At 72.0% G+C, this 55,814-nt stretch carries 51 protein-coding genes (2 of these 51 running past the window's edge); 23 read left to right on the forward strand and 28 right to left on the reverse strand.

What is annotated here, in order from left to right:
* The 4 genes from ACI2LY_RS24120 to ACI2LY_RS24135 form a co-directional block, all read left to right on the forward strand.
* Nucleotides 1–504, forward strand: partial view of an FUSC family protein gene (locus tag ACI2LY_RS24120; protein WP_404708988.1) — the 3' end only. Its footprint begins 1,434 nt before the window's first position; the window shows 504 of its 1,938 coding nt (coding positions 1,435–1,938); its start codon lies off the left edge, out of view; the stop codon is at nt 502–504.
* Nucleotides 505–575: 71 nt separating this feature from the next.
* Complete coding sequence (locus ACI2LY_RS24125) at nt 576–2,600, forward strand: VWA domain-containing protein (protein ID WP_404708989.1); 2,025 nt, start codon at nt 576–578, stop codon at nt 2,598–2,600.
* A gap of 119 nt (nt 2,601–2,719) precedes the next feature.
* Nucleotides 2,720–4,435, forward strand: coding sequence for a methionine--tRNA ligase (metG, locus tag ACI2LY_RS24130; protein WP_404708990.1), 1,716 nt, complete (start codon nt 2,720–2,722; stop codon nt 4,433–4,435).
* A 42-nt stretch (nt 4,436–4,477) separates the two neighbouring features.
* Nucleotides 4,478–5,146 (forward strand): hypothetical protein, encoded by a 669-nt coding sequence (locus tag ACI2LY_RS24135; protein ID WP_404708991.1) that lies wholly within the window; start codon nt 4,478–4,480, stop codon nt 5,144–5,146.
* 51 nt (nt 5,147–5,197) lie between these two features.
* Here the strand turns inward: ACI2LY_RS24135 and aspS are convergent, their stop codons facing one another.
* A complete protein-coding gene (gene aspS / locus ACI2LY_RS24140; RefSeq protein ID WP_404708992.1) occupies nt 5,198–6,961 on the reverse strand; it encodes an aspartate--tRNA ligase in 1,764 nt (587 codons plus the stop codon).
* A 176-nt stretch (nt 6,962–7,137) separates the two neighbouring features.
* Between aspS and ACI2LY_RS24145 the strand changes: the two genes are divergently transcribed.
* On the forward strand, nt 7,138–9,318 hold the full coding sequence (locus tag ACI2LY_RS24145) for a SpoIIE family protein phosphatase (protein WP_404708993.1): 2,181 nt from the start codon (nt 7,138–7,140) through the stop codon (nt 9,316–9,318).
* Here ACI2LY_RS24145 and ACI2LY_RS24150 read toward each other — a convergent pair.
* The 3 genes from ACI2LY_RS24150 to ACI2LY_RS24160 all read right to left on the reverse strand — a co-directional run bounded on the left by ACI2LY_RS24150 (nt 9,315) and on the right by ACI2LY_RS24160 (nt 12,102).
* On the reverse strand, nt 9,315–10,358 hold the full coding sequence (locus tag ACI2LY_RS24150) for an AI-2E family transporter (RefSeq protein WP_404708994.1): 1,044 nt from the start codon (nt 10,356–10,358) through the stop codon (nt 9,315–9,317). The two genes, ACI2LY_RS24145 and ACI2LY_RS24150, sit on opposite strands and share 4 nt — an antisense overlap.
* Before the next feature lie 185 nt (nt 10,359–10,543).
* Nucleotides 10,544–11,521: a pirin family protein gene (locus ACI2LY_RS24155; protein WP_404708995.1), complete on the reverse strand. Its 978-nt coding sequence runs from the start codon at nt 11,519–11,521 to the stop codon at nt 10,544–10,546.
* Between the two features lie 110 nt (nt 11,522–11,631).
* Complete coding sequence (locus tag ACI2LY_RS24160) at nt 11,632–12,102, reverse strand: SseB family protein (protein WP_393913196.1); 471 nt, start codon at nt 12,100–12,102, stop codon at nt 11,632–11,634.
* Nucleotides 12,103–12,271: 169 nt separating this feature from the next.
* Between ACI2LY_RS24160 and ACI2LY_RS24165 the strand changes: the two genes are divergently transcribed.
* The 3 genes from ACI2LY_RS24165 (at nt 12,272) to ACI2LY_RS24175 (ending at nt 15,824) form a co-directional block, all read left to right on the forward strand.
* Nucleotides 12,272–14,098: an acyl-CoA dehydrogenase gene (locus ACI2LY_RS24165; protein ID WP_404708996.1), complete on the forward strand. Its 1,827-nt coding sequence runs from the start codon at nt 12,272–12,274 to the stop codon at nt 14,096–14,098.
* Between the two features lie 86 nt (nt 14,099–14,184).
* Complete coding sequence (locus ACI2LY_RS24170; RefSeq protein WP_404708997.1) at nt 14,185–15,495, forward strand: M18 family aminopeptidase; 1,311 nt, start codon at nt 14,185–14,187, stop codon at nt 15,493–15,495.
* An 83-nt stretch (nt 15,496–15,578) separates the two neighbouring features.
* Complete coding sequence (locus ACI2LY_RS24175; protein WP_404708998.1) at nt 15,579–15,824, forward strand: DUF6458 family protein; 246 nt, start codon at nt 15,579–15,581, stop codon at nt 15,822–15,824.
* A gap of 1 nt (nt 15,825) precedes the next feature.
* On the opposite strand, the gene ACI2LY_RS24180 is transcribed toward ACI2LY_RS24175, so the two are convergent.
* Both ACI2LY_RS24180 and ACI2LY_RS24185 read right to left on the reverse strand, forming a co-directional pair.
* The gene (locus tag ACI2LY_RS24180) at nt 15,826–17,664 is read right to left on the reverse strand and encodes a thioredoxin-like domain-containing protein (RefSeq protein WP_404708999.1); all 1,839 of its coding nucleotides are present in this window, start codon (nt 17,662–17,664) and stop codon (nt 15,826–15,828) included.
* A gap of 29 nt (nt 17,665–17,693) precedes the next feature.
* The gene (locus ACI2LY_RS24185) at nt 17,694–18,092 is read right to left on the reverse strand and encodes a cupin domain-containing protein (protein ID WP_389003921.1); all 399 of its coding nucleotides are present in this window, start codon (nt 18,090–18,092) and stop codon (nt 17,694–17,696) included.
* A gap of 51 nt (nt 18,093–18,143) precedes the next feature.
* On the opposite strand from ACI2LY_RS24185, the gene ACI2LY_RS24190 reads away from it, so the two are divergent.
* Complete coding sequence (locus tag ACI2LY_RS24190) at nt 18,144–19,133, forward strand: GlxA family transcriptional regulator (protein ID WP_404709000.1); 990 nt, start codon at nt 18,144–18,146, stop codon at nt 19,131–19,133.
* Between the two features lie 32 nt (nt 19,134–19,165).
* Nucleotides 19,166–19,660 carry an LURP-one-related/scramblase family protein gene (locus ACI2LY_RS24195; RefSeq protein ID WP_404709001.1) on the forward strand — a complete coding sequence of 165 codons (495 nt, stop codon included), beginning with the start codon at nt 19,166–19,168 and terminating at the stop codon, nt 19,658–19,660.
* Nucleotides 19,661–19,674: 14 nt separating this feature from the next.
* On the opposite strand, the gene ACI2LY_RS24200 is transcribed toward ACI2LY_RS24195, so the two are convergent.
* Nucleotides 19,675–20,469, reverse strand: a complete 795-nt coding sequence (locus ACI2LY_RS24200) for a carbon-nitrogen family hydrolase (protein WP_404709002.1) — start codon at nt 20,467–20,469, stop codon at nt 19,675–19,677.
* A gap of 199 nt (nt 20,470–20,668) precedes the next feature.
* Here ACI2LY_RS24200 and ACI2LY_RS24205 point away from each other — a divergent pair, with 199 nt between their 5' ends.
* The gene (locus tag ACI2LY_RS24205; RefSeq protein ID WP_404709003.1) at nt 20,669–21,493 is read left to right on the forward strand and encodes a maleylpyruvate isomerase family mycothiol-dependent enzyme; all 825 of its coding nucleotides are present in this window, start codon (nt 20,669–20,671) and stop codon (nt 21,491–21,493) included.
* Nucleotides 21,494–21,542: 49 nt separating this feature from the next.
* Nucleotides 21,543–22,313 carry an SAM-dependent methyltransferase gene (locus tag ACI2LY_RS24210; protein WP_404709004.1) on the forward strand — a complete coding sequence of 257 codons (771 nt, stop codon included), beginning with the start codon at nt 21,543–21,545 and terminating at the stop codon, nt 22,311–22,313.
* A 7-nt stretch (nt 22,314–22,320) separates the two neighbouring features.
* Here the strand turns inward: ACI2LY_RS24210 and ACI2LY_RS24215 are convergent, their stop codons facing one another.
* Together ACI2LY_RS24215 and ACI2LY_RS24220 are read right to left on the reverse strand one after the other, a co-directional pair.
* Nucleotides 22,321–23,625, reverse strand: coding sequence for a nitrate/nitrite transporter (locus ACI2LY_RS24215; RefSeq protein WP_404709005.1), 1,305 nt, complete (start codon nt 23,623–23,625; stop codon nt 22,321–22,323).
* Nucleotides 23,622–24,272 carry a GntR family transcriptional regulator gene (locus ACI2LY_RS24220; protein WP_404709006.1) on the reverse strand — a complete coding sequence of 217 codons (651 nt, stop codon included), beginning with the start codon at nt 24,270–24,272 and terminating at the stop codon, nt 23,622–23,624. Before ACI2LY_RS24220 ends, ACI2LY_RS24215 begins: the two co-directional genes overlap by 4 nt.
* 212 nt (nt 24,273–24,484) lie before the next feature.
* Between ACI2LY_RS24220 and ACI2LY_RS24225 the strand changes: the two genes are divergently transcribed.
* Nucleotides 24,485–25,381 carry a D-alanyl-D-alanine carboxypeptidase family protein gene (locus ACI2LY_RS24225; protein ID WP_404709007.1) on the forward strand — a complete coding sequence of 299 codons (897 nt, stop codon included), beginning with the start codon at nt 24,485–24,487 and terminating at the stop codon, nt 25,379–25,381.
* A gap of 272 nt (nt 25,382–25,653) precedes the next feature.
* On the opposite strand, the gene ACI2LY_RS24230 is transcribed toward ACI2LY_RS24225, so the two are convergent.
* From ACI2LY_RS24230 to pdhA (ACI2LY_RS24240), 3 genes are read right to left on the reverse strand one after another with little or no spacing between them, the layout of a single operon-like run.
* Complete coding sequence (locus tag ACI2LY_RS24230; protein ID WP_404709008.1) at nt 25,654–27,030, reverse strand: dihydrolipoamide acetyltransferase family protein; 1,377 nt, start codon at nt 27,028–27,030, stop codon at nt 25,654–25,656.
* Nucleotides 27,031–27,040: 10 nt separating this feature from the next.
* Nucleotides 27,041–28,018, reverse strand: a complete 978-nt coding sequence (locus ACI2LY_RS24235) for an alpha-ketoacid dehydrogenase subunit beta (RefSeq protein WP_401450930.1) — start codon at nt 28,016–28,018, stop codon at nt 27,041–27,043.
* A gap of 1 nt (nt 28,019) precedes the next feature.
* Nucleotides 28,020–29,210: a pyruvate dehydrogenase (acetyl-transferring) E1 component subunit alpha gene (gene pdhA, locus ACI2LY_RS24240; protein ID WP_404709009.1), complete on the reverse strand. Its 1,191-nt coding sequence runs from the start codon at nt 29,208–29,210 to the stop codon at nt 28,020–28,022.
* Nucleotides 29,211–29,703: 493 nt separating this feature from the next.
* Between pdhA (ACI2LY_RS24240) and ACI2LY_RS24245 the strand changes: the two genes are divergently transcribed.
* Nucleotides 29,704–30,747 carry a phosphotransferase gene (locus ACI2LY_RS24245; RefSeq protein WP_404709010.1) on the forward strand — a complete coding sequence of 348 codons (1,044 nt, stop codon included), beginning with the start codon at nt 29,704–29,706 and terminating at the stop codon, nt 30,745–30,747.
* Nucleotides 30,748–30,813: 66 nt separating this feature from the next.
* On the opposite strand, the gene ACI2LY_RS24250 is transcribed toward ACI2LY_RS24245, so the two are convergent.
* Complete coding sequence (locus ACI2LY_RS24250; protein ID WP_404709011.1) at nt 30,814–32,463, reverse strand: protein kinase; 1,650 nt, start codon at nt 32,461–32,463, stop codon at nt 30,814–30,816.
* 359 nt (nt 32,464–32,822) lie between these two features.
* On the opposite strand from ACI2LY_RS24250, the gene ACI2LY_RS24255 reads away from it, so the two are divergent.
* Nucleotides 32,823–34,427, forward strand: a complete 1,605-nt coding sequence (locus tag ACI2LY_RS24255) for a protein kinase (protein ID WP_404709012.1) — start codon at nt 32,823–32,825, stop codon at nt 34,425–34,427.
* A 59-nt stretch (nt 34,428–34,486) separates the two neighbouring features.
* Here ACI2LY_RS24255 and ACI2LY_RS24260 read toward each other — a convergent pair whose 3' ends face one another.
* Entirely contained in the window at nt 34,487–35,026 is a 540-nt protein-coding gene (locus ACI2LY_RS24260) for a bacterial proteasome activator family protein (RefSeq protein WP_404709013.1), read from the reverse strand.
* 216 nt (nt 35,027–35,242) lie between these two features.
* Between ACI2LY_RS24260 and ACI2LY_RS24265 the strand changes: the two genes are divergently transcribed.
* A complete protein-coding gene (locus tag ACI2LY_RS24265) occupies nt 35,243–35,752 on the forward strand; it encodes a hypothetical protein (protein ID WP_404709014.1) in 510 nt (169 codons plus the stop codon).
* A gap of 69 nt (nt 35,753–35,821) precedes the next feature.
* Here the strand turns inward: ACI2LY_RS24265 and ACI2LY_RS24270 are convergent, their stop codons facing one another.
* The 7 genes from ACI2LY_RS24270 to pdhA (ACI2LY_RS24300) all read right to left on the reverse strand — a co-directional run bounded on the left by ACI2LY_RS24270 (nt 35,822) and on the right by pdhA (ACI2LY_RS24300) (nt 43,827).
* Nucleotides 35,822–36,802 carry an NAD(P)H-quinone oxidoreductase gene (locus tag ACI2LY_RS24270; RefSeq protein ID WP_404709015.1) on the reverse strand — a complete coding sequence of 327 codons (981 nt, stop codon included), beginning with the start codon at nt 36,800–36,802 and terminating at the stop codon, nt 35,822–35,824.
* A gap of 46 nt (nt 36,803–36,848) precedes the next feature.
* Nucleotides 36,849–37,946, reverse strand: coding sequence for a potassium channel family protein (locus tag ACI2LY_RS24275; RefSeq protein WP_404709016.1), 1,098 nt, complete (start codon nt 37,944–37,946; stop codon nt 36,849–36,851).
* Nucleotides 37,943–39,331 carry a molybdopterin molybdotransferase MoeA gene (locus ACI2LY_RS24280; protein ID WP_404709017.1) on the reverse strand — a complete coding sequence of 463 codons (1,389 nt, stop codon included), beginning with the start codon at nt 39,329–39,331 and terminating at the stop codon, nt 37,943–37,945. Before ACI2LY_RS24280 ends, ACI2LY_RS24275 begins: the two co-directional genes overlap by 4 nt.
* Complete coding sequence (locus tag ACI2LY_RS24285) at nt 39,328–40,281, reverse strand: NTP transferase domain-containing protein (RefSeq protein WP_404709018.1); 954 nt, start codon at nt 40,279–40,281, stop codon at nt 39,328–39,330. The genes ACI2LY_RS24280 and ACI2LY_RS24285 overlap by 4 nt, the downstream gene beginning before the upstream one ends.
* A gap of 65 nt (nt 40,282–40,346) precedes the next feature.
* Nucleotides 40,347–41,681, reverse strand: coding sequence for a dihydrolipoamide acetyltransferase family protein (locus tag ACI2LY_RS24290; RefSeq protein WP_404709019.1), 1,335 nt, complete (start codon nt 41,679–41,681; stop codon nt 40,347–40,349).
* Nucleotides 41,681–42,685 carry an alpha-ketoacid dehydrogenase subunit beta gene (locus ACI2LY_RS24295; protein WP_404709020.1) on the reverse strand — a complete coding sequence of 335 codons (1,005 nt, stop codon included), beginning with the start codon at nt 42,683–42,685 and terminating at the stop codon, nt 41,681–41,683. Before ACI2LY_RS24295 ends, ACI2LY_RS24290 begins: the two co-directional genes overlap by 1 nt.
* The gene (gene pdhA / locus ACI2LY_RS24300) at nt 42,682–43,827 is read right to left on the reverse strand and encodes a pyruvate dehydrogenase (acetyl-transferring) E1 component subunit alpha (protein WP_404709021.1); all 1,146 of its coding nucleotides are present in this window, start codon (nt 43,825–43,827) and stop codon (nt 42,682–42,684) included. The genes ACI2LY_RS24295 and pdhA (ACI2LY_RS24300) overlap by 4 nt, the downstream gene beginning before the upstream one ends.
* Before the next feature lie 175 nt (nt 43,828–44,002).
* Here pdhA (ACI2LY_RS24300) and ACI2LY_RS24305 point away from each other — a divergent pair, with 175 nt between their 5' ends.
* Complete coding sequence (locus ACI2LY_RS24305) at nt 44,003–44,500, forward strand: Lrp/AsnC family transcriptional regulator (protein ID WP_373310032.1); 498 nt, start codon at nt 44,003–44,005, stop codon at nt 44,498–44,500.
* Nucleotides 44,501–44,515: 15 nt separating this feature from the next.
* On the opposite strand, the gene ACI2LY_RS24310 is transcribed toward ACI2LY_RS24305, so the two are convergent.
* Together ACI2LY_RS24310 and ACI2LY_RS24315 are read right to left on the reverse strand one after the other, a co-directional pair.
* Nucleotides 44,516–45,103, reverse strand: a complete 588-nt coding sequence (locus ACI2LY_RS24310; protein WP_404709022.1) for a TetR/AcrR family transcriptional regulator — start codon at nt 45,101–45,103, stop codon at nt 44,516–44,518.
* Nucleotides 45,100–46,614, reverse strand: a complete 1,515-nt coding sequence (locus ACI2LY_RS24315; protein ID WP_404709023.1) for a 3-hydroxyacyl-CoA dehydrogenase — start codon at nt 46,612–46,614, stop codon at nt 45,100–45,102. The genes ACI2LY_RS24310 and ACI2LY_RS24315 overlap by 4 nt, the downstream gene beginning before the upstream one ends.
* A gap of 212 nt (nt 46,615–46,826) precedes the next feature.
* Between ACI2LY_RS24315 and paaN the strand changes: the two genes are divergently transcribed.
* A complete protein-coding gene (gene paaN, locus ACI2LY_RS24320) occupies nt 46,827–48,518 on the forward strand; it encodes a phenylacetic acid degradation protein PaaN (RefSeq protein ID WP_404709024.1) in 1,692 nt (563 codons plus the stop codon).
* 11 nt (nt 48,519–48,529) lie between these two features.
* Here the strand turns inward: paaN and ACI2LY_RS24325 are convergent, their stop codons facing one another.
* Genes ACI2LY_RS24325 through ACI2LY_RS24335 form a run of 3 tightly spaced genes read right to left on the reverse strand, consistent with a single transcriptional unit; the run spans nt 48,530 to nt 51,305 of the window.
* Nucleotides 48,530–49,270, reverse strand: a complete 741-nt coding sequence (locus tag ACI2LY_RS24325; RefSeq protein WP_404709025.1) for a TrmH family RNA methyltransferase — start codon at nt 49,268–49,270, stop codon at nt 48,530–48,532.
* Nucleotides 49,267–50,484 (reverse strand): HTTM domain-containing protein, encoded by a 1,218-nt coding sequence (locus ACI2LY_RS24330; protein WP_404709026.1) that lies wholly within the window; start codon nt 50,482–50,484, stop codon nt 49,267–49,269. Before ACI2LY_RS24330 ends, ACI2LY_RS24325 begins: the two co-directional genes overlap by 4 nt.
* The gene (locus tag ACI2LY_RS24335) at nt 50,481–51,305 is read right to left on the reverse strand and encodes a DUF5819 family protein (RefSeq protein WP_404709027.1); all 825 of its coding nucleotides are present in this window, start codon (nt 51,303–51,305) and stop codon (nt 50,481–50,483) included. Before ACI2LY_RS24335 ends, ACI2LY_RS24330 begins: the two co-directional genes overlap by 4 nt.
* 299 nt (nt 51,306–51,604) lie before the next feature.
* On the opposite strand from ACI2LY_RS24335, the gene paaA reads away from it, so the two are divergent.
* The 5 genes from paaA to paaE are packed head-to-tail and all read left to right on the forward strand — an operon-like array spanning nt 51,605 to nt 55,218.
* Complete coding sequence (gene paaA / locus ACI2LY_RS24340) at nt 51,605–52,624, forward strand: 1,2-phenylacetyl-CoA epoxidase subunit PaaA (RefSeq protein ID WP_393913225.1); 1,020 nt, start codon at nt 51,605–51,607, stop codon at nt 52,622–52,624.
* Nucleotides 52,621–52,908, forward strand: coding sequence for a 1,2-phenylacetyl-CoA epoxidase subunit PaaB (paaB, locus tag ACI2LY_RS24345; RefSeq protein WP_130337920.1), 288 nt, complete (start codon nt 52,621–52,623; stop codon nt 52,906–52,908). The genes paaA and paaB overlap by 4 nt, the downstream gene beginning before the upstream one ends.
* Nucleotides 52,905–53,624: a 1,2-phenylacetyl-CoA epoxidase subunit PaaC gene (paaC, locus tag ACI2LY_RS24350; protein WP_404709028.1), complete on the forward strand. Its 720-nt coding sequence runs from the start codon at nt 52,905–52,907 to the stop codon at nt 53,622–53,624. Before paaB ends, paaC begins: the two co-directional genes overlap by 4 nt.
* Nucleotides 53,618–54,154, forward strand: coding sequence for a 1,2-phenylacetyl-CoA epoxidase subunit PaaD (gene paaD, locus ACI2LY_RS24355; protein ID WP_404709029.1), 537 nt, complete (start codon nt 53,618–53,620; stop codon nt 54,152–54,154). Before paaC ends, paaD begins: the two co-directional genes overlap by 7 nt.
* Nucleotides 54,154–55,218 (forward strand): 1,2-phenylacetyl-CoA epoxidase subunit PaaE, encoded by a 1,065-nt coding sequence (gene paaE / locus ACI2LY_RS24360; protein WP_404709030.1) that lies wholly within the window; start codon nt 54,154–54,156, stop codon nt 55,216–55,218. The genes paaD and paaE overlap by 1 nt, the downstream gene beginning before the upstream one ends.
* A 26-nt stretch (nt 55,219–55,244) precedes the next feature.
* On the opposite strand, the gene ACI2LY_RS24365 is transcribed toward paaE, so the two are convergent.
* A complete protein-coding gene (locus tag ACI2LY_RS24365) occupies nt 55,245–55,574 on the reverse strand; it encodes a rhodanese-like domain-containing protein (protein ID WP_161201595.1) in 330 nt (109 codons plus the stop codon).
* Nucleotides 55,575–55,633: 59 nt separating this feature from the next.
* Nucleotides 55,634–55,814, reverse strand: partial view of a hypothetical protein gene (locus ACI2LY_RS24370; protein WP_389003817.1) — the final stretch only. Its footprint extends 641 nt past the window's final position; only the last 181 of its 822 coding nucleotides appear in the window; its start codon lies beyond the right edge, outside the window; the stop codon is at nt 55,634–55,636.

Here is a 55,814-nt window from a genome sequence, read left to right on the forward strand (position 1 = left end):
GCCCTGGTCGCGGGCTACCTCCTCTGGCCGGAGAGCTGGCACACCCGCGTCGGCGACCGGCTCGCGGACGCGGTCGAGGACACGGCGACGTACGTAGGCACAGCGTTCGGCACCGACCCGCACCCGGACCCCGCCCACCGCACCCGGATGCGCCGCCGCCTCTACCGCGACCTGTCCACCATCCGGACGGAATTCCAGCGCGCGCTGACCGAACCGCCGCCCACCGGACGGCGCGCCGCGGCATGGTGGCCGCTGGTGGTCGCCGTGGAACGGATCGTCGACGCGACGACAGCGGCCCGCGTCCGCGTCCACCACGGCGCACCCCCTCCGTCCCCGGCGGAAGTGCGTCAAGTAATGCTCCAACTCGGTGAATTGGCGGAGGGCGTCCGCGAGGCCGACACCCTCACCGCCGTCCCCACCCACCTCACCGGCCCGGCGGGCAGCGTGCTGGAACCGGTACGACAAGAAGTGGCGGCCGCGAGAGCCATCGCCACACCACACTGACGGGCCGCTAACCTAACGTGGCCGTCCTGGCCAGGGATCTACGGCGACAACTCACGCGAAGGGGTGCGCACATGGGCATTCTCAGTCTCCTGCGGAACGCGTTCGGCCGAGGACGCAAAGGGCGTCCCGACGACGCGGAGACTGCGGACCAACTCCCGACCCCCCGCCAGGAACACGACCTGGTAACAGCGGCATTCGACACCCCACGGGTCCCGGCACAGGGGGCTGTACGGGAGGGTTCGGAGCCGCCGAAGACGGACACCGGGTCCGCACCGGAGACCCCGGCCGAGGTGAAGTCACCGAAGGCGGACGGCACGGCAGCGCCGGAGGCGGATGACGCCACCGCGCCGGAGACGGCGGCGCCGAAGGCGGAGACCGCGCCCGCGCCGACGTCGCCTGAGACGGAGACCCCGGCCGCGCCGGAAGCCCCGAGCGAGACGGAGACGCCGGAGCCGAAGACCGCGCCCGCGTCGGAGACCCCGGCGTCGGTGGAGTCGGCGGACACCGCGACCGCGTCGGAGACGGCAGCGCCGAAGTCCGCGCCCGCGCCGGAAGCCCCCGCCACGGCGGAGACGGAGACCGCGCCCACAGCGGAAGCTCCGGTCGCCGCGGAGCCCGAGGCCCCGCAGGACAAGGCGGAGGCCGAGACGGCCGAGGCTCCGGAGGAGAAAGCTGCGGAGCCGGACCCCCTGGCCACGGCGGCCCCGGAGATCGAGCCCCTGATGATGGAGCCCGCCATCATCGACGCGGACCCGGAGGTCGTGGTCCCCCAGCAGCGCACCGAGCCCCTAGCGGAGGCCGAGGCGGAGCACGACCAGCCGGCGATCCCCGAGCAGTCCACGGAACCGCCCGCCGACGCCCTGACGGAACCGGAGACAGCGGAGCCCACCCCGGCAGCGGAGGCCGAGGTCGAGGCGAAGCCCACACCGGAGCCCGAAACCACCACGGCCGCCGACGCGGGCACCGAAGCCAAGCCGAAGGCCGAGGCAAAGACCCCCGCAGAGCCCGAGCCGGACATCGACGCCAAGCCGAAGGCGGAGGTCGAGCCGAAGCCGACGGCCGAGCCCAAGGCGAAGGCCCCCACCGAGCCCGAGGCAAAGCCCGAGCCGAAGCCCGAACCGGTCGCCGACGCCAAGCCGAAGGCCGAGGCGAGCCCCGAGCTGGATGCCGAGGCGAAGGTCGAGGCCAAGCCCGAGGCGAAGGTCGAGCCCGAGGCGAAGGTCGAGCCTGAGCCCAAGCCGGAGCCTGAGCCCAAGCCGGAGGCGAAGGCCGAGCCGGAGGCGAAGGCCGAGCCGGAGGCGAAGGCCGCCACCACCCCCACCCCCGAGGCCGCCGACGCCCCCGCACCCCCGCAGGCGGCACCCGCACCCGACAACGCATCCCGCACGGGTGGTGCGGGTGGGAACACGACCGAGGCCGAGGGCGAAGCCGAGGCCGAGGCCGAGGCCGAGCCGCTCACCGCAACCCCCTCCCTCACCACCGCCCACACCGCCGCAGCAGCAACCCTCACCAAGACCAACCTCACCACCCAAGCAGCGAAGCTCTACCTCGTACTCGACCGCTCCGCGAGCATGCGCCCGTACTACAAGGACGGCTCCGCCCAGGCCCTGGCCGACCAGACCCTCGCCCTCGCGGCCCACCTGGACAAGGACCCGACCGTCCACGTCGTCTTCTTCTCCACCGAGGTCGACGGCACGACGGACCTCACCCTCACCGAGGACCACACCACCAAGATCGACGAGACGCACGCGTCGCTGGGCCGCATGGGCCGCACCAGCTACCACGCCGCCGTGGAAGCCGTACTCGCCCACCACGACAAGCACCACACCCCCGAGGACGACGTCCTGGTCGTGTTCCAGACGGACGGCGCCCCCGACGCCAAGACCCCCGCCACCCAGGCCCTCACGAACGCCGCGAAGACCCACCCCAAGGTCTTCTTCTCCTTCGTCGCCTTCGGTGACCTGGACAACAAGGCGTTCGACTACCTCCGCAAGCTCAAGTCGGACAACACGTCCTTCTTCCACGCGGGCCCGACCCCCCGCGAGCTGACGGACACCGAGCTCTACGAGGGCGTACTCGCCACCTGGCGCCCGTAACCCCCGTCCCATCCCCGATGCCGCCCGCGTCCCACCCCGTAAAACGGGAGGCGGGCGGCATACACACGTCGGCTACGATTTCAAGGTTCGTACCCGTAGCGACCTGGGAGCAGCCCCCGATGGCTCGACACCTCATCACCAGCGCCCTTCCGTACATCAACGGGATCAAGCACCTGGGCAACATGGTGGGGTCCATGCTCCCGGCGGACGTGTACTCCCGGTACCTCCGCCAGCGCGGCCACGACGTCCTGTACATCTGCGCGACCGACGAGCACGGCACCCCCGCCGAGCTGGCCGCGAAGGAGCGGGGCCTGCCGGTGGACGAGTTCTGCGCGCAGGCGCACGACGCGCAGAAGGCGGTGTACGACGGCTTCGCGCTGGCCTTCGACTACTTCGGCCGCAGCTCCTCCGCCGAGAACCGCGACATCACCCAGCACTTCGCCCGGAAGCTGAACGAGAACGGCTTCATCGAGGAGCGGGCGATCCGCCAGGTCTACTCGCCCACCGACGGCCGCTTCCTCCCGGACCGCTATGTCGAGGGCACCTGCCCGCACTGCGGCTACGACAAGGCCCGCGGCGACCAGTGCGAGAACTGCACCCGCGTGCTGGACCCGACCGACCTGATCGAGCCGCGCAGCGCGATCTCCGGCTCCACGGACCTGGAGGTGCGCGAGACCAAGCACCTCTTCCTCCTCCAGTCCAAGCTGCAGCACGAGGTCGAGGAGTGGGTGGCCCGGCACGAGCAGGACTGGCCGCAGCTGGCGTCCTCCATCGCCCGCAAGTGGCTGACCGAGGGCCTGCACGACCGCGCGATCACCCGTGACCTGGACTGGGGCGTGCCGGTCCCGGCCGACACCTGGCCGGAGCTGGCCGCCGAGGGCAAGGTCTTCTACGTCTGGTTCGACGCGCCGGTGGAGTACATCGGAGCGACGAAGGAGTGGGCGGACCAGAACCCGGCGGACCGGGACTGGAAGTCCTGGTGGTACGAGGCGGACGACACCGTCCGCTACACCCAGTTCATGGCGAAGGACAACGTCCCGTTCCACACGGTGATGTTCCCGGCGACCGAGCTGGGTGTGCGGGAGCCGTGGAAGAAGGTCGACTACGTCAAGGCGTTCAACTGGCTGACGTACTACGGCGGCAAGTTCTCCACCTCGCAGAAGCGGGGCGTCTTCACCGACCAGGCCCTGGACATCCTGCCCGCGGACTACTGGCGCTACTTCCTGATCGCCAACGCCCCCGAGTCGGACGACTCGTCGTTCACCTGGGAGCACTTCACGGCCACGGTCAACAAGGACCTGGCGGACACGCTGGGCAACTTCGTCAACCGCGTCCTCTCCTTCTCCCGCAAGCGCTTCGGCGACGAGGTCCCGGCGGGCGGCGAGCCCGGCGAGGCGGAGACGCGCCTCGGCGAGGAGATCGCCTCGCTGCTGGCGGAGTACGAGACCCAGATGGAGGCGCTCCAGTTCCGCAAGGCGGCCTCCGCCCTGCGCGCCCTGTGGTCGGCCGGAAACTCCTACCTGGAGGAGAAGGCCCCCTGGCTGGAGATCAAGACCGACAAGGACGCGGCGGCCCTCACCCTCCGCACCGCGATGAACCTGATCCACCTCTACGCGGTCGTCTCCGAACCCTTCATCCCGTCCTCCTCGGCAGCAATGCGAGCGGCGTTCTCCCTCCCGGACGACACCGCCACCTGGATCACCCCGGAAGAAGCCCGCACCCTCACCACCCTCCAGCCGGGCATCCCCTTCACCGTCCCCCCGGTCCTCTTCGCCAAGCTCACGGACGAAGACCTGGAGACGTACAAGGAACGCTTCGGCGGCACGGACGCCTGAGAGTCGGTCCGACCTGGTTCGGTCTGGCAGAGTACGGGTGCCGTGAGCATCCTTGGGTCCCATCAGCGCCTCTTGGGCGATGTCGTCAGTGCGGGGAGTCCGTATGGGCTCGTGCTCGCTGGGGGGTATGCGCTGGAGGCGCACGGGGTGGTGGGGCGGGGGCATGGGAATCTCGACTTCGCCACGGAGAGTCCCGAGGCGATGGAGCGCATCGCCCGGGGGCTCGGCGGGGCGCTGGAGGCGCGGGGGCGGACGGTGCGGACCGGTGCCGTCGGCGCGCTCACCGCTCAACTCGTCGTCGGTGATCCGCGGAGCGGGGAGGACGTCGATCTCGCGCTGCACAAGGAAGCCTTCTGGCAGCCGTCCGAGCTGACCGTGTACGGGCCCGCTCTCTCGCTCGCGGACGCCGTCGGGACGAAGATCCGGGCGCTGTACGACCGGGGAGCGGCCGTTGATCTGGTCGACGCGCGGGCCGCGGCCGAGCGGTTCTCGCTGCCGGAGCTGGAGGAGCTGGGCCGTCGGCACGCCTACGACGTCTTCGACCTGCCCACCCTTCAGTCCCGCCTGACCGGCACGGACTTCTACTCCGACTTCGAGTTCCGCCGTTACGGGCTTACCCGTGAAGAGGTGGGCCCGCTGCGCGCCTGGGCCCAGCACTGGTCCGACGACATCGGTGAGCGGCTGCTGGAGGACGGCGCCGAACCGGAATAGAGAAGGCCCGGCTCCCTCGAGGAGCCGGGCCTTCTCGTACGTACCGCTGACTTACTTCGGCTGCGGCTTCCTGATGTTCAGGTGCAGCTCGCGCAGGCGGGACTCGTCCAGCTCGGTGGGGGCGCCCATCATGAGGTCCTGGGCGTTGCCGTTGAGCGGGAAGGCGATGGTCTCGCGGATGTTCGGCTCGTCGGCGAGGAGCATGACGATGCGGTCCACGCCGGGGGCGATGCCACCGTGCGGCGGGGCGCCGAAGCGCAGCGCGCGCAGCATGCCCGCGAACTCGCGCTCCGTGGTGTCACGGTCGTAGCCCGCGATCTCGAACGCCTTGAGCATGATCTCGGGCTCGTGGTTCCGGATCGCGCCGGAGGACAGCTCGACGCCGTTGCAGACGATGTCGTACTGCCAGGCCAGGATGTCCAGCGGGTCCTGGTTCTCCAGCGCGTCCATGCCGCCCTGCGGCATCGAGAACGGGTTGTGCGAGAAGTCGATCTTCCCGGTCTCCTCGTCCTTCTCGTACATCGGGAAGTCGACGATCCAGCAGAACCGGAAGACGTCCTCCTCGAAGTGACCCGAGCGCTTGGCCGTCTCGACCCGGACCGCGCCCATGATCTTGGAGACCTCGTCGAACTCGCCCGCGCCGAAGAACACCGCGTGGCCGGGGGCCAGCGAGAGCCGCTTGGTCAGCTCCGCCACGTTCTCCTCGGTGAGGAACTTGGCGATCGGGCCGGACAGCGTGCCGTCCTCGCCGACGCGGACCCAGGCCAGGCCCTTCGCGCCCTGCGAGACGGCGTAGTCACCGAGCTGGTCGAAGAACTTGCGGGACTGGTCCTGCACGCCCGGCACCGGCAGCGCACGCACGTGCTTGCCCGCGAACGCCTTGAACTCCGAGCCCTCGAAGATGTCGGTGATGTCGACCAGTTCGAGCTGCGCGCGCAGATCGGGCTTGTCCGACCCGTACTTCAGCATCGACTCGCGGAACGGGATGCGCGGGAACGGGGAGGTGACCTGACGGCCGCCGCCGAACTCCGTGAACAGCTCCGTCATCAGCTTCTCGATCGGCTGGAAGACGTCCTCCTGCTCGACGAAGCTCATCTCGACGTCGAGCTGGTAGAACTCGCCCGGCGAACGGTCGGCGCGGGCGTCCTCGTCGCGGAAGCAGGGCGCGATCTGGAAGTACCGGTCGAAGCCGGAGATCATCAGCAGCTGCTTGAACTGCTGCGGCGCCTGCGGCAGGGCGTAGAAGCGGCCCGCGTGCAGCCGGGACGGCACGACGAAGTCGCGGGCGCCCTCGGGGGAGGTGGCCGTCAGGATCGGCGTGGCCAGCTCGTTGAAGCCGAGGGTGTTCATCTTCGAACGGATCGAGGAAATGACCTGGGTGCGCAGCATGATGTTGCGGTGCATGCGCTCACGGCGCAGGTCCAGGAAGCGGTACTCCAGGCGCCGCTCCTCGTTGACCCCGTCCTCGGCGTTGATCGTGAAGGGCAGCGGGGCGGCGGCGCCCAGCAGCTCGACCTCCGCGACCTCGACCTCGATCTCACCGGTGGGCAGGTCGGGGTTCACGTTCTCGGTTCCACGTGAAACAACGCGGCCGTCGATCCGGACCGTGGACTCCTTGGAGATGGAGTCCAGCGCCTCGTACGCGGGGGTGCCGGGACGGGCGACGAGCTGCGTGATGCCGTAGTGGTCACGCAGATCGATGAAGAGGATGCCGCCCAGGTCGCGCCGATTGTGCAGCCAGCCACTCAGCCGGACGTCGGTACCGACGTCGGAGGCGCGGAGCTGGCCGCAGGTGTGGGACCTGTACCGATGCATCGTCGTTCATCGTCCTTCGTTGGGGTTCTTCGCCGGAAGTGTGCTCTCCTCCGGCCAGAACGGGCACGGGGCCCGGACCCATCAAGGGTACCGGGCACGCCATGATCGCCTCCCCACCATTACCGTCGGCCGATCTACGGTGGCAGGGGAGGGGACGAGCTTCTTAAAGTGGGGCAATGCGCACAGGCGAGCCACTGCCGTCCGTGGGGGACGTCCTCGTGTCCCTCGCCACCGGTCTCTGGCAGTGGGACACGGCCACGGAGCTGGTCACCGTGGACGCGGAGGCGGCGCGGCTGCTGGGGCTGCCCGCCCGCCCCACCACCCTCACCGAGAACCAGGCCCGCGCCCGGATGCACCCCTCCGACTGGCACGAGATCACCGGGGTCATCCCGCTCGCCGTGGCCCGCGGCACGCTCGCCGAGGTGCGCATCCGGGTCGTGGACGCGGACGGCCGCACCGTCCGGGTGGTGCGCAGCCGCTCCAAGCCCGCCTACGACCGGGAACGGCGGGCGTACGAACTGGTCGGCACTCTTCAGGAGGTCATCGAGCCGGCGCCGGGCACGTCCTCGGCGCGCAGCGCGATCACCGGGGACTGGCGGCGCTCCCGCGAGGCGTTCCTGCTGGACGCGGGCCGGGCGCTGGCCGAGGCGCGGTCGACGGCGGAGGTGCTGCGGGTCGCGGCCACGCTGTCGATGCCGGGCTTCTCCCCGGACGGGCTCGCGGTGTTCGGTGTGGAGGGCGACCGGCTGACGATCATCGGCCACCACGGTTACCTCCCCGGCGACGACGGCCCCTTCACCCAGATGCCGCTGACCACGGACTATCCGGCCGCCGAGGTGGTCCGTACCGGCCAGGCGGTCTATCTCTCCACCCCCGGCGAGTACCGGGACCGCTATCCGACCACCTGGCCGCTGGCCGAGCGGTTCGGGCGCTGCTCGTGGGCGTTCCTGCCGCTGACGCTGGGCGGGCGGACGCGGGGCGCGTGGATGGCGGCGTTCAGCGACCGGGTGGCGTTCACCCCGGACGAGCGGGCGGTGCTGACCACGGTCGCGCGGATGCTGGCCCAGGCGCTGACCCGGGCGGGCGACGCGGAGACCCAGCGGGAGCTGTCGGAGGGGCTCCAGCGCTCCATGCTGCCCTCGCTGATCCCGGAGATCCCCGGCATGGACGTGGCCTCGCGCTACATCCCGACCGGCGGCGGCCTCCAGGTCGGCGGCGACTGGTACGACATGATCCCGCTGCCCGGCGGGGTGTCCCCGACCACCGCCCAGGGCGGCCGGTTCGCGCTGGTCATCGGGGACGTGCAGGGGCACGACGTACGGGCGGCGGGTCTGATGGGCCAGCTGCGGATCGCGCTGCGGGCGTACGCGGCCGAGGGGCACCGCCCGGACGCCGTGCTCTCCCGCGCCTCCCGCTTCCTGCACGGGATCACGCACGACGAGCAGCTGACCGACCTTCGCTTCGCCACCTGTCTGTACGCGGAGGCCGACCCGGCGACCGGCCGTCTGGAGGTGGCCCGCGCCGGGCATCCGGAGCCGGTGATCCGGCTGGCCGACGGCACGGTGGTGCTGCGGCCCACGGCGGGCGGGCTGCCGCTGGGCGTCGACCCGGACGGGGACTATCCGACGACCCGGTTCACGCTGGAGCCCGGCGAGACGATGATGCTGTGCACCGACGGCCTGATCGAGACCGGCGGCCACGACATGGAGAGCGGCTGGCGCCGCCTCCGCGCCATCCTGGAGCAGTTCGGCGCCAAGGAGTCGGAGCGCGAGAACGGTCTGGAGGGGCTCGCGGACGCGCTGGTGCAGGGGGTGCACGGGCCCTCCTCGCACCACACCACCGGCCCGCTGACCGACCGCCGCGAGGACGACATCGCGCTGCTCCTGCTGTTCCGGTCCGGGGAGAGCTGGGGGCTCAGCGACGGCCCGGCGGCCACGGCCCGGACGCGGGTGCGCAGCACCCTGCTGTCGGTGGCGCAGGACGAGCCGGAGCGGATCGCGGAGGCCCGCCAGCATCTGCGCGAGCTGCTGCACGACTGGGCCCCGGCCGAGCAGGTGGACGCGGCGGTGCTGCTGATCTCCGAGATGATCACCAATGTGCTGGTGCACACCGACGACGACGCGCTGCTGCTCGCGGAGATCTTCGGCGAGCACGGGGACCGGCGGCTGCGCGTCCAGGTCACCGACGGCGGCGACGACCTCCCGCACAAGCGCCGCCCCGGCGAACTGGCCTCCTCCGGCCGCGGCCTGATGCTGATCGAGATGCTCGCCGACGCCTGGGGGGTCGAGCCGCGCGGCGAGGGCAAGAGCATCTGGTTCGAGCTGTACGAGCGTCCGGAGGGAGAGGGGGGCGGCTAAGGCTGTTCGTGCGGGGTGCCGTAGCGCTCGCGGAGTTCCTGGACGACGCCGAAGACGGCCGCGGTCAGCGGGACCGCGAGGAGCATGCCGAGGATGCCCGCGACGGAGGCTCCGGCGGTGATCGTCAGCATCACCACCGCCGGGTGCATCTGCACGGTGCGGCTCTGGATGGCCGGCTGGAGTACGTGCCCCTCCAGCACCTGGACCGCGAGGACCACGCCGAGCGCCCAGAGCGCGATCACGAAACCCCGGTCCGCGAGGGCGACCAGGACGGCGACCGCGCCGGAGAGGAAGGCGCCGAGATAGGGGATGTAGGCGGCGACGAAGACGAGCGCGCCCAGCCCCACCGCGCCGGGCACGCGCAGGATCAGCAGGCCGACGGTGATGCAGACGGCGTCGATGAGCGCGATGATCGTCGTCCCGCGCATGAACCCCTCGACCGCCTCGAAGGCCCGGCGGGCCATGGCCTCCACGACGTCGGCGGTACCGGCCGGGGCGAAGCCGCGCAGGGAGCGCAGGGCGCGCTGGGAGTCGCGCAGGAAGAAGAAGACGAGCAGCAGGGCGAGTACGGCGATGGCGATGGACTCGCCTACGACGCTGACTCCGCTGATGACGTTGGAGACGGCGGTGCCGCCGAACTTGCCCAGTAGTTGACGGGCGTTGCCCGCGAGGTCGTCCAGGCCGGTACCGGCGGCGCCGAAGTGCCGGGCGATGGCCTTGGCGGCGTCCCGCAGCGAGGCCACGATCTCGTCGCCGGTGTCCACGAGGGCGGCGACCACGATGTAGACCGCCCCGCCGACCACCGCCACGACCGCGACGCAGGTCAGCGCGGCGGCGATGCTGGCGTTCAGCTTCATCTTCAGCAGCCAGCGGTACAGCGGGCCCAGCAGGGCGGTGCCGAGGAGGGCGAGCAGTACGGGGGTGACGGCGGTGCGCAGCTCCCCGCAGAGCCGGATGCCGACCCAGCCCAGCCCTGCGGCCAGCAGCAGTACGGCACACCAGGCGGCGAAGCGGCGTACGGGTACGGGGAGAAGCTGCACGCTTCCAGCGGAGCACGCCGTGGGTTCGGGTGCCCTGCTGGGCGGGCCGGGTGGGTGAGTGGACCGGTACCTGGGTGCTGTCCCAGGGGGCTCCCGCCCCCTGGACCCCCGGCCTATGCCCACCCACCACCCGACTCGGTGGGTCGAGTGGTGGGCGAGAAACACCGGCTCACGTCATCCCGGTATCAGCCCTGCGGGCCGGTCTCCGTCATGCCGTGTACCGCGGGGACCGTGCCCAGGCGGCCCTTCTGGAAGTCCTCGAAGGCTTGCATGAGCTGGTCCTTGGTGTTCATGACGAACGGGCCGTAGTGGGCCATGGGCTCACGGATGGGCTGTCCGCCGAGGAGGACGACCTCGAGGTCCGGGGTGTGGGAGTCCTGCTTCTCGTCCGCGCGGACGGTCAGCGCGCCCCCGGAGCCGAAGACCGCGGTCTGCCCGGTGTGCACCGGACGGCGCTCCGCGCCCACCGAGCCGCGCCCGGCGAGCACGTAGGCGAGGCCGTTGAAGTCCTCGCGCCACGGCAGGGTGATCTCGGCGCCCGGTGTCACCGTGGCGTGGATCATCGTGATCGGCGTGTGCGTGATGCCGGGGCCCGCGTGTCCGTCCAGCTCACCGGCGATGACGCGCAGCAGCGCGCCGCCGTCGGGGGTGGTGAGCAGCTGGACGCTGCCGCCGCGGATGTCCTGGTAGCGCGGCGCCATCATCTTGTCCTTGGCGGGGAGGTTCACCCACAGCTGGAGGCCGTGGAAGAGACCGCCCGACACGACCAGGTGCTCCGGCGGGGCCTCGATGTGCAGCAGGCCCGAGCCCGCGGTCATCCACTGGGTGTCGCCGTTGGTGATGGTGCCGCCACCGCCGTTGGAGTCCTGGTGGTCGAAGATCCCGTCGATGATGTAGGTGACGGTCTCGAAGCCGCGGTGCGGGTGCCAGGGGGTGCCCTTGGGCTCGCCCGGCGCGTACTCCACCTCGCCCATCTGGTCCATCATGATGAACGGGTCGAGGTGGCGGTAGTTGATCCCGGCGAACGCGCGGCGCACCGGGAAGCCCTCGCCCTCGAAGCCGCTCGGCGCGGTCGTCACGGTCAGCACCGGACGCGGCACGGCGTCGGCGGGCGCGGTCACACGGGGCAGCGTCAACGGGTTCTCGACGGTCACTGCAGGCATGGTCGGTACCTCCTTGTGGACCCAGTTTAGTTGAGCATTGAACTTTCTGCCAGCCACAACACAGGAGGCCCGGAGGTAATTCCCTCCGGGCCCCGACGGACGAACAGTGACTAGCCGTACATCCGGCGCATCGCGAACTCGACCATCTGCTCCACCGCCTTGGCGTCGAACACCATCCGGTGCTCGCCCTCCATGTCGACCACGAAGCCGTAGCCGGTGGGGAGCAGGTCGATCACCTCGGCGCCGGTGATCACGAAGTACTTGGACTCCTTGCCCGCGTACCGGCGCAGCTCCTTCAGCGAGGTGAACATCGGGATCACCGGCTGCTGGGTGTTGTGCAGGGCGAGGAAGCCGGGGGTGTCACCGCGCGGGCAGTACACCTTGGACGTGGCGAAGACCTGCTGGAAGTCCTCGGCGGGCAGCTGCCCGGTGGTGAAGGCGCGTACCGCGTCCGCCAGCGAGGGCGCGGACGGCTCCGGGTAGAGCGGCGGCTGCTGGCCGTACCCGCCGACACCACCCGGCTGCTGCTGCGGCGGCACGTACTGCTGCTGGGCGCCCGCGTTCTGGTCGTAGCCGTACATGGGCGCAAGAGTACCGAGCCCGCGCGGCGGGGTCAGGAGAGCGGTAGAGCCTTCTCACACCCGGCGGGGTTGCGTCTTATTACCGGCGGGTAGCATCATCGTAGCTACTTGCTGGTACGTGATCAGTCGCGAGGAGTCAGTGCCTCGCCGAGTCCGTGATGGAGTCACCATGGGGCACTACAAGTCCAACCTCCGCGACATCGAGTTCAACCTCTTCGAAGTCCTCGGCCGCGACAAGCTCTACGGCACCGGCCCGTTCGAGGAGATGGACACCGACACCGCCAAGTCCGTCCTGTCCGAGCTGACCCGCCTCTCGGAGAACGAGCTGGCGGAGTCCTTCGTGGACGCCGACCGCAACCCGCCGGTCTTCGACCCCGAGACCAACACCGCGCCGGTCCCGGCCTCCTTCAAGAAGAGCTACAAGGCTTTCATGGACTCGGAGTACTGGCGGCTCGGCCTGCCCGAGGAGATCGGCGGCACCAACACCCCGCCGTCCCTGATCTGGGCGTACGCGGAGCTGGTGCTCGGCGCCAACCCGGCGATCTGGATGTACTCCTCCGGCCCGGCGTTCGCGCGCATCCTCTTCGAGGAGGGCACCGAGGAGCAGAAGAAGTGGGCCTCGATCGCGGTCGAGAAGACCTGGGGCTCCACCATGGTCCTCACCGAGCCGGACGCCGGTTCGGACGTGGGCGCGGGCCGCACCAAGGCCGTCCAGCAGGAGGACGGCTCCTGGCACATCGAGGGCGTGAAGCGCTTCATCACCTCCGGTGAGCACGACATGGAGGAGAACATCCTCCACTACGTGCTGGCGCGTCCCGAGGGCGCCGGTCCCGGCACCAAGGGCCTCTCCCTCTTCCTCGTGCCGAAGTACCACTTCGACGGCGAGACCGGCGAGCTGGGCGAGCGCAACGGCGTCTACGCCACCAACGTCGAGCACAAGATGGGCCTCAAGGCGTCCAACACCTGCGAGATGACCTTCGGCGACCGCCACCCCGCCAAGGGCTGGCTGATCGGCGACAAGCACGACGGCATCCGCCAGATGTTCCGCATCATCGAGTTCGCCCGCATGATGGTCGGCACGAAGGCCATCTCGACCCTGTCGACCGGCTACCTCAACGCGCTGGAGTACGCCAAGGAGCGCGTCCAGGGCCCCGACCTCGCCAACTTCATGGACAAGAAGGCGCCCAAGGTCACCATCACCCACCACCCCGACGTGCGCCGCTCGCTGATGACGCAGAAGGCGTACGCGGAGGGCATGCGCGCCCTGGTGCTGCACACCGCCTCCGTCCAGGACGCGATCGCGGTCAAGGAGGCCAACGGCGAGGACGCCACGGCCGACCACGCGCTGAACGACCTGCTCCTGCCGATCGTGAAGGGCTACGGCTCCGAGAAGGGCTACGAGCAGCTCGCCCAGTCGCTCCAGACCTTCGGCGGCTCCGGGTTCCTCCAGGAGTACCCGATCGAGCAGTACATCCGCGACGCCAAGATCGACACCCTGTACGAGGGCACCACCGCGATCCAGGGCCAGGACTTCTTCTTCCGGAAGATCGTCCGCAACCAGGGCGCCGCGCTGAACGGCATCGCCGAGGACATCAAGAAGTTCCTCGCGCTGGCCACCGGCGGCGAGGAGCTCTCGGGCGCCCGCGCGCACCTGGCCAAGGCGGCCGTGGAGCTGGAGGCGATCGTCGGCCTGATGCTGACCGACCTCGCGGCCACCGAGCAGGACGTCAAGAACATCTACAAGGTGGGCCTCAACACCACCCGCCTGCTGCTGGCCTCCGGTGACGTGATCGTCGGCTACCTGCTGCTGCGCGGTGCCGCCATTGCCGCCGAGAAGCTGGAGACGGCCTCGGCGAAGGACAAGGCGTTCTACACCGGCAAGATCGCGGCGGCGAAGTTCTTCGCGGCCAACGTCCTGCCCGGCGTCACCCTGGCCCGCAAGATCTCGGCCGACGTCGACCTGGACCTGATGGAGCTGGACGAGGCCGCGTTCTAGTCCTCGCCCCTCCTTCCCGAAACCGTCGCGGGCCCGCTCCCCTCCTACCGGGGAGCGGGCCCGCGCTCGTCGTTAAGGTAAACGCCATGAGCGCACCGTCCCGTTTCGACCGCGGCCACACCGACGACCTGATGGCCTTCCTGGCGGCGAGCCCGACGCCGTACCACGCCGTGGCGAACGTCGCCGCGCGGCTGGACGAGGCGGGCTTCACCCAGGTCACCGAGACCGAGGCGTGGGACACCCCCGCGGGCACCGGCAGCGGCGGCCGGTACGTGCTGCGCGGCGGCGCGGTCATCGCCTGGTACGTCCCCGAGGGCGCCACCCCGCACACCCCGTTCCGGATCATCGGCGCGCACACCGACTCCCCGAACCTCCGGGTCAAGCCCGAGCCGGACAGCGGGGCGCACGGCTGGCGTCAGGTCGCGGTGGAGATCTACGGCGGGCCGCTGATGAACTCCTGGCTCGACCGCGACCTCGGCCTCGCGGGCCGCCTCACCCTGCGCGACGGCAGCTCGGTCCTGGTCGACATCGACCGCCCGCTGCTGCGGGTGCCGCAGCTCGCCATCCACCTGGACCGCTCGGTCTCCGCGGACGGCCTCAAGCTCGACAAGCAGCGCCACCTCCAGCCCGTGTGGGGCCTCGGGAACGACGTCCACGAGGGCGACCTGATCGCCTTCCTGGAGGAGGAGGCCGGTCTCGACACCGGTTCGGTGGCGGGCTGGGACCTCATGACGTACCCCGTCGAGGCGCCCGCCTACCTGGGCCGGGACCGCGAGCTGGTCGCCGGGCCCCGGATGGACAACCTGCTGTCCGTGCACGCCGGTACGGCCGCGCTGATCGCCGCCGCCACCTCCGGGGAAACGCTCACCCACATCCCGGTCCTGGCCGCCTTCGACCACGAGGAGAACGGCTCCCAGTCCGACACCGGCGCCGACGGCCCGCTCCTCGGCAGCGTCCTGGAGCGCTCGGTGTTCGCGCGCGGCGGCTCCTACGAGGACCGGGCACGCGCCTTCGCGGGCACCGTCTGCCTCTCCTCCGACACCGGCCACGCCGTGCACCCCAACTACGCGGAGCGGCACGACCCCACGCACCACCCGCGGGTCAACGGCGGCCCGATCCTCAAGGTGAACGTCAACAACCGCTACGCCACGGACGGTTCGGGCCGCGCGGTGTTCGCCGCCGCGTGCGAGCGGGCCGGGGTGCCGTTCCAGACGTTCGTCTCGAACAACTCGATGCCCTGCGGCACCACCATCGGCCCCATCACCGCCGCCCGCCACGGCATCAGCACCGTCGACATCGGCGTCGCCATCCTCTCCATGCACAGCGCGCGCGAACTGTGCGGCGCCGAGGACCCGTTCCTCCTCGCCGAGGCCCTGACGGCCTTTCTGGAGGGCTAGTTGGAGGGCTAGTCGGCCGGATGGGGGGTACTCGCCGAACGGGACCGGAGATTCCGGAAACTCGGAAGGGGAGGCGAGATCTCATGGGCCTCGGCGGATGCATCATCCTGATAGCCGTGGGAGCGATCCTCACGTTTGCCACCGACTGGCACATGAGCGGCGTCAACCTCGACCTGGTCGGCGTCATCTTCATGGCGGCCGGTCTCATCGGCCTGGTGACCTTCAGCGGCATCGCCCGGCGCCGCCGCGTGGTGGTCCCGCCCACCCGGGTGGTGGAGGAGGAGCGGCACGCGCCGCGCGACGGCTACTCGGACGGCTACGGCGCCTGAGTCAGCGCCCCTCGCCCGCGGCACCCGCGTCAAGGCCCGCCAGCACCAGCGGCAGCCGGTCCGCCGCGCCCTCGACGAGACGCACCGGGACACCCCAGTCCTGCTGATGGACATGGCAGGCCGGGTACTCGTTCGCCGGGTCGTCGTCGCAGGACGCGGCCATCGCGGAGACGTGCAGCACGCCCTCGCCGACGGCCGGGTCGAGTTCCAGCTCGCGGCTCAGGTCGCTGTCCGCGCCCTCGCCCTTGAGCAGCAGCTCGGGCGGGGTGGCGGAGACCAGCAGCCGGGTCGAGGGGCCGTAGCGGGTGTCCAGCTTCTGGCCCGCCGGGGCCTGGAAGATCACGTCCAGCCGCAGTCGGCCGGGCGCCACCTCGGTGGCGGCGCGCTGCGTGCGGTGGGCGACCGCCTCCACGCGTACCGCCTCCTCGGGCAGCCGCAGCCGGGTCAGCCGGTGGCGGGCGGACTCCACCACCACGATGTCGTCACCGACGAGCACGGCGTCGCTGGGCTCGCGCAGATCGGTGGCCAGCGTGGTGACCTCGCCGGTGGCGGGGTCGTAGCGGCGCAGGGCGTGGTTGTAGGTGTCGGCCACGGCGACCGAGCCGTCCGGCAGCGCGGTGACGCCCAGCGGGTGCTGGAGCAGGGCCTGCCCGGCCTCGCCGTCCCGGTGGCCGAAGTCGAACAGGCCGGTGCCGACGGCGGTGTGCACGGCGCCGTCGAGGTCCACCCAGCGCAGGGCCGAGGTCTCGGAGTCCGCCAGCCACAGCCGGTCCTCGGTCGCCGCGAGCCCGGAGGGCTGGGCGAACCACGCCTCGGCGCCGGGGCCGTCCACCAGCCCCTCGTTGGTCGTACCGGCCGCGACCTGGACGGTCTCCGCCGCCGGGTCGTACGTCCACAGCTGGTGCACGCCCGCCATGGCGATCCACACCTGGCCGCCGAAGACGGCCACGTCCCACGGTGAGGACAGCTCGACCTCGCGGGCCGGGCCCGAGGTCGGCGCGCCCTGCATCCACTGCTTTCCGGTCCCGGCCAGCGTGGCGACCGCACCGGAGGCGAGGTCCAGGCGGCGTAGGGCGTGGTTCACGGTGTCGGCGACGACCACGGAGCCGTCCGCCAGCAGCGCGAGACCCTGCGGCTCGTTGAGAGACGCCCGCTCGGCCGGGCCGTCCGCGAACCCGCGCTCGCCGGAGCCGATCCGGCGTACGACGCTCTCGCCGTCCTCGGCCAGCTCGACCAGCTGGTGCCGGGTGGTGTCGCTGACCAGGAAGTTCCCCGAGGGCAGCAGCAGCGCCTTGCCGGGGAAGCGCAGCACGGTCGGCTCGGGCTCCGGTGCCACGTAGGGGCCGTCGCCCCGGCGCAGGGTGCCCTTGGCCTCGTGCTCGGCCTCCAGCTCGGTCACCAGGCGCTCGATGGCGTGCACATGCCCCTCACCGGCGTGCTGGGCGACCACATACCCCTCCGGGTCGATCACCACCAGCGTCGGCCACGCCCGTACCGCGTACTGCTTCCAGGTGGCCAGCTCCGGGTCGTCCAGGACGGGGTGCTCCACGCCGTACCGTTCGACCGCGTCCACGACCGCCTGGTGCTCGGCCTCGTGCACGAACTTCGGGGAGTGCACGCCGACCACGACCACCGTGTCCGGGTGCCGCTCCTCCAGCTCGCGCAGCTCGTCCAGGACGTGCAGGCAGTTGATGCAGCAGAAGGTCCAGAAGTCGAGGATGACGATGCGTCCCCGCAGGTCGGCCAGGGTGTACTGCTGATCGCCGGTGTTCAGCCAGCCGCCCTTGCCGACCAGCTCGGGGGCACGGACACGGACACGTCGAGAAGCGGAGTCGTTCATGCTTCAAGGGTGCCACCCGAGAGCGGGAGTCAGCGGTCCAGGGCGTGCCCTGTGGTGGCGTCCACATGGTCCGGGACCTCGTCATGTCGGTCGCCCACACTCAGGGTGCCGGTGGGTTCGAGGAGCAGGATCTCGGTGGGGACGGGGGCGTACGGCTTGTGCTCGGTGCCCCGGGGGACGGTGAAGACGGAGCCCTGGCGCAGGACGACCGTGCGCTCACCGGCCGGTTCGCGCAGCGCGATGTGGAGTTCGCCGGTGAGGACGAGGAAGAACTCGTCGGTGTCGTCGTGCGCGTGCCAGAGATGCTCGCCCTCGACCTTGGCCACGCGGACGTCGTAGTCGTTGACCGACGCGACGATGCGGGGGCTCCACTGATCGGTGAAGGAGGCGAGGACCTGGGGGAGGGAGCGGGGCTCTTCGGTTGCCATGCCTTCATCGTGGGGTGTGTGCGCGGACCACACGAGTGCTAGGAATCGCATATGGCGCAAGAATCCTCGCATGTGCGACGCACCCATCAGGTCGCCGTCCTGGTGGACGCGGGCACCAACCCGTTCGAGGTCGGTGTCGCCACCGAGCTGTTCGGCCTGCCCCGCCCCGAACTCGGCCTGCCCACACCGCCGTACGAGGTCACGCTGTGCGCGCCGACCCCCGACGTGCGGATGAACCACGGCTTCTTCACCCTGACCGGGGTGGCCGGGCTGGACGCGGTGGACGGCGCGGACACCCTCGTCGTGCCGGGCCGCCCGGACAACGTGGTCCCGCGCGAGGCACCCGTACGGGACGCGATCCGGCGCGCGCACGCGCGGGGCGCCCGCGTCGTCAGCTTCTGTACCGGCACCTTCGCGCTCGCCGAGGCCGGACTGCTCGACGGACGCCGGGCCACCACGCACTGGAAGTGGGCCGACACCTTCCGGCGGCTGCACCCCGGGGTGCTGCTGGAGCCGGACGTGCTCTTCGTCGACGACGGGGACGTGCTCTCCGCCTCCGGCAGCGCGGCCGCGCTCGACCTAGGGCTGTACCTGTGGCAGCGGGACCACGGCGCCGAGCTCGCCAACGCGGTCTCCCGGCGCCTGGTCTTCGCCGCCCACCGGGACGGCGGACAGCGGCAGTTCGTGGAACGCCCGCTGCCCGAGGTGCCCGACGGCTCGCTGGGCCCGCTGCTGGCCTGGGCGCAGGAACGGCTCGGCGAACCGCTCACGGTGGCCGACCTCGCCGCCCGTGCCGCCGTCTCCCCCGCCACCCTCCACCGGCGCTTCCGCGACCGTCTCGGCACCACCCCGCTGGCGTGGCTCACCGGGGAACGGGCCGCGCTGGCCTGCCGTCTGATCGAGCGTGGGGAGACTCGGCTCGACGTGGTCGCCGCGCGCTGCGGGCTGGGTACCGCGGCCAACCTGCGGGCGCGGCTGCGCCGGGAGACCGGACTGAGTCCCTCCGAGTACCGGAAGCGGTTCGGGCCCGCCGCCCGGTGAGGAACGCCTCCCGCCGGGGAAGCGCTTCAGACATGAGATTCCTCGTGCGCGACCGTCTGCTGGGCATCGGCGACGACTACTGGATCGAGGACGAGAGCGGCCGCAAGGTCTTCCTCGTCGACGGCAAGGCCATGCGGCTGCGGGACACCTTCGAGCTGAAGGACACCGACGGCAACGTCCTGATCGACATCCACAAGAAGATGTTCGCCCTGCGCGACACCATGGCCATCCAGCGGGACGGCGAGGACCTGGCCACGGTCCGGCACAAGCGCCTCTCCCTGCTGCGCAACCACTACCGCGTGACCCTGGTCGACGGCACCGAACTCGACGTCAGCGGCAAGATCCTGGACCGCGAGTTCGCCATCGAGTACGCGGGCGAACTCCTCGCGGTGATCTCCCGCCGCTGGCTCACCGTCCGGGACACCTACGGCGTCGACGTCGTCCGCGACGACGCCGACCCGACCCTGCTCATCGCGGTCGCGGTGTGCGTGATCCACCTCGCGGAGAAGGAGCGGGAGGACGACTGAGGCCCGGCCGGGCTTCAGCGGCGGGGCGGGTCCAGGCCGAGGACCCGGTCCTTCAGGGCGGGGAACTGCTCACGGGTCGCCGGGACCTTCCCCGGGTCGAACTCGACCGTGAGGACCTCCTCGTCCGGGCCCGCCTCCGCCAGCACCTCGCCCCACGGGTCCACCACGATCGAGTGACCCGCCTGGGCGACTCCCGCGTGCGTACCGGCCGTTCCACAGGCGAGGACGTACGCCTGGTTCTCGACCGCCCGCGCCTGGGCCAGCAGCGTCCAGTGGGCGCGGCGGCGCTCGGGCCAGCCCGCGGAGACCACCAGGGTCTCGGCGCCGGCGTCGGTGAGGGCGCGGAAGAGTTCGGGGAAGCGCAGGTCGTAGCAGGTGGCGAGGCCGAGGGTGGTCTCCGACAGGGGGACGGTGACGGGTGCGCGCCCGGCGCCCATCAGCACGGCCTCGCCCTCGTCGAAGCCGAAGCGGTGGATCTTCCGGTAGGACGCGGTGAGTTCACCGGAGGGGGAGAAGACGAGCGCGGTGTTGTAGAGGGTGCCGTCGGGGTCCCGCTCCGGGATCGACCCGGCGTGCAGCCAGACGCCCGCGTCCTTCGCGGCCCGGGCCATCGCCTCGTGGGTGGGGCCCGCCAGCGGCTCGGCCTCGGTGGCGAACGTGTCGTAGGCGAAGGCCCCGGTGGTCCACAGCTCGGGCAGGATCACCAGGTCGGCGTCCGCCCGGCCCCGGACGAGTTCCGCCGCGCGTGAGCGCCGGGCGGCCACGGATTCGTCCTCGTCCACACGGATCTGGATCAGCGAGGCGCGCACACTACCACCGTCCTGGCATTCGAGTCGTTCCCACGGGCCTACGATCGTCACACGAAAGCACTGCCGGGGCGTATCGGAGCAGCGTAACTTGGGGGTTCCCCTGCTCGAGAGAAGCCGAGAGTCCGGGGAGTCTCCAGACGCCCGCCCAGTGCAGCCGCCGATTCTGCCCGTGTAACGACCGCCGAGGGGTCCTGTTCCTGTGAGTCTGCATCCCACTCTCCAGCCCTACGCCGACGCCTGGAGCCACTCGGTCGAGGCGATAGCCGAGCTGGTGAACCCGCTGGCCGAGGCCGAGTGGAACCGGCGCACGCCGTGCCCCGGCTGGTCGGTGCGGGACGTGGTCTCCCATGTCATCGGCCTGGACTGCGAGATGCTCGGCGACCCCCGGCCCATCCACTCCCTGCCCAGCGACCTCTTCCACGTCTCCACCGAGGGCCAGCGGTACATGGAGATGCAGGTCGACGTCCGCCGCCACCACACGGCACCGGAGATGACCTCCGAGCTGGAGTACACGGTCATCCGCCGCAACCGCCAGCTGCGCAACGAGTCCCGGCAGCCCGACACCGTCGTCCGGGGTCCGATGGGCACGGAGATCACCCTCGAACTCGCCATGCGGATGCGGGCGTTCGACGTGTGGGTGCACGAGCAGGACCTGCGGACCGCCCTCGGCCGCCCCGGCAACCTCGACTCGCCCGGCGCGCTCGTCACCCGCGATCTGCTGCTGGCCGGACTCCCCAAGGTGGTCGCCAAGAAGGCCGAGGCGCCGCGCAGTTCGGCGATCGTCTTCGACGTGCACGGGCCGGTGGAGTTCCTGCGCACGATCCGCGTCGACATCCAGGGCCGGGGCACGCTGGAGACGGCACCCGCGCTCGGACCCGCCGCGGCCTTCACCCTCGACTGGGAGACGTACTTCCGGCTGGCCTGCGGCCGGATCAGCCCGGAGGCGGCGGGCGACCGGATCAAGACCGAGGGCGACCCGGAACTGACGGCGGCGATCCTGCGGAACTTCACCGTCACGCCCTGACCCTGTTATTGGGATGCCGGTGTCGTGGCGCGCCGTTAGCGTGCCCGGCATGACCACGGACTCCGCGCAGGACACCCGGCCGACCCGGCTGAGCAGGCTCACCTTCCACGGCCCGCTCTCCTCCGGGCGCGCCGCCGCGATCGTCGAGCGGCTCGCCGCGACCCGCCCCCGCACCGTGCTCGACATCGGCTGCGGCTGGGGCGAGCTGCTGCTCCGGGTGCTGGACGCGGTCCCGGAGGCGCGGGGCACGGGTGTCGACGTCAACGAGGAGGACCTCGCGCGCGGGCGCCGTGGCGCGGAGGCGCGGGGGCTCGCCGGGCGGGTGGAGTTCGTGGCGGAGTCCGCGCGGGGCACCGGGCGCGGACCCGCCGACCTGGTCCTGTGCCTGGGCGCGAGCCAGGCGCTGAGCGAGGCCGACGCGCCCACGGCGGAGGCGCTGCGCTCGCTGCGGCGGCTGGTGTCCGACGGCGGCCGGGTCCTGCTCGGCGAGGGCTTCTGGGAGCGGACGCCCACGGAGGCCGAGCTGGCGGGCATGTGGCCGGGTGCCGGTGCGGCCGACCACGTCAGCCTGGCCGCACTCCTCGACCTCGCCGTGGAAGCGGGCTTCCGCCCCGAGTGGACGGAGACGGCGACCCTCGCGGAGTGGGAGGACTTCGAGTCCGCCTACCAGGCCGACCAGGAGGTCTGGCTCGCCGGGCACCCGGACCACCCGGACGCCACCGAACTCCGCGAACGCCTGGACCGGCACCGGAAGCAGTGGATGAGCTACCGGGGGGTGCTGGGGATGGCCTACCTCACCCTCGTACCGGTCCTGCGCTGACCGCCGGTCACGCCGCGGGCACGTGCACCGTCTCCACCCGGCTCGCCACCAGCCGCTCCCGCTCGCGGCGGTCCGCGCGGCCGCGCAGGCGGAGGATCTGGCTGAGGCCGAGGGCCTGGAGGACGAAGACCGCGCAGAACGCCACGGAGTAGTCGTCACCGGTGGCGTCCAGCAGGACACCGATGGCGAAGAGCGTGGTCATCGAGGCGATGAAGCCGCCCATGTTGGTGATGCCGGAGGCGGTGCCCTGCCGCTCGGGCGGGTTGGCGGGGCGGGCGAAGTCGAAGCCCAGCATCGAGGCCGGACCGCAGGCGCCGAGCACCACGCACAGCACCAGCAGCAGCGCCATCGGCGCGTGCTCGCCCGGCCAGGCGAGGGTCAGCGCCCACATGACGGCGGTCGCGGCGACCGTACCGAGGGCCAGCGGGAGCCGGGCCGCGTGGTGCCGGGCGACGACCTGGCCGTAGACCAGCCCGACCACCATGTTGGACAGCACCACCAGGGTGAGCAGCTCGCCCGCGGTGGCCCGGCTGAGCCCCTGCGCCTGCACCAGGAACGGCAGCCCCCACAGCAGCAGGAAGACCATCGCCGGGAACTGGGTGGTGAAGTGCACCCACATCCCCAGCCGGGTACCGGGCTCCCGCCACGCCTCCGCGATCTGGCGGCGCACGTACGCGGCGCCCTGGTGCGGGAAGGGCTCCGGTTCGTGCCCCTCGGGGTGGTCCTTGAGGAACAGCAGCGCCAGCACCAGTACGACCACGCCAGCGAGGGCGCTGCCCGCGAACGCCGGGGTCCAGCCGAGCCCGTGCAATAGCCGGGCCAGCACCAGGGTGGAGACGAGGTTGCCCGCCATGCCGACCAGACCGGCGAGCTGGGCCACGAACGGCCCGCGCCGGGCCGGGAACCAGCGGGTGCCGAGCCGCAGCACGCTGATGAACGTCATCGCGTCCCCGCAGCCCAGCAGCGCGCGCGAGGCGAGGGCCGTGCCGTACGACGGGGAGAAGGCGAAGCCCAGCTGCCCGGCCGTGAACAGCACCGCGCCCAGGCAGAGCACCTTCTTGGTGCCGAGCCGGTCGACCAGCAGGCCGACGGGTATCTGCATGCCCGCGTACACGAGCAGCTGGAGGATCGAGAACGTCGACAGGGCGGAGGCGTTCACATGGAAGCGGTCGGCCGCGTCCAGTCCGGCCACGCCGAGCGAGGTGCGGAAGATGACGGCGACGAAGTAGACCGCGACGCCGATCGACCACACGGCGACGGCCCGGCGGCCGCCCGGGGGGTCACCCGGCAGGGTGGTGGCGGCCCGGCTCATCGGATCTCCCCGCGCGCCAGCTCGGAGAACCAGCCGACGTGCCGGTGCACGATGCCGACCGCCGCCGCCGCGTCCCCGGCGCGCAGCGCGTCCAGGATCTCGGCGTGCTCGGCGAGGGTCTTGGCGATCCGGTCGGGGTGCGAGTGCATCACGGCGACGCCCATCCGCAGCTGGCGGTCGCGCAGCTGGTCGTAGAGGCGAGACAGGATCTCGTTGCCGCCGCTGCGCACGATCTCGGCGTGGAAGCAGCGGTCGGTGACGGCGGCGGCGGCGAAGTCGCCCGCAGCGGCCTGCTCCCGCTGCCGCTGGAGCAGCTCGGCGAGCCGGTCCAGCAGGGCGGGCGGCGCGGGGACCGCCTTGCGGGCGGCGTGCTCCTCGACCAGCAGCCGGGTCTCGACGACGTCGGCGATCTCCTGCGCGGAGACCGGCAGCACCAGCGCGCCCTTCTTCGGGTACAGCCGGATCAGCCCCTCGGCCTCCAGCCGCAGCAGCGCCTCGCGGACCGGGGTACGGGACACCCCCACCGCCTCGGCCAGCTCGCCCTCGGTGAGCAGGGTGCCGCCCTCGTACCGGCGGTCGAGGACGCCCTGCTTGATGTGGGTGTAGACGCGGTCGGCGGCGGGTGGCTGCCTGGTGGCCGTTTGCATGCCCACAGGATAGATACAACACGCACGCATGGGACAGTGTGGTCCAGCATGCGGACCTGGATGAGGGGGCGTCAGCACGACGCCGGAAATTTCCTTCCGACGGAGTGCAACCATGGGGGCCGCTCACGTGTCACACACGTGCGGCTCTCCTTTCAAGGCACCTCAACTAGGCCGCACCCAAAGGGCATTTCAGACAATCGAGGTATTTCGCTTTGATTACCGGCATCAAGGGCTCCTCCCTCCGCAGGGCCGCCGCCGTCGCCGTCGCGTCCGGCGCGCTGCTCACCACCAGTGCCCTCACCGCAGCGCCCGCGCAGGCCGCTTCCGCGCCTTCGATCGTGGCCGCGGGCGGCTACGTGATGAACAACTCCACCGGTGCGTCGCTGTACACCAAGGCCGCGGACACCAAGCGCTCCACGGGCTCCACCACCAAGATCATGACCGCGAAGGTCGTGCTGGCGCAGCCGAACCTGAACCTGGACGAGAAGATCACGATCCCGAAGGGCGCCAGCGACTACATCGTCGCCAACAACGCGTCCTCGGCGCGGCTGATCGTCGGCGACAAGGTCACCGTCCGTCAGCTCCTCTACGGGCTGATGCTGCCGTCCGGCTGCGACGCCGCGTACGTCCTCGCGGACAAGTACGGCGCGGGCAGCACGCACACCGCGCGCGTCAACTCCTTCCTCGGCAAGATGAACGCCGCCGCGAAGGCCCTCGGCCTGAAGAACACGCACTTCGATTCCTTCGACGGCATCGGCAAGGGCTCGAACTACTCGACCCCGCGCGACCTGACGAAGATCGCCAGCAGCGCGATGAAGAGCGCGAACTTCCGCGCGATCGTCAAGACCAAGTCGTACACGGCCAAGACGATCACCAAGTCCGGCGCCAGCCGCACCATGACGGCGTGGACCAACACCAACACGCTGCTGAGCAGCTACAGCGGCACCATCGGCGTCAAGACCGGCTCCGGCCCCGAGGCCAAGTACTGCCTGGTCTTCGCCGCCACCCGCAACGGCAAGACGGTCATCGGCACGGTCCTCGCGTCGTCCTCCGTCCCCCAGCGCGGCACGGACGCCACGAAGCTCCTGAACTACGGCTTCACCAAGTAAGCCCCGCACCACTCCAGGGCCCGCCCCCACCCGGTTCACTCCGCGGGGGCGGGCCCTTCGCGTTGCGCCAACTCGCCTGTCCTACTACCTACGCGGCGACCGGGGATCACGTGCGGAGGCAGGCCATCGAGAGTTTCTCGAGACTGTGACTGGAAGTCACAGTCTCAGCATTCCCGCAGGTAAGGGGTGGCGCCGAGACTTGCAGAACGAGAAATGCCGAGACCGTAACTGGAGGTTACGGTCTCGGCATTTCCGCAGGTGGAAAGGGCTCGCTAAGCCCAGGAGATCAACCGCTTCGGCTGTTCCAGAATTGCCGCGATGTCGGCGAGGACCTTGGAGCCGAGTTCGCCGTCGACCAGGCGGTGGTCGAAGCTGAGGGCGAGGGTGGTGACCTGGCGGGGCTTGACCTTGCCCTTGTGGACCCAGGGCTGGAGCTTGATCGCGCCGACGGCGAGGATCGCGGACTCGCCGGGATTCAGGATCGGCGTACCGGTGTCGACGCCGAAGACGCCGACGTTGGTGATAGTCACCGTGCCGCCCTGCATCGCCGCCGGGGACGTCTTGCCCTCGCGGGCCGTGGTGACCAGCTCGCCCAGCGCCGCCGACAGCTGCGGGAGCGTCTTGTCCTGCGCGTCCTTGATGTTCGGGACGATCAGCCCGCGCGGGGTCGCCGCCGCGATGCCCAGGTTGACGTAGTGCTTGAGCACGATCTCCTGGGCGGCCTCGTCCCAGGACGCGTTGACCTCGGGGTTGCGCTTGATCGCGACCAGCAGGGCCTTGGCGATCAGCAGCAGCGGGTTCACCCGCAGCCCCTGGAACTCCTTGTCCTGCTTCAGCTCCTCGACCAGCTTCATCGTCCGCGTCACGTCCACCGTCACGAACTCCGTGACATGCGGCGCCGAGAACGCCGAGCCGATCATCGCCTGCGCGGTCGCCTTGCGGACCCCCTTGACCGGGATACGGGTCTCGCGGGCGGAGTCCCGCACCGCCGCCACAGCGGGCGCGGCGGCCTGCGCCGGAACCGGGGCTTCGACCACCGGCTCCGCCGGGGCCACCGCCGCGTGCACGTCCTCACGCGTGATGATGCCGTCCGGCCCGGACGGGGTGACCCGCGCCAGGTCGACGCCCAGGTCCTTGGCCAGCTTGCGCACCGGCGGCTTGGCCAGCGGGCGCTCCTTCACCGGAGCGGCGGCGCCGTGCCCATTCAGCTCGGCGGGAGCGGCGACGACCGCCACCTCGGGCCCCTTGCGGGGGCGCCGCTTGGTGGAGGACGCGGCCACGCCGTACCCCACCAGCACCGGCGTACGGCCCTGCGGCTCGGCCTCCTCCACGGCGGGAGCGGGCTCGGCCGGGGCAGGCTCGGCCGGGGCAGGCTCGGGAGCAGCCCCGCCCGACACGTCCACCGCGATGATCGACGTACCCACGTCGACCGTCGTGCCCTCGGCGAAGCGCAGCTCGCGCACCACCCCGTCGTAGGGGATGGGGAGTTCGACGGCCGCCTTGGCGGTCTCGACCTCGCACACCACCTGGCCGTCGGTGACCGTGTCCCCGACCTGCACGTACCACTTGAGGATCTCGGCCTCGGTGAGCCCCTCGCCCACGTCCGGCATCTTGAACTCGCGCACGGAAGCTTCCGTCATCGTCGTCACGAAACCTTCCTCAGTACGCAAGGGCGCGGTCGACGGCGTCGAGCACCCGGTCCAGGCCCGGCAGATACTCGTCCTCCAGGCGCGCGGGCGGATACGGGGCGTGATAGCCGCCGACCCGGAGCACTGGCGCCTCCAGGTGGTAGAAGCACCGCTCGGTGATCCGCGCGGCGATCTCCGCGCCGGAGCCGAGGAACACCGGTGCCTCGTGGACGACCACCAGACGGCGGGTCTTCTCGACCGAGGTCTGGATGGTGTCGAAGTCCAGCGGGGACACCGAGCGGAGGTCGAGGACCTCCAGGGACCTGCCCTCCTCGGCGGCCGCGTCGGCGACCTGCCGGCACAGCTTGACCATCGGGCCGTACGCGGCCAGCGTGAGGTCGGTGCCCTCGCGGACCACGCTCGCCTTGTGCAGCGGGCCGGGGATCAGCTCGGGGTCGACCTCGCCCTTGTCCCAGTAGCGCCGCTTGGGCTCGAAGTAGATCACCGGGTCGTCGCTCTGGATGGCCTGCTGCATCATCCAGTAGGCGTCCGAGGAGTTGGACGGGCTGACCACCTTCAGACCGGCCACGTGCGCGAACAGCGCCTCGGGGGACTCGGAGTGGTGCTCGACCGCGCCGATGCCGCCGCCGTAGGGGATGCGGATGACGACGGGCATCTTGACCTTGCCCAGCGAGCGGGCGTGCATCTTCGCCAGCTGGGTGACGATCTGGTCGTACGCCGGGAAGACGAAGCCGTCGAACTGGATCTCCACCACCGGGCGGTAGCCGCGCAGCGCCAGGCCGATCGCGGTGCCGACGATGCCGGACTCGGCGAGCGGGGTGTCGATGACCCGGTCCTCGCCGAAGTCCTTCTGGAGGCCGTCGGTCACCCGGAAGACACCGCCGAGCTTGCCGACGTCCTCGCCCATGACGAGAACCTTGGGGTCGGTCTCCAGGGCGCGCCGCAGCGACTCGTTGATCGCCTTGGCCAGAGCCATTTTCTCGGCCATGTCAGTTGCCCCCTTCCGCGTCCGCGAACGACGCCTGGTAGGCGGCGAACTGGGCGCGCTCCTCGTCGACGAGCGCGTGCCCGTCCGCGTACACGTTCTCGAAGATGGCGAAGCGGTCCGGGTCCGGCATGGCGCGGACCGCCTCCCGCACTCGCTTGCCCAACGTCTCCGACTCGGCCTCGAGTTCCGCGAAGAACGCGTCGTCCGCGTGCTTGGACGCCTCCAGGTAGGTGCGCAGGCGCAGGATCGGGTCCTTCGCCTCCCAGGCGACGCGCTCGTCGTCGTGCCGGTAGCGCGTGGGGTCGTCGGAGGTGGTGTGGGCGCCCATCCGGTAGGTGAACGCCTCGACCAGGGTCGGGCCCTCGCCGTTGCGGGCGCGCTCCAGCGCCCAGCGGGTCACGGCGAGACAGGCCAGCACGTCGTTGCCGTCGACCCGGACGCCGGGGAAGCCGTAGCCCTGGGCGCGCTGGTAGAGCGGGACGCGGGTCTGCTTCTCGGTGGGCTCGGAGATCGCCCACTGGTTGTTCTGGCAGAAGAACACGACCGGGGCGTTGTAGACCGCGGAGAAGGTGAACGACTCCGCCACGTCGCCCTGGCTGGACGCGCCGTCGCCGAAGTAGGCGATCACGGCCGAGTCCGCGCCGTCCTTGGCCACGCCCATCGCGTAGCCGGTGGCGTGCAGCGTCTGCGAGCCGATGACGATCGTGTACAGGTGGAAGTTGTTGCCGTTGGGGTCCCAGCCGCCGTTGTTCACACCCCGGAACATGCCGAGCAGGTTGGTCGGGTCGACCCCGCGGCACCAGGCGACGCCGTGCTCGCGGTAGGTCGGGAAGACGTAGTCGTCCTCGCGGGTGGCGCGCCCGGAGCCGATCTGGGCGGCCTCCTGGCCCAGCAGCGAGGCCCACAGGCCCAGCTCGCCCTGGCGCTGGAGGGCGGTCGCCTCGGCGTCGAAGCGGCGGGTGAGCACCATGTCGCGGTACAGACCACGCAGCTCGTCGGGGGTGATGCCGGCGACGTAGGCGTCGAACTCGGCGTTCTTGACCCGCTTGCCCTCCGGCGTCAGCAGCTGCACCAGCTCCGGCTCGGTGCCCTGCTTCGCGGTGCTGCGGGTGCTGCGCCCGGTACCGGCGGTACCGGCCTTGCCTGCGGCGCTGCGTCGCGGCTTGCGCGCGGCACTGCTCTCCACGGTCACGTGTGCTCCTCCGTCGTTCCGGCCCACGGGGTTGCCGGTGAGCCTGGGTTCCCCCTTGCTCGGTCGGAGCCGGGGGGAGCGGCCACCTCTTCTCGACCACCGGGCACGGGGTGGGTGCCGCTCGGCCGGGAACAGGCGTGACAGGTGCCCCGGCGAGCGCCTGCGGCTTTTAACGTTACCCAGTGCTCCACATTTCTGTGAAACCCCACCTGACCTGCGATTTTGCTTGGATTTCCAAGTAAATCGACATAGCCCGGAAGTTCGCTGGTCACAGCCTTGCAGGAGGCCGGAGCAACGGCACGTTATCCCGCGCACCCAGCTCAAAGGAAGAGTCCCGGCGCGTCACCGGGGGCCGTCGGGGATTTCTTTCGCGCGCCTCCCGAATTGCGCTGCGAAGTTCACTGCGGCGCTGCGGGTGACCGAATGCGACCGCCGACGACTGCCTGTGACAATCCCCAGCTCACGGGGTCTTTTCGTGCCCTAGCATCGGCGCGTGCAGCGCCTTCGTGTACCACCTGTCGTGCCCCACGCGCCCCCGCTCGGCACCTTGTTACCCCTGTACGGAGCCGGTACGGCCCTCGCCTGCGAACCGGTCGACCAGGGGCTGCTCAACCGGGGCTACCGGGTGCGCACCACGCGCGGCCGCTACTTCCTGAAGCACCATTTCGACCCCGACACCGCCGACCCCGACGCCATCGAGCGCCGCCATCTGGCCACCCAGCGCCTCGCCGAGGTCGGTGTCCCGGCCGTCCCGCCGCTCACCCACCGCGAGGGCCGCACGGTCGCGGTCGTCGGCGGCCACGCCTACGCCCTGCACCCCTGGGTCGACGGCGGCCATCTGCACGGCGGCCAGCTCACCCGCTCCGAGAGCGCGCGCCTGGGCGCGCTGCTGGGCGCCGTGCACGCCTGCCTGGAGGCCGTGATGCCGCCCAAGGGGCGCACCCGCCCGGCCACCAGCCCGCACCCGGTGGAGAGCGCCGACCCGGCCGACACCTTCGCCCTGATCGACGACCTGCTCGGCCATGTCCACCGCCACAAGCCCGCCGACGCCTTCGACGACCTGGCCCGCCACCGCCTGCTGGAACGCCGGTCGCTGCTGGAGCAGCACACCGACCGGCGGCCGCCGCGCGGGGGCCCGGTGGGCTGGGTGCACGGCGACTTCCACCCGTTCAACCTGCTCTACCGGGGCGGCACCCCGGCCGCCATCGTCGACTGGGACCGCCTCGGGGTGCAGCCCCGCGCCGAGGAGGCCGTACGCGCCGCCGCGATCTTCTTCGTGCGGCCCGCGGGGATGCTGGACCTGCCCAAGGCGCGGGCGTACGCGCGGGCGTACCGGCGCGCGGCCCGCGCCACCCCCGCGGAGCTGGCGGCGGCCGTGCACCGGGTGTGGTGGGAGCGCCTGAACGACTTCTGGATGCTGCGCTGGCACTACGAGCGCGGTGACACCCGCGCCGACTGCCAGTTCCCGGCCGCCTCTGCGCTCGCGGTGTGGTGGACACGGGAGTACGACGCGGTGTGCGACGCCTTCACGGGCTGAGCCGCGTCGGCACGGTCAGCCGACAGGCCCGTCCGGGCCCGTTCCTGGGGCCGGCGAGGTCGGCCTTCAAGTGCCGTTCGCGCCGGCCGCGTCCGCTCCGGCCGCCGCACCGGCGTCCGCACCACCGGCCCCGGCCGTGGTGCCCTGGTCGGTGCCGCCCGCGTTGCCCGTACCGGCCGTGGTCCCCGCGTCCGTACCGGTGCCGCCGGCCGCGTCGCCCGTGGCGGGCGGCGAGGTCTGCGGGTCGGTCGGCGGCTGGCTGGTCTGCTGGTCGGTCGGGTCGTCCGACGGCTCGGACGTGCCCGGGTCGGTCGGCCGCTCGGACGGGGTGTACTCCGAGCCGCCGTTGCTCCAGCCCGAACCGCCGTCCTGCGTGGCCGGGTCGTCCGTCGGCTCCTTGGTGGTGTCGTCGGTCGGCGTCTCGGACGGCTTGTCGTCCTTGTGCGTCTGGGAGACGCTCGGGGACGGCTTGTCGCTCGGGGTGTCGTCGCCGCCGGTGTTGTTCAGCGCGAGCGCGACACCGGCCACGACCGCCACCACCGCGAGCGCGGCCAGCACCCACAGCTTGCCCTTGCCGCTGCCCTTGTTGCCGTGGCCCTCGAAGCCGCCGTCGTCGCCGCCCCCGTAACCGCCGGGCAGGATCGGCTGCGGGATCTGCGTGGTGCCGCCGCCGTAGCCGCCGGACTGGGGCATCACGGTGGTGCCCGCGTAGCCGCCGGGCGGGGTCGGCGCGCCCGCCGGGGCGTCCACCGGGCCGGTGTTCCAGGTGCCGGAGTGGGCGCCCTGGTCGTACAGCATCTGCAGGCCGTACTGGATCAGGCCGCGCATCTCCTCGGCCGTCTGGAAGCGGTCGTCCGGCTCCTTGGCGAGGGAGCGCATGACCAGGCCGTCCAGCTCCGGCGGGCACCCGGCGGTGACCTGCGAGGGCGGTACGGGCATGTCCTGGACGTGCTGGTAGACCACCGACAGCGGGGTCTCACCGGTGAACGGGGGCCGCAGGGCGAGGAGTTCGTAGAGCAGGCAGCCGGTCGCGTACAGGTCGGAGCGGTGGTCGACGGCCTTGCCGAGCGCCTGCTCCGGGGAGAGGTACTGCGGGGTGCCCATGACCATGCCGGTCTGGGTCATCGTGGTGGAGGCGCCGTGCAGGGCGCGGGCGATGCCGAAGTCCATCACCTTGACCGCGCCCGCGTCGGTGATGATGACGTTGGCGGGCTTGATGTCACGGTGCACGATGCCGTGCTGGTGCGAGTAGGCGAGCGCGTCCAGCACGCCGGAGACGATGATCAGGGCCTGCTCGGCGCCCGGTGCGTCGGCTTCGAGCAGCAGCTCACGGATGGTGCGGCCCTCGACCAGCTCCATCACGATGTACGGCACGGCCTGGCCGTTCGCCTGGTCCTCGCCGGAGTCGTACACGGCGACGATCGAGTGGTGGTTGAGCCCGGCCACCGACTGGGCCTCGCGCGTGAAGCGGGCCTTGGAGGTGGGGTCCTCGGCGAGGTCGGCGCGGAGCAGCTTGACCGCGACGGTACGGCCCAGACGGACGTCCTCGGCCGCGAACACCTCGGCCATGCCGCCCCGGCCGAGCCGGTGGGTGAGCCGGTAGCGGCCGTCGCCGACGAGTCCGCCGTTGCCCCAGTTCTCCGGCGCCTCCGCCATGCCGCCGCCGGCCACCGCCTCGGGGTCGGACGGGCCTTGGGCGCCGTGCGTCTGTGCCATCGGTCCTCGCCGTCGTTTCTGCCCGCGATGCGCGCGGTGTTGATACGGACTCCGTCGGCCACGCTACAGCCTCGCCGGTGGCCGCCGGTCCCGATCCGGCACCGGGACGGGCCCAGGACGGACCGGCCATGAAACCCGCAGCACAGGCCCCCGTGCAAATTCCGTGCACTGCTCGTACGCCTGCGGTAACGCTTCCGCGACGCTTCTTTCGCGTACGGTCACGGAACGGGCACCGGGCTTGACGTGTCCGTGCCCTCGGGCAGACTTGGCCGGGAATGACACATTCGATCAAGCCGTGTGCCTCGTGCCGCGTCTTCGGTCGATGACGGCTCCGACGGGCCAGTGGGGGACACGGAACGATGAGCCAGGACGGCGCACAGGGCGGCCGCTACACGGGGCGGGCACTCGCCGGTGGCCGCTACCAGCTCCACGACCTGCTCGGCGAGGGCGGCATGGCCTCCGTGCACCTGGCCCACGACTCGGTGCTGGACCGTCAGGTGGCGGTCAAGACCCTGCACACCGAGCTGGGCCGGGAGCAGGCGTTCCGCGAGCGGTTCCGCCGCGAGGCCCAGGCCGTGGCCAAGCTCACGCACACCAACATCGTCTCCGTCTTCGACACCGGCGAGGACGAAGCGGACGGCATGCCCTACATCGTCATGGAGTACGTGGAGGGCCGCCCGCTCGGCTCCGTACTCGCCGACGACGTACGGCGGTTCGGCGCGATGCCCGCCGACAAGGCCCTCAAGATCACCGCGGACGTGCTGGCCGCGCTGGAGATCAGCCACGAGAAGGGGCTGGTCCACCGGGACATCAAGCCGGGCAACGTGATGACCACCAAGCGCGGCGTGGTCAAGGTGATGGACTTCGGCATCGCGCGGGCCATGCAGTCCGGGGTCACCTCGATGACGCAGACCGGCATGGTCGTCGGCACCCCGCAGTACCTCTCCCCCGAGCAGGCCCTCGGCCGGGGCGTGGACGCCCGCTCCGACCTGTACTCGGTCGGCATCATGCTGTTCCAGCTGGTCACCGGGCGGCTGCCGTTCGACGCGGACTCCCCGCTGGCCATCGCCTACGCGCACGTCCAGGAGGAGCCGGTCGCGCCCTCCTCGATCAACCGCGCGCTGCCTCCCGCCGTGGACGCCCTGGTGGCCCGCGCGCTGAAGAAGAACCCCAACGAACGCTTCCCCACCGCCGAGTCGATGCGCGAGGAGTGCCTGCGGGTGGCCGCCTCCCTCCAGCAGGCGGCGCCGAGCATCGTGCCCGGCGCGGGCCCGGCGCAGAGCGGCTCGGGCGTGGGCTCGGCGGTGTTCCCGCCGGTGGACCACACGGCCCCGCAGCCGCACCCCGGCCAGGTGCACCAGCCGTACCAGCCGACGCCGAACCCCTACGGCACCCCGCCCCCGTCCTACGGCTACCCCCAGCAGGGCGGCTACCCCACGCCGCCCGCGTACGGCCAGCACCCGGCGCCCGCCTACGGTGCCCAGCCGCCGACGACGGTGCCCTCCTCCGGTGGCGGCCGGAGCGGCAGGCCGGTCCTCATCGGCTCGGTCGCGGTGGCCGCGGTGCTGGTGGCGGGCCTGCTGATCGCGCTGATCATGGACGACAACGCCGACAAGGCCCACGGAGGCGGCGGCTCCCCCAGCGCCTCCGCGTCCACGCACGGCTCCGGCTACCGGGGTCCGGACACCTCCCGGACGATCGACACCACCGAGTGCACCGAGCCGCAGGAGTCCTACGACGACGAGAAGAAGGTCCGGCTGCCCGACTTCCGGTACAAGAACATCGACTCCGTGAAGGCGTGCTTCCAGGCCGCGAGCTGGCGGTACACGGTGAAGAAGGAAGACAACAACACCTGGGGCGACGGCACGGTCCTCGACCAGTTCCCCGCCCCCGGCACGGATGTCGACCCGAAGAACATGGGCGAGGTCTCGCTGAGCGTCTCCACGGGCGAGCCGCCGCAGTAGGCGCATATGAGAAGGGCCCGGCGGATCTGCTCCCGCCGGGCCCTTCTCGCTTCGAGTGTCTAGAGGTACGGCCCGCCCGAGCGGCCGCCCAGGTGCTGGTCGTCGGGGCCCTCCGGGACCGCGCCCGGCGGGAGCGCGCGGCGCATCTGCTCCAGCTGGGCCCGCGCGGCCATCTGCTGGGCGAACAGCGTGGTCTGGATGCCGTGGAAGAGGCCCTCCAGCCAGCCCACCAGCTGCGCCTGCGCGATCCGCAGCTCCGAGTCGCTCGGCGTGCCCTCGTCGGTGAAGGGCAGCGACAGCCGCTCCAGCTCCTCCACCAGCTCGGGCGCCAGACCGTCCTCCAGCTCCTTGACCGAGCTGGCGTGGATCTCCTTCAGCCGCACCCGGCTCGCCTCGTCCAGGGGAGCGGCGCGCACCTCCTCCAGCAGCTGCTTGATCATGCTGCCGATCCGCATGACCTTCGCCGGCTGCTCGACCTGCTCCGTCACCGGAATCTCGCGGGAGCCCTCGTCCGTGCCACCACCGAGCGCCATCCCGTCCTGACCCACGACGAGGATCGGGGGATTCTCGGGCGACCGTTCGTTCCTCGGCATCTCCATGCCGTCATTCTCTCGCACCCCGTCACTCCCTCACCGACGCACCCCCACCCGCCGGTGATCCGGCACCCGGACCGGCGCCCGCCCGGGCCCACCCCCGACGGCCCAACCCGGAATGCCCGTTCCGCCATGAAATGTGAGGCTGGACTCCGTCTTTCCCTCGGCATTCCTCCGGAGGTCACCGACGTGACTCCATGGCTACGACTCACGCTCCGCCTCGTGCGGGTGCTGCTCGTCCTGGCGACGGCCGCCCCCGTGTGCGGCACCGCGACCGCGTACGGCGCGGAGAGCGCCCCGCCGGGTTCCCCCACGCCCTCGGGCCGCTCCTCCGCCCCCGCCGTGCGGGCCCGGAACGCCGCCGACACCGCTTCGCCGTCCCCGACCGTCTCCAAGCCCGCGCGGGCCGGGAGCCGGGGCGGGGAAGGGCGGATGCGGCCGGGCCGCCCCGCGCGGCCGGACCCGGAGGAGCAGGCCCAGGACCCGGCGGGCAGCGGCACGCCCACCACCCCGGCGGCCGCCTACCCGGAGGAGCCGGAGACCGCCGACAGCCCCGCCGCGCCCACCCCGACCGCCTCGGCCACCGCCCCGGCCTCGCGGCCCGCCGCCGTACGGCAGGGGGAGGGCACCTCGGCCCGGCCGCCGCGCTTCCTCCCCCTGGGCACCGGACTGGTCCTGCTCGGCCTCGGACTCGCCCTGGCCCTGGTGGGCCTGCGCATCCGCCGCACCTGACCGGCCGGGCCGGTTACGGGGCGACTGATTGGCCGAGCCGCTTACGGGGCGACTGATGGGCGGAGCCGCTTACGGGGCGACCAGCAGCACCTTGCCGATGTGGCCGCTGCCCTCCACCACCCGGTGCGCCTCGGCCGCGTCCGCCATCGGCAACTCCCGGTCCACCACCGGACGGACGACACCCGACGCGATCAGCGGCCAGACGTGCTCGCGCACGGCCGCGACGATGGCCGCCTTCTCGCTCAGCGGGCGGGCCCGGAGCGAGGTCGCGCTGACCGCGCCGCGCTTGCCCAGCAGCATGCCGATGTTCAGCTCGCCCTTGGTGCCGCCCTGCATCCCGATGATCATCAGGCGGCCGTTGACGGCCAGCGCCTCCACGTTCCGGCCCAGGTACTTGGCGCCCATGTTGTCGAGGATGACGTCGGCGCCCGCGCCGTCCGTGGCCCGCTCGATCTCGGCGACGAAGTCCTGGTCGCGGTAGTTGATCAGGATGTCCGCGCCCAGCTCGGCGCAGAAGTCCAGCTTCTCCTTGGTCCCGGCGGTCACCGCCACCCGTGCGCCGATGGCCTTGGCCAGCTGGATCGCCATGGTGCCGATACCGCTGGACCCCCCGTGCACGAGCAGCAGTTCGCCGGGCCTGAGGTGGGCCAGCATGAAGACGTTGGACCACACCGTGCAGGCCACCTCGGGCAGCGCGGCCGCCTGCACCAGGCCGATGCCCTCGGGCACCGGCAGCAGCTGTCCGGCCGGGACGACGACCTTCTGGGCGTAGCCGCCGCCCGAAAGCAGCGCGCACACCTCGTCCCCCACGGACCAGCCGGAGACCCCGGGACCGAGCGCGGCGATCCGGCCGGAACACTCCAGACCGGGGTACGCGGAGGCGCCGGGCGGCGGGTCGTAGTGGCCCTGGCGCTGCATGATGTCGGCGCGGTTGACGGCGCTGCCCACCACCTCGACCAGCACCTCGCCCTCGCCGGGCACCGGATCGGGCACCTCGGTCCAGGTCAGGTTCTCGGGCCCGCCGGGTTCGGAAATCGTGATCGCATACATGCCCGCGACGCTACTCCCCGACCGGACCGCGGTCCTGGTGGCCCGCTCAGTCGCCCGGCAGTGGACGCGCGTGCGGGGCGACATGCGCGGAGGGGCTGGCCCGGACGATGGTGATCAGCCGGTCGGTGAGCTGCAACTCGCCGATGGCCGGATCGTCGTAGCCGAGCACCCGGTGGCCGCGTACGACGCTGACCACGAGGTCCTCCGCCTCGCGCGGGCTGCGGCCCACCTCGGCACGGACCACCGGGCGGTCCACGATGTCCAGGCCGCTGCCCTGCTGGATCAGGTCCTCCATCACCATGCCCGCGGCGGGGCTGAGCACGGACAGACCGAGCAGCCTGCCCGCCGCTCCGGAGCTGGTGATGACCGCGTCGGCGCCGGACTGCTTGAGCAGCGGGGCGTTCTCCTCCTCGCGGACACAGGCCACGATCTTGGCGCCGCGGTTGAGCTGGCGAGCCGTCAGGGCGACCAGCACGGCGGTGTCGTCGCGCTGCGGGGCGATGATGATCTGCCGCGCCTTGTGCACCTCCGCGCGCCGCAGCACCTCGCTGCGGGTCGCGTCGCCGGTGACACCCGCGAACCCCTCGGCGGTGGCCGCCTCGATCGCCTTGGAACTGGGGTCGACCACGACGACCTGTTCCTTCTTCAGCCCGGTCGCGCAGACGGTCTGGATCGCCGAGCGCCCCTTCGTGCCGAAGCCGATGACCACGGTGTGGTCGCGCAAGGTGGACCTCCAGCGATTGAGACGCCATTCCTCACGCGTGCGTTCGGTGAGGACCTCCAGCGTGGTGCCGACCAGGATGATCAGGAAGAGCACGCGCAGCGGGGTGACGACGAGGATGTTGACGAGCCGGGCACCGTCGCTGACCGGCGTGATGTCGCCGTACCCGGTGGTGGAGAGGGTGACCGTCGCGTAGTAGAACGCGTCGAGCAGGTCGACGGGACCGTCGGAGTTGTCGTGGTAGCCGCTGCGGTCCGCGTAGACGACGAACGCGGTGGCCACCAGCACCACCAGCGCCATCACCAGGCGCTTGGCGACCTGGCGTATGGGGCGTTCCACCGCCTTCCTCGGGAGCTTCACCCGCGAGGGCACCAGATGTTCGCCTGCCTGGCGGGCTATGGCGTCATGGCCCGGAAGTTTCACGTGAAACACACCCCGATTCCGGCCGTGTCCCACGGCAGGTCCAGCAATTCCATCTCCGCACCCGGCGCCGCCCCGCCCGGCGGGACGACGGCCAGCGCGTCGGCGGTGGCGATCCCGCGCAGCATGGCGGGCCCGCTGTAGTGCAGCGGTACGGCCCGCTCCCCGCGCAACACCACGGGCACCAGCCGGGTGTCGTGCGCGTGTCCCTGCACTGCTTCCCTGAGCGGCGTCCGGTACGGCTCGGGCGCCGGGTGGGCGGCAAGCACCCGTAGCAGGGGCTCGGCGAGCGTGATCAGTCCGGAGACGGCCGCGAGCGGGTTGCCGGGCAGCCCGACGAGGTGCTGGTCCGCCTTGACGCGGGCCAGCAGCATGGGGTGGCCGGGGCGCACCGCGACACCGTCGACGAGGAGTTCGGCGCCGATCTTGTCCAGCGTGGGGTGGACATGGTCGACGGGTCCGGCGGCGGTGCCCCCGGTGGTGACGATCAGGTCGGCGCGGGAGGTGGTGATCGCCCTGCGCAGGGCCTTGGCGTCGTCGCCGAGCCTGCGGACGGCGATGACCTCGGCGCCGAGCGCGCGCAACCAGGGCGCCAGCATCGGGCCGAGCGCGTCCCGGATCAGCCCGTCGTGCGGCAGCCCCTCGGTGAGGAGTTCATCGCCGAGGACGAGGATCTCGGCGCGCGGGCGGGGGACGACGGCGAGGGTGTCGTACCCGGCCGCGGCGGCGAGGCCCAGCACGGCCGGGGTGATCAGGGTGCCGGTGGGCAGCAACTGGTCACCGCGACGGCACTCCTGGCCGCGCGGCCGGATGTCCTGGCCGTGGCTCGTCTCGCTGGTGGCGTGCAGCCGGTCCTGGGGGCCGGTGCGGCCGTGCTCGCTGCGCAGGACGGCGGTGACTCCGGTGGGGACGCGGGCGCCGGTGGCGATCCGGACCGCCTCGCCGTCGGTGAGCGGCTCGGGGGGCGCGTGCCCGGCGAGCACACCGCCGTCGCGGATCTGCCAGGGCCCGGGTCCGGCGACGGCCCAGCCGTCCATCGCGGAGGTGTCGAAGGAGGGCAGGTCGCTGAGCGCGTCCAGGGGCGCGGCGAGGACCAGCCCGAGGGCGTCGCCGAGGGCGACGGAGACGGCGGGGCGCCGCGTGGCCCGGCGAGCGGCCCGGGCGGCGATCTCGCGGGCGCGGGGCCAGGGGGTGGCACCCTCGTGGCCGTGCGGGTGCGGATGCGGGTGCTCGGGGTGCCCGGCCCGGCGGGCGGACGCGTGGTCCGTCCGTCCGGTCGAGTTGGCCCGGTCGGCCTTGGGCGCGCGGACCAGTGCCAGGGCTTCTTCTACGTCGAGGTCGTCGCCGTTCCCGGCGTGCGGCCCGGTGTGGGTGCCGGAGGCGGTCATCCGGCGTCCGGGGCGGACCCGCCCCCGTTGTGTTCGGCCTCCCAGCGGATGGCCAGGTCGGCGACCTTGGCGGACGCCTCGGCGATGGACTGGGCGTCGCCCTTGCCCTGGGCGGCGGCGTAGCCGATGAGGAAGGTGGTGAGCGGGGCGGCGGGGCGGGCCACGCCGTGGGCGACGTCGCGCGCCGCGTCGAGGAGGACGCGGGTGTCGACGTCGAGCTCGATGCCCAGCTCGTTCTTGACTGCGGTGATCCATTCGTTCAGCACGTGCCCATGCTCCCTGATCCGCGCCCTGGCGTGGGCGATGTCCTCCCAGGTGTCGCAGTCGAAGGAGGCCAGCGGGTCGGTGAGCCGGGTCAGGCGCAGGGCGGCGGTCAGGCGGCGCAGGGGCAGGCCGGTCAGACCGCGGTGCTCGGCGTGCTCGGTGTGCTCGGTGGCGAGGTCGGCGAGGGCGCCGCGCAGGGAGGCGGTGCGGTAGGCGGCCACCAGCGGCTGGTCGCGGCCGTCGTCGTCGGTGAGCATCGCCCCGTCGGCGTCGCCGTCCCGCAGGGCGGCCAGCAGCCGGTGCACGGTGTCCGCGCCGAGGAACGGCAGGTCGGCGGAGAGCACCACCGCGTACTCGGCGGTGCTGAGCCGCAGCCCCGCGTCGAGAGCGGCGACGGGTCCGGCGCCGGGCGGCTCCTCCCGCGCCCAGCGCACCGGCCGTGCGGTGGCGCGGGGGTCGGCCACGACGACGGTGGTGGCCGCGTCGGCGCACGCGTCCAGCACCCGGTCGAGCAGCGCCCGGCCGCCGACCTGGACACCGGGCTTGTCGGCCCCGCCGAGCCTGCGCGCACCGCCCCCGGCCAGCACGACGGCGTCGTACGGCACGCCGGTCGCCGGAGCGGGCGCGGGCGCGCTGGACTCGGGGGATGCGGCCGGAGGAGGTCCGGCCGGGGCGTTGTCGGTCACCCTTCGAGTATGGCTGGTAGTGCCTCCGGGGCGGGCGCCGCCCGGCTCCCGGCCCGGGAGGCGTCTCACACCGTGCGCAGCAGCACCGCCGGCTGTTCCACGCAGTCCGCCACGTACCTGAGGAAGCCGCCCGCCGTGCCGCCGTCGCAGACCCGGTGGTCGAAGGTGAGCGAGAGCTGCACGACCTGGCGTACGGCCAACTCGCCCTCGTGCACCCACGGCTTGGGGACGATGCGGCCGACGCCGAGCATGGCGGCCTCGGGGTGATTGATGATCGGGGTGGAGCCGTCCACGCCGAAGACGCCGTAGTTGTTCAGCGTGAAGGTGCCGCCGGTGAGTTCCGCCGGTGTCAGCCGTCCGGCGCGGGCGGCCTCGGTGAGCCGGGCGAACTCGGCGGTCAGCGACTCGGCGTCCCGCGTGTGGGCGTCCCGGACGACCGGCACGACCAGCCCGCGTTCGGTCTGCGCGGCGAACCCCAGGTGCACACTCGGCAGTTGGACGACCTTACGGGCCTCGGTGTCGACGTAGGAGTTCAGCTCCGGGAACCGGGCGAGCGCGGCGGCACAGACGCGGGCGAGCAGCGCGACCAGGGAGATCTTCGGGCCCCCGGCGGCGTTCATCGCGGCCCGCGCGCGCAGGAGTTCGGTCGCGTCGGCGTCGACCCAGCAGGTGGCGTCCGGGATCTCCCGGCGGCTGCGGCTGAGCTTCTCGGCGACGGCGCCGCGTAGGCCCTTGAGGGGGATGCGGGTGCCTTCGGGGCGGGCGGTGGGCGGGGCGGCGGGGACCTCGGCGGACGCCGTGGCTTCAGTGGGCGTTGCGGCGTCGACGCGGAGGGCCGCCTCGACGTCCGCGCGCAGGATGAGGCCGTCCGGGCCGGTGCCGCGTAGTGCGTGCAGGTCCACGCCGTTGTCCCGGGCGAGCTTGCGGACCAGGGGGGAGATGACGGGGACGGGGCCCTGCGGGGCGGGGGGTTCTGGTGCGATCGGCACCGGTGCGGGTGCCGGTGCCGGTGCCGCCGGTGCGGTGCCGTTGGCCACGGTGAGCTGGGCGCGTACCCGGCGTCGGCGGCGGGCGGGGGCCTGGGTGCCGTAGCCGACCAGGACGTTGCCGGAGCCCTCGGCCTCGGCCTCGGCGGCGGTGCCGACCGGGTCCGGGGAGCCGACCGCGACGGTGATCAGCGGTGCGCCCACCGGCAGTTCGGTGCCCTCCTCGCCGAAGCGGGCGGTGACCACACCGCCGTAGGGGCAGGGGACCTCCACCATCGCCTTGGCCGTCTCGACCTCGACGACCGGCTGGTCGATGGCGACCACGTCACCGACGGCCACCAGCCAGCGCACGATCTCCGCCTCGGTGAGCCCCTCGCCGAGGTCGGGCAGCTTGAACTCCAGTACCTGTGCCATCAGTTCTCCGCCTCCCACTGGAGACGGGCCACCGCGTCCAGCACGCGGTCGACACCGGGCAGGTGGTGCCGCTCCAGCATCGGCGGCGGGTAGGGCAGGTCGAACCCGGCCACGCGCAGCACCGGCGCCTCCAGATGGTGGAAGCAGCGCTCGGTGATCCGGGCCGCGATCTCGCCGCCCGGCCCGCCGAACCCGGTGGACTCGTGCACGACGACCGCGCGTCCGGTGCGCCGGACGGAGGCGCAGACCGTCTCGTCGTCGAAGGGCACCAGCGAGCGCAGGTCGACGACCTCGAGGTCCCAGCCCTCCGCGCGAGCGGCCTCGGCCGCATCCATGCACACCGGCAGGGAGGGGCCGTAGGTGATGAGGGTGGCGCTGCTGCCGGGACGGCGGATGACCGCGCGCCCGATGGGCTCGACCTCGGTGGGGTGGTCGGCGTTCCAGGAGTCCTTGGACCAGTACAGCCGCTTGGGTTCCAGGAACACCACGGGGTCGTCGGAGGCGATGGCCTGCCGCAGCAGCCCGTAGGCGTCGGCGACGGTGGCCGGGGTGACGACATGCAGGCCGGGGGTGGCCATGTAGTACGCCTCGGAGGAGTCGCTGTGGTGCTCGACGCCGCCGATGCCGCCGCCGTAGGGGACGCGGACCGTGATCGGCAGGGGCATGCGGCCCCGGGTGCGGTTGCGCATCCGGGAGACATGGCTGACGAGCTGCTCGAACGCCGGGTAGGCGAACGCGTCGAACTGCATCTCCACCACCGGCCGCAGTCCGTACATGGCCATGCCGACGGCGGCGCCGAGGATGCCCGCCTCGGCCAGCGGGGTGTCCGTGCAGCGGTCCTCGCCGAACTCGGCGGCGAGTCCGTCGGTGACCCGGAAGACTCCGCCGAGGGTGCCGACGTCCTCGCCCATGACATGGACGGAGGGGTCGGCGGCCATCGCGTCGCGCATCGCGCGGGTGAGGGCCTGCGCCATGGTGGCGGGCTTGACGGCGACGGTGGTCATCGCGGGTCGCCTTCCTGGTCGTCCTGCTCGGCGGCCAGCTCGGTCTCGAGCAGCGCGCGCTGTTCACGCAGCTGCGGGGTGGGCTCGGCGTACACGTGGTCGAAGAGGTCCATCGGGTCGAGCCGGGGGTCCTGGTTCATGCGTTCGCGCAGGTCGGAGGCCATCGCCTCGGCGTCCTGCCGGACCTCTTCGATGGCGGCCTCGTCGAGCAGCCCGCGCGCGGTCAGCTCGCGCTCCAGGAGCTGGACGGGGTCGTGCCGCCGCCACGCCTCGACCTCGTCGTCCTCGCGGTACCGGGTCGCGTCGTCGGCGTTGGTGTGGGCCTCCACGCGGTAGGTCACCGCCTCGACCAGGGTCGGGCCGCCGCCCGCGCGGGCGTGCCGCACCGCGTCGCCGAGCACCTCGTGCACCGCGAGCGCGTCGTTTCCGTCGACCAGGCGGCCCGGCATGCCGTACCCGACCGCCTTGTGGGCGAGGGAGGGCGCGGCGGTCTGCTTGGCGAGCGGGACGGAGATGGCGAAGCCGTTGTTCTGCACGAGGAAGACGACCGGGGCCTGCCAGACGGCGGCGAAGTTCAGCGCCTCGTGGAAGTCGCCCTCGCTGGTACCGCCGTCGCCGACCATGGCGAGCGCGACCACGTCGTCCCCCTTGATCCGCGCGGCGTGCGCGAGGCCCACGGCGTGCGGGAGCTGGGTGGCCAGCGGGGTGCTGAGGGGTGCGACGCGGTGGGCGTGCGGGTCGTAGCCGGTGTGCCAGTCGCCGCGCAGCAGGGTGAGCGTCTCCACCGGGTCGACGCCCCGGGCGACGACGGCGAGGGTGTCGCGGTAGCTCGGGAAGAGCCAGTCGCGCTCCTCCAGGGCCAGGGCGGCGGCGACCTCGCACGCCTCCTGACCGGTGCTGGAGGGGTACACCGCGAGCCTGCCCTGCTTGGTGAGCGCGGTGGCCTGCGTGTTGTAGCGGCGGCCGCGGACCAGCTGGGCGTAGAGCCGCCGCAGCAGGTCGGGGTCGGCCTTGGCGGCCGTGTCGGTGCCGAGGACGCGATAGGGCTCGGCGTCGGGCAGCAGCGGCGCGGGGTCCATACGGGGCTGCCAGGCGGGCGGCGGCGATGGCCGATACGCGCCCCGCTGCTCCATGACCGTCATGACGGCACCTCCTCGTGCGAGCGGCTACGAGAGGCGGGTCGGCTGTGACCCGTCTCACCTACCGATTGTTCGGTCGTCGGCGCATTTTGGCTACCGGCCCCCTCAGGCTGTGGACAAACGGTTTTGCACAGCCTGGAATGAATGCAGGACGTCCACGGCGATGAAGCGGGGGGACATGACACCTGAACAAATGGCCCAGGCGGTGGAAGCGAACGGCGCACCCCCGCCCCGACCGCTCGACGCCATAGATCAGGACATCCTCAAGATCCTCCAGGCGGACGGCCGCGCCTCCATACGCTCGGTCGCCGAGCGCGTCCACGTCTCCCGCGCCAACGCCTACGCGCGCATCAACCGGCTGGTCGAGGACGGGGTGATCCGGGGCTTCGGCGCCCGCGTCGACCACGAGCGGGCCGGGCACGGCACCTCGGCGTACATCACGCTGAACATCGTCCAGAACACCTGGCGCACGGTCCGCGAACAGCTGCGCCGCCTGCCCGGCGCGTCCCACATGGCGCTGGTCGGCGGCGACTTCGACGTACTGCTGCTGGTGCACACGCCGGACAACAGGGCGCTGCGCGAGCTGGTGCTCACCCGGCTCCAGTCGATCCCCGAGGTGCTCGGCACCCGCACGCTGCTGGTGTTCGAGGAGGAGGACCTGGAGCCGGACGCATGACCCGGCGTGTCCCGTCTACTGCTTGCGCAGCCCCGCGAAGACCAGCCGCACCACCGCGTCGGCCACCTCGCGCCCGCCCGCTCCGCCCGGCTCGGGCCGGTACCACTCCACGACCGAGTTGATCATCCCGAAGACCAGCCGGGTCGCCAGCCGGACCTCCACGTCCCCGCGCACGTCCCCGTCCGCGGCGGCCGCCCGCAGCAGCTCGGCCACCCGGTGGTCGAAGTCCCGGCGCCGTTCCAGCGCCCACCGCTCCGCCTCGGTGTTGCCCCGCACGCGCAGCAGCAGCGTCACATAGGGCAGCTCGGATATGAGCACCTCGACCATGCGCCGTACGACGTGCTCCAGCCGGTCCACCGGGCGCCCCACGCGCGCGTGCTCCTCGTCGAGGATGGCGAACAGCCCGTCCAGCGCCCGGCTGACGGCGCGGCGCAGCAGTTCCTCCTTGCCGCTGACGTGGTGGTATATCGAGGACTTGGAGATGCCCGCGGCTCTGGAGAGGTGCTCCATGGAGGTGCCGTCGTAGCCGCGCTCGTTGAACACCTCCACGGCGACCGAGAGCAGGGTCTCGGGGGTGTACGTGTCGCGCTTGGCGGTGGTCATGAAGTGCCGTCCCGCTTGTCGGTGGCGTACGCGTGGCGGTAGAGCGCGAGGGACGGCGCGTACCGGCCGGAGGGGTCGCGCAAATGGAGGTCGTCCAGCAGTTCGTAGGCCCAGCCGCGGCCGAGCCTGCGGCTCCACTCGAAGGGTCCGAGGGGGTAGTTGACGCCCAGGCGCATCGCGGTGTCGATGTCCGCCTCGGTGGCCACGCCCTTGGCCACGGCGTCGTGCGCGAGGTCGACGATCCGGGCCACCGTCCGGGCGACGATCATGCCGGGCACGTCACCGATGACGCTGACGTCCTTGCCGAGCGCCTGGAAGAGGCCGATGGCCTCGGCGAGGGTGCGCGCGGAGGTGTCCTGGGAGGCGGAGAGCGCGATCCGGGTGGCGGCGCGGTAGTCGAGAGCGAGGTCGAAGTAGACGACGTCCCGGAACTCCACGGCGGTCTGGCCGTCCGCGAGGACGAGTTGCCCACCGCCGGGCAGGGCCAGCCGACTGCCCTGGTCCTCGCCCTCCTCGTGGACGGGGATGCCCGCCTCGCGGATCAGCGGGAGCAGTCCGGCGGCCGGGCCGAGGTCGCCCTCGACGGTGACGTGCGCGGGCGGCTTCTCCTTCTCGGCGGTGTGCGGCTCGGGGCGCTCGGCGCCCTCGGCGTAGTCGAACCAGCCCTGCCCGCTCTTGCGGCCCAGCCGCCCGGACTCCACCAGGCGGCGCTGGGCGAGCGAGGGCGTGAAGCGGACGTCCTGGAAGAAGGAGTTCCACACCGAATGGGTGACGGACTCGTTGACGTCCTGCCCGATGAGGTCGGTCAGTTCGAAGGCGCCCATGCGGAACCCGCCGCACTCGCGCAGCACCGCGTCGATGGTGGCCGGGTCGGCGCCCTGGGTTTCCAGCACGGCGAACGCCTCGGCGTAGAAGGGCCGGGCGATGCGGTTGACGATGAAGCCGGGGGTGTCCGCGCAGGCCACCGGGGTCTTCCCCCAGGCCCGGGCGGTCTCGTACGCGCGCGTGACCGACGTGACGTCGGTGGCGTACCCGGAGACGACCTCCACCAGGGGCATCAGCGGGGCCGGGTTGAAGAAGTGCAGGCCCAGGAAGCGGCCGGGGGAGGCCAGCGCGCCGCCGATGGCGGTCACCGACAGGGAGGAGGTGTTGGTGGCGAGCAGGCAGTCGGCGGAGACGATGTCCTCCAGCGCCCGGAACAGCTCCTGCTTGACGTCCAGCCGCTCCAGCACGGCTTCCACGACCAGCGCGCAGTCGGCCAGCTCGCCGAGGTGTTCGACGGGCGTGAGCCGGGCGCGCGCCGCGTCCCGTTCGTCCGCGCCGAGCCGTCCCTTGGCCACGAGCCGGTCGAGTCGGGCGCCGATGGCCTCGGCGGCCTCCCGCGCCCGTCCGGGCACCGTGTCATGGAGCCGCACGGGGTGGCCGGCGGCCAGCGCGACCTGGGCGATGCCCTGGCCCATGGTGCCGGTGCCGACCACGGCCACGGGGCTGCTGAGGTCGATAGCTGTCATGTGCGCGATCCTCCCGCACGACGTTGTCCACAGATGCGGCGGACCCCCTTGTCCCGACCGATCGTTCGGTTACTCTAGCCCTGACCGCCCGCAGCCCACCACCGTCCGGCGGCAGGCTTCGCGTACCGCGCCCGCCGCCACCCTGCCGTCCCTCCAAACGCCCAGGTCACGAGCTCGACGACGAGTTCACGCAGACGAGGAGTTGGTCCCGGATGACCGCCCGACCGACCGCACACGAGCTGATCGCCAAGCACCGGCCCACGCTCGATCAGGCCCTGGAAGCGATCCGCACCCGCGCGTACTGGTCCCCGCACCCCGAGCACCCCAAGGCGTACGGCGAGCACGGCAGCCTGGACGCGGGCGCGGGCAAGGCCGCCTTCGACGCGCTCCTCGGCACCCGACTCGACCTGGACCAGCCCGGTACGGACGACTGGGTGGGCGGCGAGGTCTCGCCGTACGGCATCGAGCTGGGCGTGAGCTACCCGCACGCGGACCTCGACGTGCTGCTCCCCGCGATGCGCGCCGGGCAGGCCGCCTGGCGCGACGCGGGCGCGGAGACGCGCGCGGCGGTCTGTCTGGAGATCCTGAAGCGGATCAGCGACCGGACGCACGAGTTCGCGCACGCGGTCATGCACACCAGCGGCCAGGCGTTCATGATGGCGTTCCAGGCGGGCGGCCCGCACGCCCAGGACCGCGGCCTGGAGGCGGTGGCGTACGCGTACGCCGAGCAGACCCGCACACCGGAGACGGCGGAGTGGAGCAAGCCGCAGGGCAAGCGCGACCCGCTCACGCTGACCAAGACCTTCACCCCGGTCCCGCGCGGCATCGCCCTGATGATCGGCTGTAACACCTTCCCGACGTGGAACGGCTACCCGGGCCTGTTCGCCTCCCTGGCGACCGGCAACGCCGTCCTGGTCAAGCCGCACCCGCGCGCGGTGCTGCCGCTGGCACTCACCGTCCAGGTGTCCCGCGAGGTGCTGGCCGAGGCCGGGTTCGACCCCAACCTGGTCGCGCTGGCCGCCGAGCGGCCCGGTGAGGGCATCGCCAAGACCCTCGCCACCCGCCCCGAGATCCGGATCATCGACTACACCGGCTCCACGGAGTTCGGTGACTGGCTGGAGGCCAACGCCCGCCAGGCGCAGGTCTACACGGAGAAGGCCGGCGTCAACACGGTGATCGTGGAGTCCACCGACGACTACCCGGGCATGCTGGCCAACCTCGCCTTCTCGCTGTCCCTGTACAGCGGCCAGATGTGCACCACCCCGCAGAACCTGCTGATCCCGCGCGAGGGCATCAGCACGAACGAGGGCCACAAGTCCTTCGACGAGGTGACCACCGACCTCGCCCGCGCGGTCGACGGCCTCCTCGGGGACGACGCCCGCGCGAACGCCCTGCTGGGCGCCATCGTCAACCCGGACGTGAAGGCCCGCCTGGAGGCCGCCGCCGACCTCGGCGAAGTCGCCCTGGCCTCCCGCGAGATCACCAACCCGGACTTCCCGGACGCGGTGGTACGCACCCCGGTCATCGTCAAGCTGGACGGCACCAAGCCGGACGCCGAGGCCGCCTACCTCAGCGAGTGCTTCGGCCCGGTGTCCTTCGCCGTCGCCGTCGACTCGGCCGCCGACGCCGTGGACCTGCTGCGGCGCACGATCCGCGAGCAGGGCGCGATGACGGTCGGCGCCCACACCATCGACCCCGAGGTCGCGCGGGCCATCGAGGAGGTCTGCCTGGAGGAGCCCGCCCAGCTCTCCCTGAACCTCACCGGCGGGGTGTACGTCAACCAGACCGCCGCCTTCTCCGACTTCCACGGCTCCGGCGGCAACCCGGCGGCCAACGCGGCCCTCACCGACGGCGCGTACGTCGCGAACCGCTTCCGCGTGGTGGAGGTCCGCAAGGAGGCGTGAGCAGCCGAGGCTCAGGCGGCGCGCAGGCTCCAGTGGTACAGCGTCATGGCCACGCTGGTGGCCAGGTTGTAACTGGAGACCTGCGGCCGCATGGGCAGCGCCAGCAGCCGGTCGGCGCGGGCCCGCAGCGGCGCCGAGAGCCCGCTGCGCTCCGAGCCGAACGCCAGCACGGCGTCGTCGGGCAGCTCGACCCGCCGGATGTCGTCGCCCTCGGCGTCGAAGGCGAACAGCGGCCCGGCGGGCAGCTCCTCGACACCGAGCCGTTCCACGGCGGTGGCGAAGTGCAGCCCCGCCCCGCCCCGCACCACGGTGGGATGCCAGGGGTCGAGGGTGCCGGTGGTGACGACCCCGGTCGCGCCGAAACCGGCGGCCAGCCGGATCACCGCGCCCGCGTTGCCGAGGTTACGCGGCTCGTCCAGCATCACCACGGGGGCGGTGCGCGGCAGCTCGGCCAGCCTCTTGAGGTTGGCCTCGCGGGACGGCCGTACGGCGAGCGCGGCCACGCCGGTCGGATGCGGGCGGGGCACCAGGGCGGCGTAGACCGCCTGCGGCACCTCCGTCAGCAGCGCGTCCAGCGGGTCCCTGACGTCCCCGGCGAGTTCACCGGCGAGGGCGAGCGTGGCCGCGCGGTCGGTGGTGACCGCCACGGGCACCTCGGCCCCGAAACGCAGCGCGTGCTTGAGAGCGTGGAAGCCGTCCAACAGCACGGCGTCCCCGGCGCGCTCGCGCCAGCGGTTCAGGGGATCGGTCATGCCGTGAACCCTACGTGCCCCGCGTCGGCCTCCTCCGGGGCGCGGGGCGGCGGCACCCGGCCCGTCCCGCCGCCGCGCCGTATCAGCCGTCCACGCGCGCGTGCCGCCCAGCCGCCGACCAGCAGCAGGAAGGCGGTGGGCAGGAAGACCGCGTCCGCCGTGATCATGGCCAGGGAGAAGAAGGGCAGTCCGAGGACGACGGCGATCACCGCGTGCTCGGTCATCATCAGCACCAGCAGGACGTTCTTCACCCGCCGGTTGAACAGGGTGAAGGGGAAGGCGACCTGCACGATGACCGTCCCGTAGGTCGCGATCATCATGATGACGCCGCTGGCGGACATCAGGTCGGCGAGGGCGGGCCAGGGGGAGAAATAGTCCAGGTGGAGCGGGTAGTAGACGGCGGTGCCGTCCTGCCAGCGCGAGCCCTGGATCTTGTACCAGCCGGCCGTGGCGTAGATCAGGCACGCCTCCGCCATGATCACGGCGAGGGCGGCGTTGTGCAGCACGTTCGCCAGCACGTCGAGCAGCATCCGGGGCTGCGGCGACCGCGCCCAGCGGCCCGCGGCCCACCACAGGCCGAGCCCGGCCCACGCCGTCCACAGCAGCGTGGGCACCAGCCAGTCGCCGGTGAAGCGGCCGGTCAGCGCGGCCGTGACCAGCACGACGCCGGACACCGCCCACAGCACCGGACCCACCCGGTCGGCGGGAACGCGCTCCCCACGCGCGCGTGCCGCCTCCGCACGCTCCGCCCGGCGCGCGTCCAGCGACCACACCTGGCCACAGCGGGTGAACACCAGGTAGAGGGACATCAGATGCAGCACGTTGTCGCCGCCGTCCCCCATGAACACGCTGCGGTTCTGGAGCGACAGCACCCCGACCATGAACAGCACGGCGGCGGTCCGGGTGCGCCAGCCGACCAGCAGCGCGGCACTGGCCAGGACCGCCAGGAGGTAGCAGACCTCGAACCACAGCCGCCCGTCGGACCACATCAGCGCCGTGAAGGCGTGGTTCTCGGCGATCAGCTGATGGGCCAGGTTCCAGCTCCAGGGACCGGCCGGACCGTACAGCTCCCGGCGGTGCGGGAACTCGCGCAGCAGGAACAGCAGCCAGGTCCCGGCGAACCCGATACGGATCACGGCACTCTGGTACGGGCCGAGGGCCGAGCCGGTGACGCGTTCGACACCGCGGGCGAAGTCCTGGGAGAGCCGGTTCATCGCGTACCCGCCTCGGTCTCGTCACCGGTCACCGTCCACCAGGGCAGCACCCGGTAGGCGGGGGCGGTGGAGACCTTCTCCCCGCTCCACCCGGGCGGGATCACGTTGACGGTGCGGGAGCGCACCTGTACGCGCTGGAGCGTCCCGACCCGGCTGATCGCCTCGTCGCGCCCCAGGCGCAGCACCACGATCCGGCGCACGTACTGCTCGGAAAGCGCCCCGCGCACGCCCACGGGCCGGTTGTCCGTGCCGTGGGTGGTGCCGAGGAAGTCCCAGGCGCGGCGCAGTTCGTTCTGCTGGGTGTGGCTGGGCAGCAGGTTGCCGTCGATGGCGGCGCCGTCCTGCGCGGACAGGTCGGTCCAGCCGGTGGTGCGCAGGTCACCGTCCTGGGTCCGGAGCTGGGCGCGCACCTGTACGGCGATGTTCTGCTGCAGCGGGTTCGGCGCGAACAGCTTCCAGTTCTGCTCGAACTCCGGGTACACCCACGCCTCCACCGCCTTGCCGTGCCGCTTGGTCACGGTGTTCGCGGGCGCGAGGCTGAAGAACACCATGCCCAGGTGCACTGCGGCGACGGCCGCCACCACCGCGAGCGCGCCTCCCGCCACGAGCCGGTAGCGGGGCGACAGCGCGGCCAGCCCGGTACTCGGCACCGGTTCCGATGCGGGGTCGGCGGGGCTGGCGGGGTCAGTCTCTGCGGGCGCCCCCTCTGGTCCGCTGCCTCCGGGCGGTCCGCCAGGGCCGTCGAGGGCCCCCGCGCGACGCGCCCCGGCCGACCCGTCCGGCCCGTACGGGCCCTTCGAGTCCTCGTCGTACGCGTCCATCCCGCCCCGTCCCCCGCTTCCGCTCCGTCGACGACGCGCCCGTCACAGGCGCCCCCTGGTCCTCGGACGCCTTTGCTTCCGCTTGGCACCCGCACGGAACGGTACTCAGCCCCACCCTCCCGCGCAGCCCTGGGCCCCGGCCCGCGGCCCCCGGCCGCCGCAGAGGTTTTCCACAGGCGCCCCACGGCGTTGTCCACAGCGGTTGACACCCGACGACGCCCCGGCACACCATTGACACGCACGAACCGAACGATCGGTCGGGACGTGTTTCCGGCAGAGTCCTAGGTCAGGGGGACCGCATGGCCACAGCAGCCGCGCCTCGCACGGACCGCACCTCCGCGGGCGGCGCACCCGGCGCCACCGCGGACACGGCGGCGCACCAGCACGCCTTCGACACGGCCGTGGCCGCCGAAGAGCGCATCGAGCCACGCGACTGGATGCCGGACGCCTACCGCGCCACGCTCGTCCGCCAGATCGCCCAGCACGCCCACTCCGAGATCATCGGCATGCAGCCGGAGGCGAACTGGATCACCCGCGCCCCCAGCCTGCGCCGCAAGGCCATCCTGATGGCCAAGGTCCAGGACGAGGCGGGCCACGGCCTCTATCTCTACAGCGCCGCCGAAACCCTCGGCACCAGCCGCGAGGAGCTGCTCGACAAGCTGCACACCGGCCGCCAGAAGTACTCCTCGATCTTCAACTACCCGACCCTGACCTGGGCCGACGTGGGCGCGATCGGCTGGCTGGTGGACGGCGCCGCCATCACCAATCAGGTCCCCCTGTGCCGCTGCTCCTACGGCCCGTATGCCCGCGCGATGGTCCGCATCTGCAAGGAGGAGTCCTTCCATCAGCGCCAGGGGTACGAGCTGCTGCTCGCCCTCAGCGAGGGCACCCCCGAGCAGCACGCCATGGCACAGGACGCGGTCGACCGCTGGTGGTGGCCCTCGCTGATGATGTTCGGCCCGCCCGACGACTCCTCCCAGCACTCGGCCCAGTCCATGGAGTGGAAGATCAAGCGCCATTCCAACGACGAGCTGCGCCAGCGCTTCGTCGACATCGCCGTCCCCCAGGCGGAGTCCCTCGGCCTCACCCTCCCCGACCCCGACCTGAAGTGGAACGAGGAGCGCGGGCACCACGACTTCGGCGCCATCGACTGGACCGAGTTCAAGGAAGTCCTGAAGGGCAACGGCCCCTGCAACGAACAGCGCATCACCCAGCGCCGCCGCGCACACGACGAGGGTGCCTGGGTCAGGGAAGCGGCCGCCGCCCACGCGGCCAAACACGCCGGGAGCACCGGCCGGACAGGAGCGACGCGCGCATGACCCACACCGACTGGCCCCTGTGGGAGGTCTTCGTCCGCTCCCGCCGCGGCCTCTCCCACACCCACGCCGGGAGCCTGCACGCCCCCGACGCGGAGCTGGCCCTGCGCAACGCCCGTGACCTCTACACCCGGCGCGGCGAAGGCGTCTCCATCTGGGTCGTCCCGGCCACCGCGATCACCGCCTCCTCGCCCGACGAGAAGGACCCGTTCTTCGAGCCGTCCGCCGACAAGCCCTACCGGCACCCGACCTTCTACGAGATCCCGGAAGGGGTGAAGCACCTGTGACCGCCACCGTCCCCACCACCGCCGCGCTCGCCCTCGGCGACGACGCCCTGGTGCTCTCCCACCGCCTCGGGGAGTGGGCCGGGCACGCCCCCGTCCTGGAGGAGGAGGTCGCCCTCGCCAACATCGCGCTCGACCTGCTCGGCCAGGCCCGCGTGCTGCTCTCCATGACGGGCGACGAGGACGAACTCGCCTACCTCCGCGAGGAACGCGCCTTCCGCAACCTCCAGTTGGTGGAGCAGCCCAACGGGGACTTCGCCCACACCATCGCCCGGCAGCTCTACTTCTCCACCTACCAGCACCTTCTGTACACCGAACTCGCCTCGCGGGAAGGCCCGTTCCAGCCGCTGGCGGCGAAGGCGGTCAAGGAGGTCGCCTACCACCGCGACCACGCCGAGCAGTGGACCCTGCGCCTCGGCGACGGCACCGAACTCAGCCACGACCGGATGAGCCGGGCCTGCGACGCGCTGTGGCGCTTCACCGGCGAGATGTTCCAGCCGGTGTCCGGCGTGGACGTCGACTGGGCTGCTCTGGAAGCGAGTTGGCTGGCCGCCGTCACCGAGGTGCTCGACCGCGCCACCCTGCCCGTCCCCGAGGGTCCCCGTACGGGCGCCTGGGCGGCGGGCGCGGGCCGACAGGGGCTGCACACCGAGTCGTTCGGGCGGATGCTCGCCGAGATGCAGCACCTGCACCGCAGCCACCCGGGGGCGTCATGGTGACCGTCACCGCGCTGGAGGCGGAGTTGCTGGAGCTGGCCGGGTCGGTCCCCGACCCCGAACTCCCCGTGCTCACCCTGCATGAGCTGGGCGTACTGCGCGCGGTGCATCTCACCGGCGCCGACTCCGTCGAGGTGGACCTCACCCCGACCTACACCGGCTGCCCGGCCGTCGAGACGATGAGCGCCGACATCGAGCGGGTCCTGCGCGCCCACGGCATGCACGAGGTCACCGTCCGTACCGTCCTCGCCCCCGCCTGGTCCACGGACGACATCACCCCCGAGGGCCGCCGCAAGCTCCAGCGGTCCGGCATAGCCCCGCCCCGCACCCAGCACCCCGGCGGCCCGGTCACCCTCACCCTGGGTCCGACCCGCACCGGTGACGCCGGAGATCCGATGGCGGAGGCCATCCGCTGCCCGCACTGCGACTCCGCCGACACCGAGCTGCTGAGCCGGTTCTCCTCCACGGCCTGCAAGGCACTGCGCCGATGCCTGTCCTGCCGTGAACCCTTCGACCACTTCAAGGAGTTGTGATGGCACGCTTCCACCGGCTCCGGGTGGCCGGGATCGACCGGCTGACCGACGACTCGGTCGCCGTCACCTTCACCGTGCCTGCCGAGCTGCGCGAGGAGTACCGGCACAAGCCGGGCCAGCACCTCACCCTGCGCCGCCGCGTGGACGGCGGGGACATCCGCCGCACCTACTCGATCTGCTCCCCGGCACCCGACCCGGCCGGGGACGGCCCGAGCACGCTGCGGGTGGGGGTGCGGCTGGTCGACGGGGGCGCGTTCTCCACCTACGCGTTCAAGGAGATAGCGGCCGGGGACGAGCTGGAGGTGATGACCCCGGCCGGGCGCTTCACCCTGGACCCGGCGCCGGGCCACTTCGCGGCGGTCGTCGGCGGCAGCGGCATCACCCCGGTGCTGTCGATCGCCGCCACGCTGCTGGCCCGTGAGCCCGACGCGCGGTTCTGTCTGATCCGGGCCGACCGTTCGGCGGCCTCGACCATGTTCCTGGAGGACGTGGCCGACCTGAAGGATCGCTACCCGGAGCGGTTCCAGCTGGTGACGGTGCTCTCCCGCGAGGAACAGCAGGCGGGGCTGCCGTCGGGCCGCCTCGACCGGGACCGGCTCACCGCACTGCTGCCCGCGCTGCTCCCGGTGGACCAGGTGAAGGGCTGGTTCCTGTGCGGACCGTACGGGCTGGTGGAGGACGCCGAGCGGGCCCTGCGCGGCCTGGGCGTCGACCGGTCCGGCATCCACCAGGAGATCTTCCACGTGGACGGCGGCACCGCCCCGGCCACCACCGCTCCGACGGCCGCGCACAGCACGGTCACCGCCCGCCTCGACGGCCGTGGCGGCAGCTGGCCGGTCCAGCAGGGCGAGTCCCTGCTGGACACCGTCCTGCGCAACCGCCCCGACGCCCCCTACGCCTGCAAGGGCGGCGTCTGCGGCACCTGCCGCGCCTTCCTGGTCTCCGGCGAGGTCCGCATGGACCGCAACTTCGCCCTGGAGAAGGAGGAGACGGAAGCGGGCTACGTCCTGGCCTGCCAGTCCCACCCCCTGACGGAGAAGGTGGAGGTGGACTTCGACCGGTGAGCCGCCCGGGGGTCGGACGGGGCTGCCTAGATCACGACCCCGGCCTGACCGGCGTCCGTCACCACCGGGCGGCCCGCGGCCTCCCAGTACTTCATGCCGCCGTCGACGTTCACGGCGTCGATGCCCTGCTGGACGAGGTACATCGTGACCTGGGCCGAGCGGCCGCCGGAGCGGCAGATCACGTTGACGCGGCCGTCCTGCGGGGCGGCCTCGGTCAGCTCGCCGTACCGGGCGACGAACTCGCTGATCGGGATGTGCAGCGCCCCCTCGGCATGACCGGCCTGCCACTCGTCGTCCTCGCGGACGTCCAGCAGGAAATCGCCGTCCTTGAGGTCCGTGACCTCGACCGTGGGCACACCAGCTCCGAAACTCATGCCCCCGACGCTACCCGAAGCGCAGTATCCGACGCCGTGGCTCACTCCTGCGTCAGCAGGGCCGCGAGATCGGCCTCCCGGCGCGTGATGTCGCCGTGCAGCCGCTCGGCGATCTCGGTGAGGAGGCTGTCGGGGTCGTCCGGGGCAAGCCGGAGCATGCCCGCGATGGCGCCGTTCTCCAGTTCCTGGGCGACCAGGGTGAGCAGTTCCTTGCGCTGGGAG

This window comes from Streptomyces sp. NPDC002176 (assembly GCF_044903645.1).
Classification (GTDB): Bacteria; Actinomycetota; Actinomycetes; order Streptomycetales; family Streptomycetaceae; genus Streptomyces.

What these genes read in the sequence shown, in the direction of transcription:
- ACI2LY_RS24125 (WP_404708989.1), top strand. Translation starts at nt 576, where the DNA reads ATGGGCATTCTCAGTCTCCTGCGGAACGCGTTCGGCCGAGGACGCAAA.
- metG (WP_404708990.1), top strand. Translation starts at nt 2,720, where the DNA reads ATGGCTCGACACCTCATCACCAGCGCCCTTCCGTACATCAACGGGATC.
- aspS (WP_404708992.1), bottom strand. Translation starts at nt 6,961, where the DNA reads ATGCATCGGTACAGGTCCCACACCTGCGGCCAGCTCCGCGCCTCCGAC.
- ACI2LY_RS24145 (WP_404708993.1), top strand. Translation starts at nt 7,138, where the DNA reads ATGCGCACAGGCGAGCCACTGCCGTCCGTGGGGGACGTCCTCGTGTCC.
- ACI2LY_RS24155 (WP_404708995.1), bottom strand. Translation starts at nt 11,521, where the DNA reads ATGCCTGCAGTGACCGTCGAGAACCCGTTGACGCTGCCCCGTGTGACC.
- ACI2LY_RS24160 (WP_393913196.1), bottom strand. Translation starts at nt 12,102, where the DNA reads ATGTACGGCTACGACCAGAACGCGGGCGCCCAGCAGCAGTACGTGCCG.
- ACI2LY_RS24165 (WP_404708996.1), top strand. Translation starts at nt 12,272, where the DNA reads ATGGGGCACTACAAGTCCAACCTCCGCGACATCGAGTTCAACCTCTTC.
- ACI2LY_RS24170 (WP_404708997.1), top strand. Translation starts at nt 14,185, where the DNA reads ATGAGCGCACCGTCCCGTTTCGACCGCGGCCACACCGACGACCTGATG.
- ACI2LY_RS24175 (WP_404708998.1), top strand. Translation starts at nt 15,579, where the DNA reads ATGGGCCTCGGCGGATGCATCATCCTGATAGCCGTGGGAGCGATCCTC.
- ACI2LY_RS24180 (WP_404708999.1), bottom strand. Translation starts at nt 17,664, where the DNA reads ATGAACGACTCCGCTTCTCGACGTGTCCGTGTCCGTGCCCCCGAGCTG.
- ACI2LY_RS24185 (WP_389003921.1), bottom strand. Translation starts at nt 18,092, where the DNA reads ATGGCAACCGAAGAGCCCCGCTCCCTCCCCCAGGTCCTCGCCTCCTTC.
- ACI2LY_RS24190 (WP_404709000.1), top strand. Translation starts at nt 18,144, where the DNA reads ATGGCGCAAGAATCCTCGCATGTGCGACGCACCCATCAGGTCGCCGTC.
- ACI2LY_RS24195 (WP_404709001.1), top strand. Translation starts at nt 19,166, where the DNA reads ATGAGATTCCTCGTGCGCGACCGTCTGCTGGGCATCGGCGACGACTAC.
- ACI2LY_RS24210 (WP_404709004.1), top strand. Translation starts at nt 21,543, where the DNA reads ATGACCACGGACTCCGCGCAGGACACCCGGCCGACCCGGCTGAGCAGG.
- ACI2LY_RS24215 (WP_404709005.1), bottom strand. Translation starts at nt 23,625, where the DNA reads ATGAGCCGGGCCGCCACCACCCTGCCGGGTGACCCCCCGGGCGGCCGC.
- ACI2LY_RS24220 (WP_404709006.1), bottom strand. Translation starts at nt 24,272, where the DNA reads ATGCAAACGGCCACCAGGCAGCCACCCGCCGCCGACCGCGTCTACACC.
- ACI2LY_RS24235 (WP_401450930.1), bottom strand. Translation starts at nt 28,018, where the DNA reads ATGGCCGAGAAAATGGCTCTGGCCAAGGCGATCAACGAGTCGCTGCGG.
- ACI2LY_RS24250 (WP_404709011.1), bottom strand. Translation starts at nt 32,463, where the DNA reads ATGGCACAGACGCACGGCGCCCAAGGCCCGTCCGACCCCGAGGCGGTG.
- ACI2LY_RS24255 (WP_404709012.1), top strand. Translation starts at nt 32,823, where the DNA reads ATGAGCCAGGACGGCGCACAGGGCGGCCGCTACACGGGGCGGGCACTC.
- ACI2LY_RS24260 (WP_404709013.1), bottom strand. Translation starts at nt 35,026, where the DNA reads ATGGAGATGCCGAGGAACGAACGGTCGCCCGAGAATCCCCCGATCCTC.
- ACI2LY_RS24270 (WP_404709015.1), bottom strand. Translation starts at nt 36,802, where the DNA reads ATGTATGCGATCACGATTTCCGAACCCGGCGGGCCCGAGAACCTGACC.
- ACI2LY_RS24280 (WP_404709017.1), bottom strand. Translation starts at nt 39,331, where the DNA reads ATGACCGCCTCCGGCACCCACACCGGGCCGCACGCCGGGAACGGCGAC.
- ACI2LY_RS24290 (WP_404709019.1), bottom strand. Translation starts at nt 41,681, where the DNA reads ATGGCACAGGTACTGGAGTTCAAGCTGCCCGACCTCGGCGAGGGGCTC.
- ACI2LY_RS24295 (WP_404709020.1), bottom strand. Translation starts at nt 42,685, where the DNA reads ATGACCACCGTCGCCGTCAAGCCCGCCACCATGGCGCAGGCCCTCACC.
- pdhA (WP_404709021.1), bottom strand. Translation starts at nt 43,827, where the DNA reads ATGACGGTCATGGAGCAGCGGGGCGCGTATCGGCCATCGCCGCCGCCC.
- ACI2LY_RS24305 (WP_373310032.1), top strand. Translation starts at nt 44,003, where the DNA reads ATGACACCTGAACAAATGGCCCAGGCGGTGGAAGCGAACGGCGCACCC.
- ACI2LY_RS24310 (WP_404709022.1), bottom strand. Translation starts at nt 45,103, where the DNA reads ATGACCACCGCCAAGCGCGACACGTACACCCCCGAGACCCTGCTCTCG.
- ACI2LY_RS24315 (WP_404709023.1), bottom strand. Translation starts at nt 46,614, where the DNA reads ATGACAGCTATCGACCTCAGCAGCCCCGTGGCCGTGGTCGGCACCGGC.
- paaN (WP_404709024.1), top strand. Translation starts at nt 46,827, where the DNA reads ATGACCGCCCGACCGACCGCACACGAGCTGATCGCCAAGCACCGGCCC.
- ACI2LY_RS24325 (WP_404709025.1), bottom strand. Translation starts at nt 49,270, where the DNA reads ATGACCGATCCCCTGAACCGCTGGCGCGAGCGCGCCGGGGACGCCGTG.
- ACI2LY_RS24330 (WP_404709026.1), bottom strand. Translation starts at nt 50,484, where the DNA reads ATGAACCGGCTCTCCCAGGACTTCGCCCGCGGTGTCGAACGCGTCACC.
- ACI2LY_RS24335 (WP_404709027.1), bottom strand. Translation starts at nt 51,305, where the DNA reads ATGGACGCGTACGACGAGGACTCGAAGGGCCCGTACGGGCCGGACGGG.
- paaA (WP_393913225.1), top strand. Translation starts at nt 51,605, where the DNA reads ATGGCCACAGCAGCCGCGCCTCGCACGGACCGCACCTCCGCGGGCGGC.
- paaB (WP_130337920.1), top strand. Translation starts at nt 52,621, where the DNA reads ATGACCCACACCGACTGGCCCCTGTGGGAGGTCTTCGTCCGCTCCCGC.
- paaD (WP_404709029.1), top strand. Translation starts at nt 53,618, where the DNA reads ATGGTGACCGTCACCGCGCTGGAGGCGGAGTTGCTGGAGCTGGCCGGG.
- paaE (WP_404709030.1), top strand. Translation starts at nt 54,154, where the DNA reads ATGGCACGCTTCCACCGGCTCCGGGTGGCCGGGATCGACCGGCTGACC.